Annotated in this window: 42 protein-coding genes and 1 pseudogene; 25 read left to right on the forward strand and 18 right to left on the reverse strand. The window is 61.0% G+C overall.

Translation table 11 applies throughout. The features are described 5' to 3' along the window. On the forward strand, positions 1-229 hold a 229-nt coding region (locus tag BLW27_RS21505; protein ID WP_218141154.1), incomplete at its 5' end, for a hypothetical protein. A gap of 82 nt (positions 230-311) precedes the next feature. Here BLW27_RS21505 and BLW27_RS18190 read toward each other — a convergent pair. The 5 genes from BLW27_RS18190 to BLW27_RS18210 form a co-directional block, all read right to left on the reverse strand. Continuing rightward, positions 312-1,913, reverse strand: coding sequence for a hypothetical protein (locus BLW27_RS18190; protein WP_089885640.1), 1,602 nt, complete (start codon positions 1,911-1,913; stop codon positions 312-314). Between the two features lie 60 nt (positions 1,914-1,973). After that, on the reverse strand, positions 1,974-3,440 hold the full coding sequence (locus BLW27_RS18195; protein WP_143042348.1) for a hypothetical protein: 1,467 nt from the start codon (positions 3,438-3,440) through the stop codon (positions 1,974-1,976). Between the two features lie 66 nt (positions 3,441-3,506). Beyond that, positions 3,507-3,881 (reverse strand): hypothetical protein, encoded by a 375-nt coding sequence (locus tag BLW27_RS18200; RefSeq protein WP_089885646.1) that lies wholly within the window; start codon positions 3,879-3,881, stop codon positions 3,507-3,509. 114 nt (positions 3,882-3,995) lie between these two features. Beyond that, positions 3,996-5,504 carry a hypothetical protein gene (locus BLW27_RS18205; RefSeq protein ID WP_218141155.1) on the reverse strand — a complete coding sequence of 503 codons (1,509 nt, stop codon included), beginning with the start codon at positions 5,502-5,504 and terminating at the stop codon, positions 3,996-3,998. Positions 5,505-5,527: 23 nt separating this feature from the next. Beyond that, positions 5,528-6,703, reverse strand: a complete 1,176-nt coding sequence (locus tag BLW27_RS18210; protein ID WP_089885653.1) for a hypothetical protein — start codon at positions 6,701-6,703, stop codon at positions 5,528-5,530. A gap of 152 nt (positions 6,704-6,855) precedes the next feature. Between BLW27_RS18210 and BLW27_RS18215 the strand changes: the two genes are divergently transcribed. Continuing rightward, on the forward strand, positions 6,856-7,248 hold the full coding sequence (locus BLW27_RS18215; protein ID WP_089885657.1) for a hypothetical protein: 393 nt from the start codon (positions 6,856-6,858) through the stop codon (positions 7,246-7,248). A gap of 334 nt (positions 7,249-7,582) precedes the next feature. Here the strand turns inward: BLW27_RS18215 and BLW27_RS18220 are convergent, their stop codons facing one another. Further along, positions 7,583-8,704 carry a ParB/RepB/Spo0J family partition protein gene (locus BLW27_RS18220; RefSeq protein WP_245710941.1) on the reverse strand — a complete coding sequence of 374 codons (1,122 nt, stop codon included), beginning with the start codon at positions 8,702-8,704 and terminating at the stop codon, positions 7,583-7,585. A gap of 10 nt (positions 8,705-8,714) precedes the next feature. Beyond that, positions 8,715-10,010 (reverse strand): AAA family ATPase, encoded by a 1,296-nt coding sequence (locus BLW27_RS18225; RefSeq protein WP_089885660.1) that lies wholly within the window; start codon positions 10,008-10,010, stop codon positions 8,715-8,717. Between the two features lie 502 nt (positions 10,011-10,512). Here BLW27_RS18225 and BLW27_RS18230 point away from each other — a divergent pair. Continuing rightward, positions 10,513-10,785 carry a hypothetical protein gene (locus BLW27_RS18230; protein WP_089885663.1) on the forward strand — a complete coding sequence of 91 codons (273 nt, stop codon included), beginning with the start codon at positions 10,513-10,515 and terminating at the stop codon, positions 10,783-10,785. A 255-nt stretch (positions 10,786-11,040) separates the two neighbouring features. Next, positions 11,041-12,219 carry a helix-turn-helix domain-containing protein gene (locus BLW27_RS18235; RefSeq protein WP_089885666.1) on the forward strand — a complete coding sequence of 393 codons (1,179 nt, stop codon included), beginning with the start codon at positions 11,041-11,043 and terminating at the stop codon, positions 12,217-12,219. A 132-nt stretch (positions 12,220-12,351) separates the two neighbouring features. Here BLW27_RS18235 and BLW27_RS18240 read toward each other — a convergent pair whose 3' ends face one another. After that, positions 12,352-12,651, reverse strand: coding sequence for a hypothetical protein (locus tag BLW27_RS18240; protein ID WP_089885669.1), 300 nt, complete (start codon positions 12,649-12,651; stop codon positions 12,352-12,354). A 225-nt stretch (positions 12,652-12,876) separates the two neighbouring features. Here BLW27_RS18240 and BLW27_RS18245 point away from each other — a divergent pair, with 225 nt between their 5' ends. Together BLW27_RS18245 and BLW27_RS18250 are read left to right on the forward strand one after the other, a co-directional pair. Then, positions 12,877-13,638 (forward strand): 3'-5' exonuclease, encoded by a 762-nt coding sequence (locus BLW27_RS18245; protein ID WP_089885673.1) that lies wholly within the window; start codon positions 12,877-12,879, stop codon positions 13,636-13,638. Between the two features lie 431 nt (positions 13,639-14,069). Further along, the gene (locus BLW27_RS18250) at positions 14,070-15,065 is read left to right on the forward strand and encodes a Fic family protein (protein ID WP_089885676.1); all 996 of its coding nucleotides are present in this window, start codon (positions 14,070-14,072) and stop codon (positions 15,063-15,065) included. A gap of 678 nt (positions 15,066-15,743) precedes the next feature. Here BLW27_RS18250 and BLW27_RS18255 read toward each other — a convergent pair. Continuing rightward, positions 15,744-18,284, reverse strand: coding sequence for a hypothetical protein (locus BLW27_RS18255; protein WP_089885679.1), 2,541 nt, complete (start codon positions 18,282-18,284; stop codon positions 15,744-15,746). Positions 18,285-18,347: 63 nt separating this feature from the next. Here BLW27_RS18255 and BLW27_RS18260 point away from each other — a divergent pair, with 63 nt between their 5' ends. Beyond that, entirely contained in the window at positions 18,348-18,746 is a 399-nt protein-coding gene (locus BLW27_RS18260; protein ID WP_089885682.1) for a hypothetical protein, read from the forward strand. Here the strand turns inward: BLW27_RS18260 and BLW27_RS18265 are convergent. Then, on the reverse strand, positions 18,736-19,455 hold the full coding sequence (locus BLW27_RS18265; RefSeq protein WP_089885685.1) for a hypothetical protein: 720 nt from the start codon (positions 19,453-19,455) through the stop codon (positions 18,736-18,738). The two genes, BLW27_RS18260 and BLW27_RS18265, sit on opposite strands and share 11 nt — an antisense overlap. A 192-nt stretch (positions 19,456-19,647) precedes the next feature. On the opposite strand from BLW27_RS18265, the gene BLW27_RS18270 reads away from it, so the two are divergent. The 4 genes from BLW27_RS18270 (at position 19,648) to BLW27_RS18285 (ending at position 24,125) form a co-directional block, all read left to right on the forward strand. After that, positions 19,648-21,891: a DEAD/DEAH box helicase gene (locus BLW27_RS18270; protein ID WP_177177990.1), complete on the forward strand. Its 2,244-nt coding sequence runs from the start codon at positions 19,648-19,650 to the stop codon at positions 21,889-21,891. Between the two features lie 159 nt (positions 21,892-22,050). After that, on the forward strand, positions 22,051-22,938 hold the full coding sequence (locus BLW27_RS18275; RefSeq protein WP_089885692.1) for a sigma-70 family RNA polymerase sigma factor: 888 nt from the start codon (positions 22,051-22,053) through the stop codon (positions 22,936-22,938). 15 nt (positions 22,939-22,953) lie between these two features. Further along, the gene (locus tag BLW27_RS22155; protein ID WP_425429305.1) at positions 22,954-23,595 is read left to right on the forward strand and encodes a lytic transglycosylase domain-containing protein; all 642 of its coding nucleotides are present in this window, start codon (positions 22,954-22,956) and stop codon (positions 23,593-23,595) included. Between the two features lie 32 nt (positions 23,596-23,627). Further along, complete coding sequence (locus BLW27_RS18285; protein ID WP_177177991.1) at positions 23,628-24,125, forward strand: hypothetical protein; 498 nt, start codon at positions 23,628-23,630, stop codon at positions 24,123-24,125. Positions 24,126-24,658: 533 nt separating this feature from the next. Here the strand turns inward: BLW27_RS18285 and BLW27_RS18290 are convergent. Together BLW27_RS18290 and BLW27_RS18295 are read right to left on the reverse strand one after the other, a co-directional pair. After that, on the reverse strand, positions 24,659-24,991 hold the full coding sequence (locus tag BLW27_RS18290) for a hypothetical protein (RefSeq protein ID WP_089885702.1): 333 nt from the start codon (positions 24,989-24,991) through the stop codon (positions 24,659-24,661). 111 nt (positions 24,992-25,102) lie between these two features. After that, a complete protein-coding gene (locus BLW27_RS18295) occupies positions 25,103-26,839 on the reverse strand; it encodes a hypothetical protein (RefSeq protein ID WP_089885706.1) in 1,737 nt (578 codons plus the stop codon). 511 nt (positions 26,840-27,350) lie between these two features. On the opposite strand from BLW27_RS18295, the gene BLW27_RS18300 reads away from it, so the two are divergent. The 4 genes from BLW27_RS18300 (at position 27,351) to BLW27_RS18315 (ending at position 30,200) form a co-directional block, all read left to right on the forward strand. Then, on the forward strand, positions 27,351-27,875 hold the full coding sequence (locus BLW27_RS18300) for a hypothetical protein (RefSeq protein WP_218141156.1): 525 nt from the start codon (positions 27,351-27,353) through the stop codon (positions 27,873-27,875). A gap of 615 nt (positions 27,876-28,490) precedes the next feature. Further along, positions 28,491-29,204: a nucleotide-binding protein gene (locus BLW27_RS18305; protein WP_089885711.1), complete on the forward strand. Its 714-nt coding sequence runs from the start codon at positions 28,491-28,493 to the stop codon at positions 29,202-29,204. Continuing rightward, complete coding sequence (locus BLW27_RS18310) at positions 29,201-29,659, forward strand: hypothetical protein (RefSeq protein WP_089885715.1); 459 nt, start codon at positions 29,201-29,203, stop codon at positions 29,657-29,659. The genes BLW27_RS18305 and BLW27_RS18310 overlap by 4 nt, the downstream gene beginning before the upstream one ends. Positions 29,660-29,816: 157 nt before the next feature. Next, entirely contained in the window at positions 29,817-30,200 is a 384-nt protein-coding gene (locus BLW27_RS18315) for a hypothetical protein (protein ID WP_089885718.1), read from the forward strand. 213 nt (positions 30,201-30,413) lie between these two features. On the opposite strand, the gene BLW27_RS21970 is transcribed toward BLW27_RS18315, so the two are convergent. Further along, positions 30,414-30,539 (reverse strand): hypothetical protein, encoded by a 126-nt coding sequence (locus BLW27_RS21970; protein ID WP_281242775.1) that lies wholly within the window; start codon positions 30,537-30,539, stop codon positions 30,414-30,416. 279 nt (positions 30,540-30,818) lie between these two features. On the opposite strand from BLW27_RS21970, the gene BLW27_RS18320 reads away from it, so the two are divergent. From BLW27_RS18320 to BLW27_RS18330, 3 genes are all read left to right on the forward strand, one after another. Further along, positions 30,819-32,432: a site-specific DNA-methyltransferase gene (locus BLW27_RS18320; protein WP_089885721.1), complete on the forward strand. Its 1,614-nt coding sequence runs from the start codon at positions 30,819-30,821 to the stop codon at positions 32,430-32,432. A gap of 3 nt (positions 32,433-32,435) precedes the next feature. Continuing rightward, positions 32,436-35,114 (forward strand): DEAD/DEAH box helicase, encoded by a 2,679-nt coding sequence (locus tag BLW27_RS18325; RefSeq protein WP_089885725.1) that lies wholly within the window; start codon positions 32,436-32,438, stop codon positions 35,112-35,114. A 246-nt stretch (positions 35,115-35,360) separates the two neighbouring features. Next, positions 35,361-36,380, forward strand: a complete 1,020-nt coding sequence (locus tag BLW27_RS18330; RefSeq protein ID WP_089885728.1) for an IS110 family RNA-guided transposase — start codon at positions 35,361-35,363, stop codon at positions 36,378-36,380. Between the two features lie 385 nt (positions 36,381-36,765). Here the strand turns inward: BLW27_RS18330 and BLW27_RS18335 are convergent, their stop codons facing one another. Then, a complete protein-coding gene (locus BLW27_RS18335) occupies positions 36,766-37,788 on the reverse strand; it encodes an LLM class flavin-dependent oxidoreductase (protein WP_089885731.1) in 1,023 nt (340 codons plus the stop codon). 373 nt (positions 37,789-38,161) lie between these two features. Between BLW27_RS18335 and BLW27_RS18340 the strand changes: the two genes are divergently transcribed. Next, the gene (locus BLW27_RS18340; protein ID WP_089885734.1) at positions 38,162-38,383 is read left to right on the forward strand and encodes a hypothetical protein; all 222 of its coding nucleotides are present in this window, start codon (positions 38,162-38,164) and stop codon (positions 38,381-38,383) included. Between the two features lie 625 nt (positions 38,384-39,008). Here BLW27_RS18340 and BLW27_RS18350 read toward each other — a convergent pair. Next, positions 39,009-39,497: a MarR family winged helix-turn-helix transcriptional regulator gene (locus tag BLW27_RS18350; protein WP_143042352.1), complete on the reverse strand. Its 489-nt coding sequence runs from the start codon at positions 39,495-39,497 to the stop codon at positions 39,009-39,011. Positions 39,498-39,623: 126 nt separating this feature from the next. Here BLW27_RS18350 and BLW27_RS18355 point away from each other — a divergent pair, with 126 nt between their 5' ends. From BLW27_RS18355 to BLW27_RS21800, 3 genes and pseudogenes are all read left to right on the forward strand, one after another. Then, on the forward strand, positions 39,624-40,634 hold the full coding sequence (locus BLW27_RS18355; RefSeq protein WP_089885741.1) for a lipocalin family protein: 1,011 nt from the start codon (positions 39,624-39,626) through the stop codon (positions 40,632-40,634). 71 nt (positions 40,635-40,705) lie between these two features. Next, the gene (locus tag BLW27_RS18360; protein ID WP_143042353.1) at positions 40,706-41,395 is read left to right on the forward strand and encodes a hypothetical protein; all 690 of its coding nucleotides are present in this window, start codon (positions 40,706-40,708) and stop codon (positions 41,393-41,395) included. A 258-nt stretch (positions 41,396-41,653) separates the two neighbouring features. After that, positions 41,654-41,821: pseudogene (locus BLW27_RS21800) on the forward strand (IS3 family transposase); the annotation flags it as partial. Positions 41,822-41,878: 57 nt separating this feature from the next. On the opposite strand, the gene BLW27_RS18365 reads toward BLW27_RS21800, so the two are convergent. After that, a complete protein-coding gene (locus BLW27_RS18365; protein ID WP_089885747.1) occupies positions 41,879-42,637 on the reverse strand; it encodes an SDR family NAD(P)-dependent oxidoreductase in 759 nt (252 codons plus the stop codon). Between the two features lie 75 nt (positions 42,638-42,712). Here BLW27_RS18365 and BLW27_RS18370 point away from each other — a divergent pair, with 75 nt between their 5' ends. Further along, entirely contained in the window at positions 42,713-43,324 is a 612-nt protein-coding gene (locus tag BLW27_RS18370; RefSeq protein WP_089885750.1) for a TetR/AcrR family transcriptional regulator, read from the forward strand. Here BLW27_RS18370 and BLW27_RS18375 read toward each other — a convergent pair. Then, positions 43,321-43,992 carry a ferric reductase-like transmembrane domain-containing protein gene (locus tag BLW27_RS18375; RefSeq protein ID WP_089885753.1) on the reverse strand — a complete coding sequence of 224 codons (672 nt, stop codon included), beginning with the start codon at positions 43,990-43,992 and terminating at the stop codon, positions 43,321-43,323. The genes BLW27_RS18370 and BLW27_RS18375 overlap by 4 nt on opposite strands. 872 nt (positions 43,993-44,864) lie before the next feature. Between BLW27_RS18375 and BLW27_RS18380 the strand changes: the two genes are divergently transcribed. Both BLW27_RS18380 and BLW27_RS18385 read left to right on the forward strand, forming a co-directional pair. Then, a complete protein-coding gene (locus BLW27_RS18380) occupies positions 44,865-45,791 on the forward strand; it encodes a P-loop NTPase family protein (protein ID WP_089885757.1) in 927 nt (308 codons plus the stop codon). Beyond that, complete coding sequence (locus BLW27_RS18385) at positions 45,772-46,020, forward strand: hypothetical protein (protein ID WP_089885760.1); 249 nt, start codon at positions 45,772-45,774, stop codon at positions 46,018-46,020. The genes BLW27_RS18380 and BLW27_RS18385 overlap by 20 nt, the downstream gene beginning before the upstream one ends. Positions 46,021-46,289: 269 nt before the next feature. Here the strand turns inward: BLW27_RS18385 and BLW27_RS18390 are convergent, their stop codons facing one another. Further along, positions 46,290-47,150, reverse strand: coding sequence for a hypothetical protein (locus BLW27_RS18390; RefSeq protein WP_089885764.1), 861 nt, complete (start codon positions 47,148-47,150; stop codon positions 46,290-46,292). Between the last annotated feature and the right edge of the window lie 2,022 nt (positions 47,151-49,172).

Below are 49,172 nucleotides of genomic sequence, written 5' to 3' on the forward strand. Positions count from 1 at the left end.
GCTCGCGATACGCAGACCGTCCAATGTGACCTCGTCGCGGCCAAGGACTCTTATCCTGATTGTCGCGCTGATCTCACCCAGATTGTCGCGCTATATGTTCCGGATCCGTGTTCGCGTCCCCTGCCCTTTCGGGCTCCGCGACCTCTTGCGCAGGCTGAGAGAACTGGCTCAGCAGCTCGGCATCCGTGTTCGCGAGCGCGGGGCTCGAGACCACGAGCGCAAGGATTGATGCGGTATACAGTCTTTTCATGATGATCTCCGATATTGTTCGGCGAACCATCGCACCGCGCGGTTAAACACGGTTTTCGGCGCTACCAGGGTTTCATCAGAGCGCTCGACGGACGCTTGAAGAAGAGCGTCATCTCCGTGCTCTCTTGGCACATCGCTCTCACCTGGACTTCGACGGGGGATGCCTTTGTCAGCGGAAGGTGGCCGTATGCGTCTGAAAACGAAGTTCGAGCACCGAAGAGACCAAGGTCACCGGCGGCCGGAGACGGGATCGCCCGCTCCATGGTTGCCGTAGACCTGGAGAAGTAATCGAGCGAAACGATGCAACGGGAGCTCGCCAGGTACGGCATGATGTAGTGATCGCCCGCTTCCTGGGGGTCGTAGCTGAACTCGAGCGTGACGAGCTCGCAGGCATTCACCGGCAGCGTCAACTGGCTGCCTTTTTCAGAAGCTTCCGGATTCACGAACGCATCTGGAAGGACACTGAGCTTGCAGTCTTCGGCGTAAGCGCCTGCGCGGGTGACGTCGACACCGCCGGCGATCGGCGACCAGCCGGCTACCGCTTCGTCGTCCTTCGACTCGTTCGATTCCATGATTTCCGCGACGTTCTGCCAGCCCTCAGCGCCCGGCCGGCGATACTCGACGACGTACTTGATCGCGAGCTCATCAAGGTTGAAGGCGATCAGTGGTGCAGCCCGCATCAGCACCCGGTAACGGCCGGGCGCCAGGCTCACGTCCCGGGGCACGATGTGGGCATCCCATCCGTCCCTCCGGGTCTGTGCTGCGGCGCCGCCGAAGACGGTCTGTCCGTTGACCTCGATGCTCAGATGGGCTGCGACTTCCTGAAAAAGCTCTTTGCGGACATCGATCTCGTCCAGCTTAGGTCCTCTCAAGGGATCTTTCGGCGTGAGAACGCGAAACTGGTACACGCCACCTTCGCCGGGCGGGATCGTAATGACACCCGTCGCCTCGATCGCGGTAACGCTGGAGTCGAGTTCCGAGATGTCGATGCTTCCGCTCGAGCGCGCCGGGGCCAAGCCGACAGGATCCGCGCTTCCCGCTTCGATGGATGCGAACAGAGCATCCAAGGCGGCCGCAGAGGCTTCCGGCGAGGTAGCCGATCCCGAGACCGACGGGATATCGACGAAGAAGCGTGGATTCATGAGTTCGATGTCGAGCGCATTCCACTGCGCGATGATGCCGTTGGTGTCCGAGAACCCGGCTCCGACATCGTTTTCCGTGTAGAGGGCATCCGGGACATGAAGCTTGGTCCGGTTCCAGATCCACGCCGGGTCATCGGGCAGAGCGCCTACCTGGTGTCCAAGGGCCTTGATGCGCCAGCCTAGAACCGTGTTTTCCGGATCCAGATCGATATCAGCGGACCGGTCCACGACTTCTGCCTCGATATCGTCAAACGACAACTCCTCCGGAGCAGCCTCGATGTCTTCCTCGGTACCCGCCTGCTCTGGCTCCGCTGGGGTGCCCGGTGGGAGGACGGGCTCGTAGACGAGTTCGCGCGGAGGCGGAACAGGATTCCCGGTTGCCGGGGTGTCGTCCGTGATAGCACCTTGCTCTTGGGTGGTGTGGTTGTGTGTGGGCTGCTCTTCGCCGGAAATGAAGAACGTAACCGCAATGGCTGTCGCCGCGAGAGCAGCTGCCCCGGCAAGAAATTGATGGCGTGCCATCGAGAAACCCTCCTGAAAACGTTCCAGGAGGGTTTCTCACATCGGGATTAAACTGGGTTTTCAGTTGAGGATGACGAAGCCTGGAGCCCCCTGTCGCTTCATCCGGATCGACATCTGCGAGTTCTGGATTGCGGCCCCGACATCAACGGTACCGTAGCGATCCCGCTTGATCTGGGAGAGGTTGCGGGTCACGACCAGGTCGTACTCGCCGGCTTTCAGCGCTACGTTGAGAAACCTGATTTCGCCGATGAAGTTCGTACCCTTCAGCGTGCCCTCGAAGATCTTCAGACGGCTCACGCGACCGTCCTCGAGGTGCTTTTCCATGAAGAGCGCGACGGGCTCCGACTGCTCGCGGGTTATCGCCCGGCCGCCCCGGGCCCCATACCCGTTGCCGGCCAGGAAGTCCTTCGCGGACATCTCGGGCTCGTATCCGATCGCCATCTCGTAGACGCCGGCTTGCTCGATCTTCAGCCGCTTCCGGGCCTCAACCTGGGATGGCACGAACGGCATCTGCTGCGCCGCTGTCTGAAACCGAGGAGAGTATCCCGACGACTGCTCGTAGCGTGCACTGAGATCCCCGCGGATGCCGGTAAACACCCATTTCGATGCCTCGAAGTCCCCCTCGTCCATCGGTTTCAGGCTCTGGTATTCCAGGCGCTCGTCCGGTGCGTGTGCTCGGTTGTGCCAGATGTTGTCCCCGGACAGCCGCCCCCTTTCGCCGGTGACAACGTTCTCGAGCACAAGGTCGAACATCGTGCCGTGATTTTCAGCGATGACCTGCTTGACCGGATTGGTCTCGTAGCGATGCTTCTGAACAGCCGTGATCTGTCCGTCCCCATCGTAAAAAGTCGTCAGGCGCTGAAGCTTGGTACCGAAGAGGCCGCGCTTCTCGATCCTGTTTCCAAGTTCGTTTGTCAGGTTGAAAGCGGCCTGCTTGTCGTTCAGATCGCGGCAGACAGACCAGAAATCCATCCGGTAGTATCCGGGTTCACTTACGCGGAACACCGGGCTTTCGGCGCGCTGAGACTGGTGAAAGTTGCGGGCCTGGTCTTTAGCGGCTTGCGTCGCTGAGACGCCACCACCGCTGTGCATTTCGAACGCGGCAGAACTGTCGATGATCGTGCTGCCATCAATCGCCACCCGGGCCCGGCATTCCGGCTCCCCGGTGCCGAGGAACCGGTCGAGGTAGACGTGCAGACGGTAAGCACCCGGCTCCTGGATGCGGAGCGCGCCGCTGCGCAGGATCCCGGCGTTGAAGATGTAGCTCCGGTCGCTGTCGAACGCGAAGAGGTAATCCGTTGTGATCAGGCCCCGGCCACTATCGACCCACGTATTCAAAAGCAGATCGGTCGGCGTCGGGGCATCGCCCCCGATCTTGATCGCATAGCTTTGAGCAATCCAGCCGCGTGCGAGATCACCCGGGACCTCCGGGCCCCCTGCCCCACTGTTCGAGGCAGCGGCAGGTAGGCAGCCGGCAAGGAGCGCCACCAATGAAAGAGCTGCGGGAAACATCCTGAAAACGCGCATGAAGATCACCTCTTGTCTTTCAGCACATTCTCCGCGGCCGCGGTTAAACCCGCATCAAAGCAGGTTTCAGGTGGTCGAATCGAGGCCAAAAAGCTCGGTCGGCAGATCGTTCAGGTCTTCACGGACACAATAATGGCCGTACCGGAATTCGAAATGATCACAGTCCTCATCCCAACTTGCGGCGATAATATCGATGAGATTGGCAATCGTCATCTCCTCGAGGCGCACGCCAGAACTAACAACCGTCAGAACCGTATCGCACTTGTCACTGATGGAGACCTCCCACTCGACCCGCGAGTCCAGTCTGAATGTGCGCTGCGCCATGACGTAAAGCTCTTCTTCCTCCTGAAGATCCTCGTCGTGCATTGCGGTATAGAGCGCCCATTCCACACGATCTCTTAGCATTTCCATCTCTGCCGGGTTCTGCTCGATTTCTGTCATGTCTTTCGTCTTCCTTTTTCCGTTCGTAGTTGCGGCTACCAGCATGGGTTGCACAATCCGCAAGTTGCTGTGTGCATAACGATGTCAACCACTGATCCAGGTTTTTTTACTCGGTCACATCCGGATCGATTCTGCTTTCGGGGGTGTCGGACGCTGTGCCTTCAACTGCTCTGCAGCCTGCCGCCGGCGGTTGTTGTGCGCTTGAGAGAAGTCGCTGACACGCACTCTGCCCTCGTCTTCGAAGAAGGCGCCGAGCGCTTCGAGGCGATTGATCGCCGCCGCGACATGCTTCACCTGCTCCCTTTCGGCCCGGATGCTCTTGTTCGGCACCTCCGCATCCCGGGTCGTCACCGCGGCGCTCCGGATCTCGTTGATCGTGCGATGGATCTTTTTTTTGCGTGCCCCGGTGACGCCTTCCGCCAGGCGCTCGTACTTCTCCGCTTCGCTCAGTGCGAGCTCGGCGCAGCGCTTGTAGTCAAGCGTCCCGTCGTCCGTGATCGGTGCGGTTCCGAGGGTTTTCGGAGGGTTTGCCGCAAGTTTCGCAGAGCTCTTCCGCATGCCGTCGCTGATCCCAAGCTTGTTCGCGAACGAGACCAGGATCTTTGCTGTGCGTTCGCGGAAGTCGCGGATCCGCTCGGGCGCCGCTTTGGCACGATCGGCCGCGAAGGCTTCGATTTCGTGGCGCACCTCGAGCCGATTGCCGGCTGCCTGGCCGATCTGGTCCCAAGCCTCGTGATCTTTCAAGATCGTCTTGTACGCAAGGCTCGTGAGGCCCTGCGCATCCGGGAACCGGGATCTGATTTCGACCTCTTGCCGATACGCCGCGGCCGCCGCTTCCCGCATCGCGCGGATGTCCTCGCGGTCGGCCGGCTGAGCGCCTGCAGCAAGGCCCGCCTCGTCAGCATACGCCCGGACTTCTGCGGCGAGCACCTTCCCCTGCGGGAGCCCGGACCAGCTGGGCACGCGGCGCGTGATCTTGCCGCCGAAATCCTCGATTCCGACATAAGTCTGAACGGCCAGTTCCCGGAACTGCTCGATTTCCGCACCGATCGCCTGACGATCCAGTGCCGGGTACTGTGCAGCGAGGGTCCGGATCACTTCCGCGCGCCCGGCGAGTTCCGCCATCCGCTCCACGTGCCCTGCCCGGAATGCCGCATGGATGCGCTGCTCTGCCGGGTCACTGATCGAACCCGGTGTCCTGGAATCGGTGTAGATCTCCTTTTCCTGCGTCGTGAAAATGCACTCGAGCTGCTCGACCACGTCGAAATACTGCTGGGCTTCCGCAACCAGGTCTTCCCGGTGCTCCCGTTCGATTTCGGGGACGGCCGGGGACATGGCCTTCGGCGTGTCGGCCGCAGGGATGTCGAGCAGCCCGTAGGGATCCGGCTCGTCGAGGATCTCGTCCATTGTCGGCCGGCGCGTCACGCGCTGCATGACGTTCATCGCCTTCGACTCTTCGCGGGCAGGGATGTCGAGCTTATCCACCTTGTCGAGAGCTGCGAGGATTTCTTCCTCCGTCGGACGGCGGGACGTGGGCGTTTTGGACTCCGGCGTGTCGGCGTCGTCGAGCAGACCCATGTGGTCCGGATCGTTGAGGACTTCTTCCATTGTGGGGCGTGGCATGATTGTTCTCCGTTTTCAGGTTTTCAGATGCTGTTTTCGATGAAGGTCCGGGCGAGGCGATCGGTGATCGGCATGCCGTTGAGCGTGTTGTCGAGGGCTTTCCAGGTCAGCTCGTTGCTTTCGAGCGTGCTGATCACCTGGCGCCCGTACGCCATGTCCGGCGCCTCGTAGATGCCGGCCTCTTCGATCAGGCGGGACTTCCAGCGCTCGATCCGCGCCTCGTAATCCTTGCGGACCTGATCGACTTCTTGCTTGTGCGCCTGGCGCAACCGCTGGTCCCGCTCAGCAGTCAGCTGTGTCAGCTCGTTCTTGCGTTTGACCGCGGCCTCGAGGAGAGCAGCTCTCTGAGGGTTGATGACGGGCTGGCTGACGCCCTTCCGCTCTTGCAGGCAGCCGCGCACCATGACTTCGGCCTGCGTCGTCGCGAGGAACAGGTCCTTCACGTCGACCTGGCGCGTGCGCTTGAGATGATCCCGAAAAGTCGAGCTCGAGTGCATCCGCAGCGGCTCCACACCCTTGACTTGAACGGGTGTCGTCAGGCTCTCGAGAATGTTGCCGGCGCAGAGCAGGCTGTTGATCGTGACATTCTCGAAAGTCGCGATGCCAAGGTGGCCGATGTGACCCAGAACCCGGCCGGCCGTGGCCGCTGACAGCGCACGAGGCTTCACCCGGATGTCCTTCAGTCGTCCGACCCGAAGCTCCCCGCCTTTCTCGATCGCGTCGGGAAACAGGGATTTCACCAGCTCCGCCTGGACCACTTCCGCATCCTGACGGGGCAGCTTCTCGATCGCCTCTTCGAAGCGTTTGATGACCGATCTGGCGCTGCTCTGTGCAGCGAAGTCGATGCCGGCCGGTGTTGCGGCGACGTCCACCTTGCGGCCGAGACCGTCAACAGACAGTGCCTCGACCCGGAACGATCCGATGTCGGCAATGCACGCGCCCACTTTTTCCAGATGCGTGTCCAGGTCCGTGAGCTCGGGCGCCGAGATGCCGTGCCTGTTCAGTGCGTTCGTCAGTTTTGCGGAAGCGCTGGAGATCTTGTTACGGAACTCGCACTTGGGACCGAGCACGTCGACGGACGGCTCGATGTCCTGCTCGATTTCAGAAAATTCGAGAGCGCTTTCGAGGGAATCCAACTGCGCGATTGCCAGCTCTTCCAGCTCTTTCTGTTTGCGCCGCGGTGCAAGTGCGAGGTCCATGAGGTCCACCCGTTTGATTTCCGGGCAGCCTACCCAACGCGGGTTCAACCACGATTAAAACGGCAGAGCCGGCATATTATCCTTCCGGGGGCTTGCGTTTATCCCTGTGACGCGCACTTGCCTGATAGATAAAAGTAAACGGAGACCGCAACATGTTCTGGCTGGTAAAGAAGCTCTTCCCCGGAATCGACGGATACGACGAGCTGACCCTGTCTCTCGTCTACGTCGTGTTCATCTTCCTGCCGGCCGCCTTGATCTTCCCGGTCGGCGTCTGGTTGACGCTCATCCTGTTGCCCGGCCCAGGCCAGCTGATCAGGCACTTCAACACCTTCACGACGAGCTTCAAGACTGCGTATTTCTACCCGCTTGTCCCGTTCGCGGTCTTCTATGCGTTCCTCGTGCTGCCCTGGAACCTGAACACGGCAATCGCCGAGCGGGCGCTGGATACGGAACTCGGTCGGGCATGGCTGCTGCCGATCATCGAGGCAGCGACGGCTCTCCCGTTGGGTACCGAGGCGTTCCTCCGGATCGACAGCCTTCTTTGATCGCCTGGCGACCGCCCTGCCCTACTCGATTCTTGGTATCCCCGAGCCCGATCAGGTTCCATGTCATCGCGTCGGGCGCCGATGCTGGCCACGCTGCCGCCTGTGTCGCAATCCGGCCAAGCGCGCAGGATCTACCTGTAACGAGGCGCTGGCTCTGGCGCGATGAGATAGAACTCTGGAATCTCTGCGGCGCGATCTACCCTGCTGCGCTGGCACTATATGTTGTACTGCAAAACCCTCGGCGCACAAATTATGGTGGCCCGCCCGCGATTTCTGCCGATACCCGTAAAGCCTGAAGGCTCCACTACCAGCCAAACCTTCCCCGCAGGGAAGATCAGCCGAGCTCGTCCAACATCCTACGCACCGCGTCCTCCAGCTTGCGACGGTCGATCGTCGAAAAGTCTCTGGACAACTTGATTTCCAGTCTTCCGTCGGCTGCGGAACACTTCGCTAGTCCCTCCTGCCGATCCAACTGGAAGCTCGTTCGGGCCTTCCCGGCCGCGGTCTTCCTAGTCCGGCCTTGAGCCTTGGCAGCTTCAGGGGTTTGCCCCCCCTGCCCCGCCCAGCTGCGGAGCACGGCCAATTCTTCCTGCGCTGTGCGCTCCGGCAGCGCGGCCAGTTCGGCCCTGATGCCCGGCACCACCTGATCATCCTCTTCCATCCGCTGCGCCAGAGTCAGACCAAGCGCGCGTGGCACCTCCCGCGCATGTTCGAGCGTCGAGCCGAGCCGTTCGATGACCCGGATGAACGTCCGGATGTAGCTCCGCTTCTGGTAGCCGGCCGAGCGGAACAGCTCCGGAACGGCCTTGTCGGGGTCGTTGAGCTTCGTCGAGGGATCGGCGGCGTAGTCCAAAGCCAATTGCGCCATCTCGGAAAACGAGATGTCCTTGCGCACCATATTCTCGTCCACCATCCGGCGGTAGAGCGTCTCGAGGTCGTCACCCGGTTGGCTTACCGCAGCGGGAATTTCGGCGAAGCGCTCGTCCCCGGTTTCCTCCAACAGCGCCTTGTAGGCGCACAATCGCCGGTAGCCCTGAATCAGCTCAAACCGCCCATCGCCCGCATCCTCGACGCGGATCGGGTTCGACAGGCCGATCGCGCGGATCGACTCCTTCAACTCGTCCAGCTCCATGTCCTCGCCCTTGGCGCGGTCGCGGACCAGTTTAGAGGTATCGATCGAGCTCAGCGGCAACAGGTCCATGACCAGGCCCAGCCGCTTCAGCCGCACATGCTCATGCGCAAGCGCGTCGTTCTCCTGCCGGATACGCTCCTCCATCTCGCGACGTTCGCGCGCGGACACGGCGGTTTCTCCGATGGCCGTTGCCATGGGCCCGCGGCGGCGTTGCGCGGGGGTCAGAGCATCCTGGGGCTCTTCAACCTTCCCCGCGGGGAAGTGCTCGGGCGCACTATCCTCCGGCATCTCGATATCAAACATGCGGCGTTTCTTCTTGGTCATCAGCGTGCCCTCAGATCTTGTCCCAAGCCGAAATTACATTGCTGCGGAATTCCTCGTAGGCCCGGTCGAAACTGGTGCGCGCGCGGCGCCAGGTTTCCCGGGTCATCGTGCGGTAATCGATCTCGTACACCGAACTCAGGAACCGCCCGGACTGTTCGACGGCGCGCGTCATCTCGATCGGGTTCTCGGTCACGTGTTCCCCAAAAACCTTTCGGAACGCTTCAAGCATCGCGCGGTGCAAATCGTTTCCGGCCTCGTAACGCGTCATCAGGAAGCGCACATCGCAAAACGTCTTGGGCAACCCGATCTTCCCCGTGGGGAAGGTGCCTTCGAAGCCGGCCGCGAGATCCCCGAGCGCCTCGGCCAACTGACCGATAAAGGACGTGGTGGAATCATATTCCCAGTAACCGGGACCCGAAGGGATATAAAGCATGTCCGCAGCGAAGACCGCGTTCATCGACTGATAACCGATGGCCGGCGGGCAGTCGAAGAGGATCAGGTCATAATCGTCATCCGCCAATCCGTCGAGATAGCGCGACACCGCGGCAAAAAAGGTCCATTCCGGATTGAGGTGCCGGTACTGCGCGGAGGCGAATTCGACGAATGCCGCGTTGGCACACGACGGTACGATGTCGATCGTGGACCAGTTGGTGTGCTTGATGAAGTCCGAGTGCCGCAACTCGTCAAGCCCCATGTCGCGGATCGAGGACGGGATCTTGCGTTCGGGCAGGGCGATCCCGCTCGCGGCCCCGACAGCGGCCGCGTTCATGCGGTCGGTCTCGCGGATCAGGTCGCGGGCCATGACTCCCCAGACCGTGTATTCCTCCGCAACATCTGTCAGGCCCATGGAATGGGACAGGGTCGCCTGGGGGTCGAAATCCACCAGCAGCACCCGGTACCCGTCCAGCGCCGCCGCGTGAGCGAAGTGCAACGCCACGGTCGACTTGCCGGCGCCGCCCTTGAAGTTGGCGATGGCAGCCCGGAACGCGCGCTTGCCGCCGGGGCGGGGCGGCATGAGGCTCTTGCGGTTGATCTTCATCCGCCGCCGCAGTTCGTTGATCTCTTCGAGCGAATACCATCGCTGGCGCCCGTCCTGCTCGATCTCGCCCCCCGGCAGGCTGGGGTCTGCTGCGAGGCGTCCGCGGAAGGTGCTTTGGTTGATGCGGAAGATCAGTTCAGCCACCTCCCACGACGAAAAACGCCGAAGGGTCTTGGTGCTTTCCGGGCTGAAGGTCTGCTGCCGGATCCAGCCCTGCATCTTCAGCGACTGCGCCTGAAGACGGGCCAGGTCATTATGGTCGTACATGCTGCGCCTCAACGTAGATTATGTCCTAAACCCGAAATACGCCGAATTTGAAAAGAAGGCAAAACCGAAGTTGTACCTATTTGCAGCTTCCCCGTGGGGAAGAATGGCCTGTTCTGAAACACCCGGACGTTGCTGGCCGATTCGGGCTCAGCCCCGCCAGAAGGTATCCAGCGGCACCGCCGATTGGGGACACCGTTGGTCGCGCCCCTATCTGTTGGGGACAATTGGCCCGATATTGCGGGGCATATGGAAGGCCCCCACACCAATGATACCGAAGGTGGAGGTCGTCCATCGTTCTGTCGCTTGACAGAATCGAAACACAGGACGTAAATATCCCCTTAATTGCGAAGAGCGTTGGATCAACGGCGCCTAAGTAAGCACGGTCCGCAGAGACCACCACGAGGCGCAGTCGTCCAACGGACGAGGACAGGAGACGTCATGCAGGACACCAAAGGCTGCTGGCCGCTGGTCAAAACGGATTTCGTCGCTCGGATGCAGTCCGATGCGCCTCTCTAACACGACTGTTTCGTTTAACGAGCGCTTTCCAGCCCCGACACGAGCCATCCTTGCCGAGGGCCGCCGCCGTGACCAAAATGCTGATCCGAAGGCGAAGGTCCCGAAACCTCGCCGCATTGCAGATGGGAAGGTCACGGCGTCCCGAAAGGGCAGGGGCCTAAAGATCGCAGTAGCGGATGACCAAGATGCTTGCTTCGCGGAGTTCATCGAGGAACGCATCGAGACCCTCTTCGAGGAGTTCGACCGCTCCAGGAACTGAAATTTGGGACGTCCCAAGTTATGTAAGATCAATAGGTTAACATTCTTGGGACGTCCCAAAAAAGAGCCCGACAAGGGCCATTACTGAAACGAGGAAACGAGGAAAAGGAGCAGGCTAGGCAAAAGAAAACTCGGCGGCATTTCTGCGCACCGAGCTATCATAGGTCTGAACACCCCATAGATAGCCCGACGCACCGCATGACGCAACCCGGAACATCGATTCTGGGAGCGGGTGATCTTTGTCTTCTGAGATCTGATGACACAGACAATAGACGCGATCCTGAAATCGCTCGGCCAGCCGCCGAGCGGCCCTGAAACGTGCCCGGAGCCAAGGCCGGGAAGGGCAGGGGGGGCGGCGGCAGAGAACCCCGTTTTCCGCGGTCTGGACCGGTGGCAAGTGCTCGACCTGGTCGCCGCCTGCCGCCCGCGCCTGAAGCTATCTGACGCTGCGCTGGACGCCCTGCGCGCACACCTGAGCCTGCTGCCCCGCGGCCCACTCGACAGCTCTCAGCTGCTGATGTCGTTCGCGTCTATCGAGACTGTCATGGACCGCTCGAGCATGCAGTGCGAGCGACGGTGGCGCCGGGCTGAAGTAGAACTTGAACGGGCCGGCTTGATCACGAGGAAGCTCTCGCCGAACCGGCGGCGATTCCCGATCAGGGACCACCGCGGCAAACCGACTGACGGGTTCGGAATCAATTTGCGGCCGCTCTTCGAACGCGTCCCTGAGCTTCACCAGATGCGGTCCGACATCAAGGCCCAGGCCGCGGAGGTCGCAGCACTGAAGACGTCGATCCGGGCACGCCTGCACGCGCTGAAGGAACGCTTCGGCGATGGTGTCGAATGGCTCCTTACATTTTACGAGTCTGTCACCCGCCTGCTGCGCCGGAAGACGGTCACGCGCGTCGAACTCGCCTCCGTCCTGAATGACATCGAGCGCCTCGACCAACCCGATTGGGCACGTGTCAAATCCCCGGAAACAGGGGTGTCGAGGAGCGGTCAGGAGCACCCCGAGGCAGGCACCATGTCCGCCGCCGACGGACAAACTGTCCGACACATAGAGTCAGAAATAAACTATTCCAAAAACGCGCCCAGCCGCACAACGACCGGCCAGATCCTCGCCCGGTGCGCGTCTCTGAAAGATTTGGTCCCGGTGAAGCAATACCGCGGCATCGAGGACGTCGCTCACTCCGTCGCACGGGCGCTGTCGATGAGGGAGGGCACGATCCTCTCTGCAATGAAGAGAATGGGCGTAGTAGCAACGCTTCAGGCACTCGATTACCTCGCATCCCGCGAGAGCCAGGTACGCTGTCCAGACGCTTACCTCGCGACGCTTGCGCAGCACCCGTTCCCACGCTTTCGGCAACGACGCGAAACCTTCCATGTTCACCGCGGTGAACCACTTACATCCGCAAAATCGTGGACCAGACAGTGAGATCCAATTCATAGTTCGCAGTGCAGCTTCAGGTTGTGCGGTGGACACTTCCTACACAAATATGTGTCAAACGCGTCCACCGACGGGCCAACTTGGTACAGGATTCACACCACGTGCTCGCCCGGTTCGCTGCTACATGCTCACAGACAGCTTTGCGGGTCCGCGTTGGCTGACGAAGCTTGCGTTGATCTCGCGTAGCGTCGCAAACGGTAGCGCCCACCGCGCCGCGTCGATTGCAGCGAAAATGAGAGCTTCGTGATCCTTGCCTTCGATCTTGAAGCCCAGCTCGACAACACCGGGAGTATCAAAGCCGATGACCGCATCATCGAAACCCGCCGCCCGGATAGCATCGGTGATATCATCCCGATCATCGTCCTCGTCATCGACCGGAAAGGCAAAAAGCAGGTCCACTTTCGCCGCGAGATCAGTCATGCGTCCTATCCCTGTGATGGTGCTGCAACGGGTCTCTCTTATATTGAAACTGCTCTCGAGCGACAGAATCTTGTGCGCTATCGATGGCTTCCCGGAGTTGCTCACAAAGGCCCGCGGGTCGGTCGACTCGTGCGTCGAATAGGAGTGATGGCGTCATGAGCAAGCTGAAATGACACCCAAAGACAATCGATCCTGGTACATCAGTGCGGCCGCGCTCGAACACGCTTGCGCGACTGGCCGTCGGCGTCAAAGGTCATCGCGCGCAATCTTGACCGGCTCGAGCGGGAAGGCTGCGTCGCGCCAGCATATCTCGCTCGCTTCCGCGAGCTGATGTCACACGGGCCTGAGGAGGTGCGTGAAACCGTTCTCGCGCTGACTGAGGAAGGGCAGGTGCTTCGGTCAGTCCATCCTCTTGCCGGGCTGCTGCCACCTGATGAGAGGGCCGAGGTCCTTGAGAGAACAAGGAGGAAAGCGGTGACGACAGTGAATCTCGATCGCATCGCATTCCTCGATCTCGAGGCCTCCGGATTGGGGCCTGACAGCTGGCCGATCGAGGTCGGTGTCGCGTGGCTCGATGGCCGGAGGGTGATCCGTCACTCGTCTCTAATTCGCCCGCGGGCAGAATGGCCTGAGGACGCCTGGAGCCAGGTGAGCGCCCAGGTTCACGGCATTCCGCGGTCAGTGCTGAATGATGCGCCGGACGCCGACGAGGTGGCAGAATGGTTCCTGGATCTAGTCGGCGACAGGGCCCTCGTCTCAGACGCTCCCGATCATGACGGGATGTGGCTCCAACGGCTCCTGCGTGAGCGACGAGATATCTTTCTGCTGCACGATGTGCTGCTCCGGGCGTTCGGCGAGGAAGGTGAGGTCGCACCGGGCAGGCTGCACCGGGCTTACAAGAACCGCCGGTCTAGCAAGCCATCCCACCGCGCCGGCGACGACGCCGCAGCTCACGCACATGCCTGGAGAGCAGCTCTTCGCCCTTGACCCGGCAGGTTACAGACAACCAGCACAGCTTGTCTGTAACCGAGGATGATCTGGACGCGCGTAGGTGTGGGTCCATTCTCAGACGGGCACCTAGTTCTGACTGATCGTCCTGATATAACCATCTGACGTTTAAGGGAATTTCAGGATACCCTTCCTGACGACAACCCGGACCAAAACGTCTCTGTCGGCGTTACCGGGCTCGGAGCACAACAGCCGCCCCGAGCATTAGGGCCTTCGCCACAGAGAGAAATATACATTGAAAACAAAGTGATACGTTCGAATGGACCCACAACTACGCGGGACGGCGCCGACGACCCCAAAACTACGTGGAATTAGACTGGAGGTCTGGCTTCGAGAACGGAGCGCCGAGACCGCGTTGAACCGCGAGCCGACTTCCGATCAAATGAAGATCAAGGGATAATGGATCGGCAATGAGAGAGACGCCCGCGCGCTTCGAGCCCTGTGGCATCGAGGAGATGATCCCTGAATTCCTGGTCGATCTCCTCGATGCCATTCGCGAGGAAGCCGCCGAGGTTGGCCGTGGTTTGCACCCTGACAGCGTCCGCGAACTGCGCGGGCTCGTTCGCATCATGAACGCCTACTACTCGAACCTCATCGAGGGTCACCACACGCGCCCGCGCGATATCGAGGCGGCACTGAGCTGCGCTCCTGTCGATGACCGCTTCCTCGCCGAGGCGGTTGCCCATTTCCGGGTCCAGGAAGGGGTCGACGATCTCGCAGACGCGGGGGATCTGCCACAGCCGACATCGGTCAGCTTCATCGTGGAACTGCACCGCCGCTTCTACGAAGAGATGCCGGAGGAATTCAGGTACACCGAGCATGGTTTCAAGCGCGTCGAGATCGTGCCCGGCGCCTTCCGCACGGACGAGGTCCAGGTCGGCCGCCACCTGCCGCCATCACCCGACCGCATCAAGTCCTTCATGGCGCATTACGAGATGCGATACCGCGGGCTCACGCGTGGCGCGACCGGGCGCATCCTGTCGATACCGGCTGCGCATCATCGGCTGAACTACATCCACCCCTTCCTGGATGGGAACGGCCGCGTCAGCCGGCTCGTCACTCACGCAATGATCCAGCGAGCCGGTATCGGGGCCGGTGGCCTCTGGTCGATCTCACGCGGCTTGGCGCGCAGTCTTGGAGACCGGGGTGAGTACATGGCTTGGATGGATACCGCAGACATGCCCCGGCAGGGCGACCAGGATGGCAGGGGGAACCTGTCTTTGCAAGCGCTGATCGGCTTCACCGGGTGGTTTCTGACGGTTGTGCAGCAAGATATCCGGTTCACGCGCTCGATACTCGACCTCGATAGCACAGGAGCCCGGTTTGCCGCGGTCCTGATGGATGAGGTGGAGAAGGGTGCGTCAGGGCCAATCGCTTCATTTCGCAAAGGCTCCGTGTTGCGGTGATCCGTTGTCCCCGGTAAGAAGGAGTTGCACACTACCTTTCTAGGACCTCCGGAGCTTCTGCTTTGGGGGTCTTTTTTTGCCTGCTGATCTGCTCCTGTTCTGGTTTCTATGTGTTGACCGCAGTCAACTATTTCTTAAGAGTGTCCTCTAATGATTTGTTAATGTTACACTAAGTGCGTAGACCGGAAACCCAGGATTCCCATATTTCGGTAGTTACTCTCAAGGTGGTCCAGGAACGCGGTGTCGCTCGTGCCCGACGCGGCGATGGTAAGACTCTTGCCCTTGCGCGTGTCTCGACGTGACCGGGGATAGAGGCAGTCGTTGCCGGCGCTGCCGTTTCAGTGTGGCAGGGGGATCATCCGTCGCCTACCGCGTAGTTGTGGGGTCGTCGGCGCCATTCCACGTAGTTTCGGGACCATCGCCGCCAACCGGCATGTAACAGACTGATAACAAAAAATAACGTTGGCCGCGCGTTCTGAATCATCCGCTCGCGCCGCTTCATGGGCGCCGCGGTTTAGTGTTTCTGGGGCCCGTCGGCGGCCTGCACAACCATGACGACCGCCGAAAAATCACAATGAGATCAATGCGGTAACTCCACGACGACCCCGGAACTACGCGGGGGCGTCTCAATGACCCCACAACTACGCGAACGGACCCACAACTACGCGGGCACGCGCTCTATCTGTCCAACCCCCCGAGGCGTGGCAGTTTCAGCTTCGGTTTCTGTACCTTGCGCTTGAAAGCATCCTTCTTCGCAGGGGCAGGGGCAGGGGCAGGGGCAGGGGACTTCGATCCGAGAAGATCTTTGCGCAGCTTCATTCGGGGGCGCGTGTACCGCTCCCGGATTTCCTCTCGCGCTTGATGCTGCGTCATCCCGGCGCAGAACGCCTTCTTCCTGTCGAGCGATGTGTTCGCGGTCTTCCGCTGGTTCACCATTTCCGAGACCGATTCCACGAACTCGAGGTCGCCGATCTCGGACTCGAGGTAAGCGTCCGACCCCGGCAGGAGCGCTGAGCGGCGACTTCCCTCCAGTCCTGAAAAACGCCGCTCTTCGGGAAGGTGGGGGTCGTCGATGTAGACGTGGTCTCCCCCGTCAAGCACGAGGCAACCAGAATGTGCTTCGATGAGCAGGCCGGACACCGCAGTCTCGAGCAGGCACACGCGCCGGTATGACTCGAGTTCTTTCGACGACACGACGTCAGATGACCGCATGCGGCGGGCGGCTTGCTCCGCTCTCTCGAGGCGCTCTTTGGACACGTGCTTGCATGCGCTTGAGACCATGTCGGCATACTTTCCGGCGGGGTCGATAGCGCCGTCCTCAGCGAGGCCGTATTCCTGAAAGTGGCCCCGCGTCGTTTCCAGTTCGGGATCGGCGGCGGCGGCGGCGAAGCGTTCCACGACGGCTGAATTCAGGATCCTGACATGAACGCCAAGCGGCGAGTCAGGCGGGTCCGCTACCTCGTGCGCAAGCAGGGGTTCCATCGCAGGATTGTCGTCGAATGCTCGGTGCAGGTGCCGCGTGATGATGTACTGCAAGGCACTGAAATGCGTGCCGGTGCCGGACTTCGACAAAGCCGCCATCTTACGTCGATCGCCGATTGCTTCCAGCGAATCGATCGCTGTCCGGAACGTGCCAGCCGACGTTTCGATCGTTCTCCGCGCGGTGTGACTCATCGTCGGCGTCTTGGGTATTCCGGACGGGGCAGGGCGGTCGACCTGGTTCGCCTTGCGCTCTTGCTCTTGCACGACCTCGAACTCGGCGAGGAGCACGTCGAGCTCTGCCGTCTGTCGCCCGGGCAACGAGAAGTGCCGGACAAGCGCCAGAGGGTCTTCGGCACCCTTGAAGACCGGATCGCCGTAAACCGCCTGGTTGGCGGTGTAGAGCCCGCCGTCGACCAGTTTCGGGCGGAGTAGGTTCATGACTTCCTTGAACTTCTCGGGGTCAACCGGTCGGTCCAGTTCCGCCCAGAGCCGGCCTCGGAGATTCCGGGTAACCGGCGCATGCTCGTACGTGCCGTCATCACGCTTCCGCATGCCTGCCGAGGACGACAGCGAGCATCGCATCCGCGCCCTCTGGAGAGCGCGGGGCAGGGCGGCTCTCACTTCTTCGAAAGCTGCCTCGGCTTCAGTCGACAGATCGTAAGCTCGGCTCAGCTGGAAATCGTCGATATCGAGCGGAACGTACCGGATGTCTTGATCGAGGAGCGTGCCGAAGATGAAACGCAGACCCGGCACCCAGGCCAGGTCTTCGCTCCCGAACGCCTTCTTGATGCGGTTTTTCAGGAGCCCGTCGGGTTCTTTGAGTTTTCCGTCGTCGGCGTATTCCAGCCTTTCGGATTCGCTTTTCTTGCGACGTACGTCTTTGAAGGGTTCGTAGAAAACCGGGCGTCCGATCGTAGTGAATGAGCTGTCACGGAAGCTGCTCTCGACATGCTCGTCGAGATCCCGGTTCGCCTGAGGTTTGAAGAAGAACTTCGACGCATTCGGATTGTTTGTCCTGTCGAAAGCGCCGTCCTCGAGACGGGTGTAGGTCTTCGAGTAAGGCAGAGCATCCCACGCCTTCGAACTGCGATCGAACGAAGCCCACTTCATCCGTGCGGTGACCTCTGTCTCCTCTGTCTCCGCCGCGTCAGGGCCGAAATATTCGACTGCCAGTTCTCCTCGCAACGCGGCCTGAATCGGTCGATTCCTTGCGTCCAGGTCAGCTTCAGTCGGCTCGTGGAAGAACGCCTCCTGACCGGCTTGCGGCTTGTCGGGGAGGGGTTTGCATTCTGCGGCGGCGGTCCGCCCGATGCCGTCGTCGGCGTATTCGTAGATGTCCTCGATGACCCGCGATAGGGCAGGGAGCTCGGCGCTCTTGCTCACCATCTGAGCGGGTATTGCGACGCCGCCCAAGCCCTTGAGCTCGAATGCCAGTGTCAGGGATCCGCTTTCATCCCGCGGGAATACCAGGCGCACGTTGTGATTTCCGAAGAACGCGGCAAGGTGCTGCGCCGTCCGCTTTTCGGGTTCGTCGGCAGTATCGTTGATGAAGTGAGCCAGTCGCCAGGCAAGGTGATCGCATGCGCTCTTCGCGTCCACCTGCAACGTCTGATCACCGTTCGGTCGGTGTTCGACGTAGACCGCGAGCGTGTTCCGGAACGGCTTCTTCGATCCTGATCTACCTGGATTGCGCGGGCCCCCCTGCGCCCTCGGCTCACTAAGCTTCCTGATCGCCATGCGAAATCTGTCCTTAATCCGGGTCGGCCTATACTATCCCACTCGATGATGAAAGGACGATTTATGAAGGATAGCGAAGGAATGACCGGAGGTCTCAGAGGCCTCGTGATAGTGCTGTATGGTTGCGTGATCGCTGGCGTATTCACAGCCTTGTCGCTGAACGTCCTCGCCGGCCTGGTCGCACTAGCGCTCTGCCTTGCCGGCCCCGTCTCCGTTCGAGAGCCACTGTGGACGCTCACCTGGAAGAACGCCATCATCATGCTCGCCGACGCGATCCCGGTCTTGCTGCTCGTTCGTTCAGTCGTCCTCCTGCCGCAGCAGCCGATGGCGCAGATCGAGGCAACCGATTTCCTGTCCGGGACCGTCGTGTTCGTGGCAGCGATCCTGGTCGGCTTCATCATGAAAGTCTGGCTCATTCTCGATGTCGTCAGGATCTACGACGGGCACCCGATCAGGCGATGACGGGCCTGCGGCTGATCATGCGCGAGACACCTTCAAGGGCGCGCCTTGCGGCTTCTGCACACGGCATTGCCGGGGCGTCGTCGTGCATGACGTCCTCGAGGTCGACGTCATCCATGGCCAGGTCGGCATCGAAAGCGGGCAGGGGCGGGCACGCGTTCTGCAGTTCCCGGTCCGCGCTCGCACCGTAGTGCCGTTCGAACTCCTCCAGCTCATCCGCGGTGACATCGCCCGCACGCTGCCGACGCAGCAGGTCTGCGAGATACTCCAGGCTGCCATCTTCACCAGGCATCGGGATCTTGCTGTCGTAGAGCGTGCGGTCGAGGATGCCCGAGCGCTTGCTGTGATCAGGAGCTTCCGTTCCCGGCTCGGGATGCCGCAGGCAGTTCAGGATCTCGCGGCCGACACCGGGCACATCCGCGGCGAAGGCCGTGTACATCTCGTTGAGCTGCCGTCCGGTTTCGGGGTTCGAGACTGCAAACGCCGGGAAGAACTCGTCCTCGGTTTCGATGAGCGTGACCGTCACCCGCTCGCCGCGGCACCGCGCGATCTCGTTGGCGGCGAAGCAGATCACGTACGCCGAATGCCAGAGCTCGGCATCGATCTGGGGTTGCTTGATGTCCAGGTTCGGAAACCAGCGCACAAACAGCGCGTGCGCGTTCTTCTCCCAAGCCTCGGTCATGCGGATCGTGTTCGTCATGGTGTTCATCATCGTCTCCATCCTTCTGACAAGGACATGAGCAAGCGTCTTGCAGGAAGTTTAGCGGCCGGAATTTTTCCGGGATAATCCATGCTGTCCTTGCTCAAGGCGAATAAAGAAAGTGGCCGCACAAACATTTTTCACACTTTTTCTTGCGTATTTTTCGGTTTTGTTCTATGTGAAACTTGGACCAAGGGTACTACAATGAATAAGATGACTCGCACATTTGCGGGCGTTGAAGCTGCGTCAGCAGAACTGACATATTTTGACCGGTCACGGGCAGAACCGCTTCACACGATGCCGCGACAGTTCTCGTTCGACCATGCGGTCGAACGCATCCCGGACGACATGAAGGGTCCGGAATTCACAGACTCCACGATTTCGGCGATGATGCCGAGGATCCTTGCCTCGGCGGCGGATGAGCGGGCTGTCGCGCAGATCATCCACGCGCCGGCGGGCACCGGCAAGACGTACCAGGCGGTCCGTTCCGTGGCGGCGCTCATTGCGAACGGGACCATCAGCAAAGTCGTTCTGTATCTTGTACCGACGCACGCTCTGGCAGCGCAGACTGAAGAGAAATACCGCAACCTGGATATCCTCGCCCGGACGTACTTGGGTCAGTCACAAGCGGATGCGTGCACGCGCTCTGATACTGCACAAGCCGTCGCTGAGATCGGGCTGTCTGCGAGGGACCTGTGTGGCAGTGAAGATGATGAAGACCGGTGCCCTGATTTTTATGACTGCCCGCTTCAGAAGCTCCGGGCAGAGATCGCAAGGAACAGGCCACCAGTGCTCATCGCACCCGTAGAATACCTGCGCAGCGGCGGACTCCCGCCGGAGGTCATGGACCCCGGGCTGATCATCATAGACGAGTCGATCGTCAGCACGATGATCCGGCACGACACCATCCAAGCCCAGAAACTGGGCAAGGTCTGGAGCGAGAAGCTTCGGAGCTTGGGTGAGCTCGAAGAGGGCTACGAAGCACTTCACGACCTGCAGAACGACTTGCTGACGTCACTCGGAGACCCAGACCCGGTAAGTCGGATGCTCAAGCGCTACGGATCGATGAAAGAGCTCTTGAGCAAGATCAACGCGGTCATCGACCTGCGGCAGAGCGAGATGCGGGCGCTGATCGGAGGGATCGGCGGCAGGACAACGGCCGAACACGTGAGCAGAGCCCGGTTGCCGAAGTATTACTCGCGGGAACTCCAGCTCTGGTCGTCCCTGCGTGATCGAGTGTTGGCGATCCATGCCGGGCGCGAGACGAGCAACTGGGTTGCCGCAAGGACTGCGGAGAACCACGAAGACGCGAAGCGCGAGGACGTCTACATCGACTTTATCGACCGCATCGAGTTCCCCTCGAAGTCACCCGTCATCATGCTCGATGCGAGTGCCGACGAGGCGATCTACCAGCGCCTCTTCAGAGCCACGCACACGGTCAAGTACACGCGCTACGCACGCCCGATTGACACCCTTCACCGCACGGCGATCGTCGGCTTGAGCTGCAGCAAGAGCTCTCTCACGCAACGCTTCGACGGGTCCGTGAAGGACGGTCGAAACAGAGAACAGGAACGCCAGAACAGGATCGCGCGCATCGACTCCGTGCTCGATGCCATCGGCCGGCGGGAAGGGAAGCGCTCGATCCTGCTCGTCGCCACCCACGCGGTCATCCAGTCGATCAAGGACGGAGAGATCGGGAAGCGCTTCGTCGACAATCATGATGTCACCCTCGCGCATTTCGGCAGCCTGCGGGGCCTGAACAAGCACGAGAAGACGATGACGACGATCATCCTCGGTAAGCTCGAGCCGAACGAGGACGGGGCCCGCCGGATTGCCGCAGGGATTTCAGAAGATCCCGACAGGGTCCTCGCGTCGAAGCCTGAGCGGGTGAAGTCCAACGCTCTGATCGCGTTGCGCGACGGCCGGGCCGGCGAGATCAGCACGTCGACTTACAAAGACCCGGACATGGCACGCGTGCTCTACCAGATCAGAGAAGAAGAGATCGTCCAGGCGGAGCAGAGAATCCGCGCGGCACGGCGGCAGAAGGAAGACATCCGCTCTTATATCATCGGCGACGTCATCCCGGCTTCGTTCCGGTTCGACGATGTCTATCACATCAAGGATTTCATGAAATCCAAGCTGGACGAGGTCGCCGAGGCTTACCACGGTTGCCTGTCAGCTCTCGCGTACCAGGATCTGCACGGAACCACGGCCCAAGCCGCTCGGCAATTCATGAAAAAACACGACTTCCAGAAGTCGTCTGTTCCTGTGGGGTGGCAGGCCTGGACAGTGCAGAAGGATGGCGCGCGGGGTGCCCCGATGTACGTGTACGGGAAGCGCGGGGAGGTTACTGAAAATGCAGTGGCCCTTCATGTCGCCAGACTGAAGGAGTGGGCCCTGGAAGACGTTCGCGTCCTTCCTGCAAAAGAGGAAACGGCAGCCGCTTGAACGATCGAGCGGCACCACACACACCACACACCCTCAACAGGGGCGAAGCCCCGTACAGGACGTAATCGCCCTGATCCTTCCTGATCTTGCTCTCATTAAACCCCAGCGAAACCGCGTGCTGGTTAAAGCGTCCTCACACACCAACAGGGACGTCTATCCATGCACATTTCGTCGATGACAAACTCGCAACTGCTCCAGGCCTACGCATCGCTTGCCGGGGAGGATTGCGAAGCCTTCGATGGCCCTTCACCCCAGGAAGCGATCCTGCATGACCTGACAGAGCGGTTCGAACGCTTGATCAACTCGGCCAGCCGCGGGATGCGGAACGCGGGCGTCATACCCCCTGAAGATATCCGGCAGGAGGCGGTCAACGGCTTCCTGATCGCAGTCGAACAGGAAGCGCAGAACATCAACTCCGGCGAGAACCCGGACCTCGATAGCTTCCCGGGGTTCGCGCGTACGATCATCTCCCGGCACCTCTTCCACGCTTTCGGAAACGCGAATTCGGTCATCAGCATGCCGACAAGTGGCAGCGTCATCGCGATCAAGCGAAGCCTCATCCGCCGCCAGTCCGCAGGCGGCAGCCCGGCGGAAATCATCAATGACGTCGCCGTACAACACGGTGTCCCAGTCTCATCCGTCGAGCGGGTCTTTGTCGCCATGTCGCCCGCGGCGGCTTACAACACCTGCGAAAACGGCGGTGAGGATGAGAGCGGTCACGTGGTGGCGATCGCCGATGCACAAGCTTCCGGCATGATCGAAGACGAAGAGCAACGAGCGCAGCAGGCCTGGCTGAAAGATGCGTTCTCCGAGCTGACCGATTTCGAACGCGAGGTCGTGAAATGCTTCTACGGCTTCGGCGACTATGATCGCGATGAACGCATGACCTACGCCGAGGTGGAAAGGATCCTGATCGCGCGGGGCATGAAGACGGACCGGGGCGGGCCCATCACGAAGAACGCCGTGATTTCATCCGCAGATCGCGCGATGAAACGCCTGAAAAGGGCCGCCCAAAAATCCCGTTACGCATATCTGAAAGCGGCGTGACCGCTGATGAAGACCATGTTTTCGCAAGCCGCTCTCATCCTTCTTGGGGGGGTAGTGCCTGCTTGGGGTGACTCTCCGTGCTACGATCTGGCACCCCGCGCCGCCGATGAGGCAGGTGTTCCTCCTGAAATCCTGAAAGCCATCGTGTCCGCCGAAAGCGGCGGGCATCCCTGGACAACGAATACCGAAGGGAAGGGGGCTTACCACTCTTCCAAGGGCGCCGCCTTGGTACACGTCCGAGGTGAGCAATCGCACGGCACTGAGAGCATCGACATCGGCTGTGCGCAGATCAACCTGCGCTGGCATCCGAACGCCTTCCCATCGCTCCAGGCCGGCTTCGACCCCGAGGAGAACCTCGCCTATGCCGCGGGTTTCCTTGCCGACCTGCGCCGCCAGCACTCTTCCTGGAGGTCAGCCGTCGGAGCTTACCACAGCCCGGGGAATCCGGCCCGGGCCCGAGCTTACGCCGACGGGGTCTACAGCTTGATGTCGCACGGGACCCAGGATTACGAGCGACCTGCTCTTACCATTGCCGCTCCCAGGCCGGCAGCTACGACGGAGCACAAGAGACCGGGGATCACGAGAACAAGCATGCTGCCCGGCTCAATCGGAAACCTAGGATCGCGAGAGCGGCGAAACGCAGACGAAACCTGGTGACGCTACACCGGACCGGGACAAGGAAAGATCTGATGTACGCAGCTGATAGAGACGACAGGCAGAAGACACGGTCGTTTCGAGATGTGCTCGAAGACATGGCGGCTGCCCGCCGGAAACACGCAAAGCCGTTCCCGCGGGTCGGACTGCGCTTCACGATCCTGCCCGTGCTCGGTCCCTCGGGCGAGGGCTACATCCTGCTGCGAGCGGAGAGCTCATCCATCTTCAATCCGTCGCTTGATTCAGAGGGTTCGAGGTTTCTCGCACGCCGCCAGGATTTCGGCGACACCCCCGACCCCAGGGTAGACCCGGATGCCAGACTGTTCCCCGACAGCTGGACCGAGCACGGCGCCGCATGGACCGTCTTCGGCGGCAACGAGATCCTGAAAGCCGCCGGTGTGCCAGCCGTCGACATCGAGGATTACACGCCTCCGGCAGGCTGGGTGGCACCCGAACCTGGTATCGATGAAGCCGGCATCGGCGGAACACGCGTCATCGAAGTGCGGAGCTGGTTCGTCGCCAAGGCTGCCTGATCCCTGAAAACACGGCAACTTTGTCAACATTGGAGGTTGGCTTCCTGTAATTCAGGATGTGCGGGTTCTTTCCTATTTGCAAAGAATTCTGTGCGGATGGTTTCCTAAATCGGATTGCCGATGCCGTCGGGTAGGGTTCTGCGGTTGTGAGCGAGCCGCTGCCAGACGCCAGCCAGGGAAAACCACACATCTGGAACCAGAGAAACCTCATGGGAGGACGGGCAGCTGGGTGTGGTCTGCGAAAATTATTGTGCGGATGGTTTCCTAAATCAGCAATGGTGGTGACTGGGCACGCCGCGAGGCGGGGGAAGCCGGCGTGAAAATGTCGTCAACGTCATGCACTTTATCCTTGAGTGTCTAATCTACACGCTGTAGAACAAGGACATTCTCTGAACAAGCGGCTGAATTCTCCGCCGGATTGGTGGCTGAAAGAAGAAAAGAAGACGGCGATAATCTGGGGGGATGTCGTCGTGCTCCGCCGAACAGGCGACTTGAAAGGGTACTGATCCATGTGATCGGGGCCCTTCCTTCTTTCAGCGGAGGCGGTCCTGCGGGATCTCGACGGCGAAGCGGTGGCTGTTATCGATCATCGTGCCCTTTGCTTCGCTGACGAAGTCCGTCACCGGGCCTTCGATGATGCGGGTCACGTCTTCCTGAAAGCGCAGTCCGATTTCGACAGTCGCCTGCCCGACGTTGCCCCAGTCGACGTTGTGCGGGTCGCTGATCACCGTCGCGATGTCCGAGGTCCCGACGGTCATGCCGATGCTGACGAGGTATGCCAGGAACGCGAGGATCGCAGCGTTGACGCTGTACTGCACCGCGATCTGGAAGGGGTTTCTGCGGGGAAGGGTGGCTGCGATGCTCATGTCGTCGATCCTGTTCGTTTGCGTTCCTGTACTAAGCAGATACGAACACGCCCCCGGGCACGCGGCACCGAGGGCACTTTTTCGGGATAATCGGCAACGAAGAGGAGGTGGCTACATCCGGACTGGCCCCGGCGAGAACCTGTTCGCCGCGCGGATGCGGGGTTCTGCTGCGTAGATCCGAAGGTTGCCGGCCCGGTTTCGCGGCGCGGCCTGGCTACGCACTCCGTAGCGGCTCCCCGTTCGGGAGGACAGGTGCGCCATGGCCCTGGAGACGTCCTCGGGATCGTCCAGCGCCTCTTTCAAGTCGGCGCTCCAGGCATGACGGAACACGTAACCGGTGACCTGGGGGCCGCCCTTCTTCAGCTCAGGAAACGCAGCCCGTGCCAGACGTTTGATCCGGCCGCTCATGGCACTCGTGATCAGAACCGAGAGTTCCGACTTCGACTTGCGCTGCAGAGCTGCCCTGTCCTGGAAATCGTGAGGCCACTTGATGCGGGAATGGCACATCGCGTCCTTCCCAAGCTTTTTCAGGACCTCTTGCTCGCGCGGATCGGAGTCCTGAAAACGTGGCATCCCGGCCTGCTTCTGCCGGCGGACATACTTCGCAAGCCAGCGGGTCTCCGGGGTCGCGCAGTCGAACTCGTACCAGACCCACGCTTGCCCTTTCGTGTTGAAAGCCTGCACCGCCGGGTCGTCCCGGAGCTCTGAGATGTCTTCCTGGTCAGCCTCCGTGCGCTTGAGCGTCAAGTGGTCTTGATCGAGGAAGTCGAAGTCAGACAGCTTCGTGCCCGGCAGCCGGACGGCGATCCTGTCGTGCTCGTCATCGAGGCCGCCCTTCAGGTGGACAACGTGGACGCCCGCGGTGATCGCAGCCGGACGGCAGCCGACGCCCATCAGCACAGCTAGGGCGGCTCGCCGGTCGTCACCGAGGGAGGGATCCGCGACAGCTTGCTTCCAGATTTCAGACCGCCAGTCGCAATCCGTGCCGGCCTTCCGGCGCTTGGCCTCGAGCTTCCTGATGTGTGTCAGGGCAGGGCGCTTGCCCGTCTTGCGACTTTTGGCTTTCCTCTCTCGCTCGATCTCAGCATGGAATTCCAATTCTGCGCGGTAGTCACCGTCGAAATCAGGCGTCTGCTCCGGCTTGCTTTGCCGCTTCGCTTTCGCTGTCGACTTCTTCTTCCGGCCCTGTTCGGCGGCCTTCTGGAATCCTGCCTGAGCACGGCGACCGTGCAAGTCCGGTGGGAAGTCGTGCAAGAAGTTGAGGGCTCGTGCGAGTTCGAGAACGTCTGATCCCCGAAGGTCGCCGTGGCGGGTGCTCCCGTTGTACTGAGACCGAAGCCATTCCTGTAGTCCTTGGGTTACCGGTCCATCCTTGTCGGCAGAGAGCTGCTCCAGAAGAGCCGGCAAGAGCTCGAGCACGGCGTGAGACGCGGACCGGTTCAGGCCGGCCTTCGCAAGCGCCCGTGCCGATGTGCTGGTCCAGTCGTCGGCTTTTGTCAGACGAGCAAACCGGCGGTACGGGTCGCCGTAAGGGTCAGCCTCGGCAAGGCGCCGGACAGCTTTCGAGTATTGTGAGAGGGTTCCTGAATCCTGCAGCTGGGTCCGCGGCTTGGACTTGAGCTCGACGTCCCGTGCGGCACGGAAGCCGTCCAGGATGAGGTCGAGGGTCAGCCCTCGTTCCAGCCTGTCGCGATCCCAATCCGTGAGCTGCAGGCCGCCAGCCAGCTTCGAGAAGTCGATGTCGTCGAGTAGCGCCTTGAAGACGTCCTCGATGTCGAGTGCAGGGCCGATCGACGGACCTTCAGTGGGTGCCTTCTGTGGCTCTCGGCGCGGCATCATCAGATCCATGATAGGCCTCCTTTTCTTCGTATGACGGCCTCTGTTCTTTGTTTACATAGAATAAGCGACCTTGATCGGCAAGGGGCAGCCTCCTTATTAATTGGCCTGAAAAGGAGCCATCTGGGAAAACTGGATGACGGCCGTTTCGGAAGACTGGATAACCACCCTCAGGGGGCAGACACCGCATGTACGGGAGAGTCTCCCTCGGCTTGGTGGGACGATTTCCTACATCATGACAGAATCGTCATGAAAATAAGGACAAAGGCGGCCCGTCATCAGACATGGACGGCGGCCTGTGGAGTTTTGGAGGACGTCTGACCAGGTTTCGGACGCGGTTTCATCTCCTGATTTTAGGAGGTCTTGTGGATGACAATTAATAAGGAGTAACCCCTATCCTATAAAGCTTCCGCTCACTCTCGCTCAAGTGCGATTGAACCTGCTCAAGAACTAAAGCATCCGATCAACCTGTTGAAAAGCAGATCATCTTCGCGTAAATCCTATAGCGAAAGCGGTGATGAACATGCGACAGAACACTAATCTTGCACAGTTGCTCGAGACCGAGGAGAAGCTCGGCGGGAAAACCATGGTGCTCAAGTACGCGGCCGATATCGTCAACTATAGCAAAGCCGGCGTGCCGCTGCAGAAGATTTACAACTGCCTCGCTCGTCTCGAAGGCGAAGACCGGGTCGTGACCTATCCAGCTTTCAGCAACGCCTTCAGGAAGCTGAAGAAGGCACGGGAGTTGCCTGATCCGGATCCGGAATTCCTCGTCAAGAAGCCGGAAAACCGCACTCAAGAGCCCATCCGACGTCCCGTCGAGAACTCGCGGCCGCCTGAGCGTACGTCCGATCCAGCGCCGGCCGAGGAGCCTGAGTCCTCCGATGTCGCGGAGCCCCAGGACACCGAACACCGGATGCGTGCCGCAAGCCGTAAGGCTGCCAAGGGCAAGCGGCTGAACCTGCCGAAATCGCTCAGCAAGCCTAAGCAGCAACCGGCCGCGAAGAAGGGCAACGAGAAGGGTGCCTTCATCGGCGACTTGATGTAGTTCGCGAAGGGGCGCCCCCTCAAGACCCGAAGATCCCGGCTGCCGTGCTGCCACGGTGGCTGGATATCTTGAAGTTCAGATGTCCTCCCACGAATTCTGGAAGTCCTGATCCCCGACTTCTGCGCCACGCAAGGAAGCTCGCTACCGCAGTCTTCTAGCTTTCCCACTACCTACCTTCACCACGCTCCCCCGATCCTTGGATCTCCAGGCACCCTGATGCCCTGATACGAGGATCCCTCACACACCCAACTTTCCAGCAACTCATACTGCCCAGGAAAGCGCACAGGCATGAACCCCTGGGCATCTGCGAAGCCTGGAAGCGGGCGACCGAAGATCTTCTGATCTCATGCTTGCGAAGCGCTCCTGAAATCAGGACAGCGAGACTTCGAGCTTCCAAAGATATCCTGAATATCCCGCGAACCCGGATACTCCGGTAGGGATAGCCACGATAGCCAGGTTCCCCGGTACCGTGGAACCCAGGAAAAGGATAGCTTGGATAGCGATAGCCTGGCGGTCGTGAAGGCCCTGGAAAGAAAAGATAGCCGGAAAGCCTTGCGTTCTGTTTCCTGCCGCGCACTTGCGTCTGCAGAACGGGATCAACGAGGGAGAGATAGGATGCCGATTGTAGCACTCGCGAACACAGCTGGAGGCAGCGGCAAGACCACGACCACATTGCTGCTGGCGACTGAATTCGCAAGGATGGGGTTCAATGTCAGCGTGCTCGACGTGGACCCGCAGGGCTGGGCCTCGATCTACAGTCATTCGAAGAACGCCGACCCGAAGATCCGCATGATCAAGAACGTACCCGAAGGCGACGTCATGCGCGTGGCGAAGAAAGAGCGTTCCGAGAACCGGATCGTTCTCATCGACCTCGAGGGCACCGCGAACGTCGGCTTCAAGCAAGCGGCACGCGCCGCGAACCTCGTTCTACTGCCCGTCCAGGAATGCCTGAAGACGGCCTCCGGCGCCATCAAGACAGTCAAGATGATCAGGAAGCTGGAAGCTGAGGAGGGCTTCCAGTCTGACTACCGCGTCCTGTTCACGGCCCTGGATCCGCTCTGCGCGACGGTTGAGTACAAGGACGCACGGGCGCCGATCGAGAAAGCGGGCATTCCGATCCTCGAGCACGGCCTGGCGCGGCGCCGCGAGTTCAAGGGCGTCCAGCGTTTCGGACTGAGTGTCAGTGAACTGCCGCTCAAGCGCTACCCGAAGAGGGCTAACGCACACCGCAATCTGAAGCCGGTGATCGACGAGGTCATCGGTATCCTGAAAAGCCGCAAGGCCTCCAGAGAGAAAGACAACATGAAAACGGAAGGAGTGGCAGCATGAGCCGGGAAGCAGTGAAAAGCGCGGACGTGATCGAAGAGGACCAGCTGGTGGATCTCGACGACGGGTTTGATCAGATGTTCGGAAACGGTGATGAGGCAGATGATGCCTCGCAGGCGGCCCCCGTGTTCCCGCGAGCGGTCCCTTCGGCTCCTCGGACGCCGGTCGAGCGCGACGTTGGTCTCGTTGACCGGGATCTGAGCAGTTACGGCCGGGCGCCGCAGGTCCACCCGAACGGCGACGAGTTCGACGGACGGCCGATCAAGAAGGCCGTGTCCCCGCGTCGTCGGCGTCGCAGCGACCGCAAGGATCAGCTCAACGTCAAGATGAACCCTGACCTGCTGCAAGGCTTCTACGATGTCGTGCACGAGCGCCGGGACACGATCGCGGACGTGATCGAGCATTACGTGATCGAGTACATCGAGGCGCACCGCCAGGAAACCCAACCCGACGCCTGAGCGAACGAAGTAAAGACAGAGTGAGCAGCCAGTCCATCCCGGGCTGGCTGTCTTCGTTTAGTCACCCATCGAAAAGCCGGGGGAGGCCTTTTTCTTTACAAGGCAGCTCATATCGCGTCAAAACTGACAATCGAAATCCGGATACTCGCCAAAAGACATGCGCCTTCTCGCCTTGATCGCCCTCGCGGCCGCAACCTTCGCAGCACCCGTCTCGGCTGCGTTCGTCGGAAACCGGTCAGCCTGGACACAGCTTGATGCGCTGGGGCAGTTCCGCTACGTGCAGGGGTTTGTCGATGGCTGGCTCGGGATGGACGCGGGAAACCCTGAGATGAACCAGTACATGGACGACATCCGGAGCTGTGTGATAGAAATGGGCCTGACAGCCAGAGACTTCACCGAGATCGTGGAGAACCAGTACGAGGACCTCTCCAACTGGGAGAAGCCCCCGTACGTGATGATTATCCAGGGGGTCCGGGAGGTTTGCATCGGCAGCATCAACCGGGCGAGGGCTGATCGGGGCCAGGGGCTTTACGGCGAATAACCCGTATGCAGGGTCTCTACGTCCAATGCCGCTGCGGACACCAGGCGACCATTCCCTGGGACATGCAGGCCTCCACCCTTAAACAGGACATCGTCCCGAGGCTCCGGTGCAGCCGTTGTCGGGCCAAGGGCGGCGCGGTAGAGACCCGTTTGCTCTGGGATGCGGGGGTCAACGCCTTAAACGGGGCACGTTCAGGGCATTCCGAAGAATAGGCTACATCGGTTCCGCGTCGTAGACCGAGCAGCTGAGAGTGCCACCGCTGCGGAACCTGTATTCCAGGAAGGCCGTGAGGAAAACGATATGGTCCTGGTAGAGGACGTGGAACGTGTTCTGGGTCAATTCGTCGTCCTCGAACCGCGGTTCGCCTGAAAACTCGAAAAATTCTACGAAGCCTGAGCAGGGGCACGTAGATCGTGCTGCCGCCGTCGATCCACCCGGACACGCAGCGCGCTTACACCGCCAACCTCTACGACGTCCTGCAGTCCATCCCCACGCTGATGCCGAGGACGACGCTTCAGACTTCCCAAGGCATGCTGGAGGCAGGTGTGATGGCGTTGCGTGGGAGCAACGTTTCGGCGACAAGGTGAACCAACGACAAGAGCACCGGGGGAGCAGGGCGTGCCGACACTCGATTGGATTGGCAAGCAAGCGGTGGTGAACCACCATCGCGAGGTCCCTTACAGGCTGGTGCACTGCGACGGCGAGTTGTCGGCGGGCGACACCGAGGCGGGCAGTCTTCTGGTGCAAGGCGACAACCTTGAAGCGCTGAGGGCGCTTCTACCGTATTACGCGGGCAAGGTGAAATGTATCTATATCGACCCACCATATAACACCGGGAACGAGGGCTGGGTCTACAACGACAACGTGAACTCGCCCGAGATACGCCGCTGGCTGGGTGAAGTGGTCGGCAAGGACACTGAGGACCTGTCGCGCCACGACAAGTGGCTGTGCATGATGTATCCGCGTTTAAGGTTGTTGCGGGAATTCCTACGAGAAGATGGCGTCATCGCCATTTCAATCGATGAAAACGAAGAACACCGTTTGCGGGCTCTGCTGGACGAAGTCTTTGGAGCCCGGTGTTTTATGGCTGATCTCGTATGGAAATCGCGGCAGTTTAACGATGCCCGGTCACTTACGGGCATTTCCAAAGACCACGAGAAAATCCTGGTCTACGAGCGGTCAGCCGGGAGCTGTTACTTTGCTGGCCTGCCGCGTGACATGGGCAAATTCAAGAACCCTGATAACGACCCTTTGGGTGCGTGGATGAGCAGAAGTATCCTCGGTCTTGCTGACGCGAAAGCGAGACCGAACCTTCACTTCCCGATCGTTGACCCCGCGACAGGCTGGAGCTTCGAGCCGCCAGCAAATACCGGTTGGCGCTATTCCGTAGACACGGTCCAGGAAAAGATCGCCCAAGGCCTCATCATCTTCCCCAAGAGCAGAAGCGGCCGTCCTCGCGAGAAGATCTACGCAACGCGCATGGAAGGCAAGACGATCAACTTTCCGTCTGTGATCGACGACATTTTTACAGCTGACGGAACTCGCGAAATGAGGGACATATTCGACGAAGTTCCGTTCGCCTTTCCGAAACCGTCTCAGCTAGTTCGCCGTCTAATTTCTCAAGTCGCTGCTCCCGATGACATCATCCTAGACAGCTTCGCCGGGTCCGGCACCACCGGCCATGCCGTCCTGGACCTGAACAAGCAGGACGGCGGCAATCGTCGCTTCATCTTGGTTGAGTTGGAGGACGCCATCGCCCGCGATGTGACCGCCGAGCGTCTGCGCCGAGTCATTGACGGCTATGACAAGGGCGGCGACCTGGAGAAACCCGTCGAGGGCTTGGGTGGAGGCTTCCGCTTCTGCCGCCTTGGCGTCCCGCTCTTCGACGAGTTCGGCGACATTGCTGATGCCATAGCCTTCCCGGATCTCGCCGCCCATATCTTCTTTGCGGAGACGGGCGTGCCCATCCCGCACCGGGCGCAGTCTGAGTTTCTCGGCACGCATCAGGTTCGCGCCGTCTACCTGCTCTTCAACGAGATCAACCGCGAGGTGCCGCAGGAGGCCGCAGGCAACGTCCTGACGCCCGACCGGCTGGATGGACTGCCGCCCCCGCCCGACGACTTCGAAGGCGTGCGCGTGGTCTATGCCGAAGGCTGCACCGTCTCTGCTGACCGGCTGAAGGCGGCAGGTGTGGTCTTCAAGCAAATCCCCTATCAAGTCGAAGGGGTCTGAGGCATGGCGGCGGTGAATTTCGAGCTTCGCAGCTATCAGAACGAGTCCCTGAGTAGCCTCAAGCGGTATCTCCGTAAGGTCTCACTCATGGGAGCCAAGACGGCGTTCTACGACGCCACCAGCGTGCCATACGCCCCTGCACCGTTCGTCGACCCCGAGGTCCCTTACTTCTGCATCCGCATCCCGACGGGCGGCGGCAAGACCATCGTCGCGGCGCATGCGGTCGGCGTGGCGGCGAAGACCTACCTGCAGGCCGACAACCCGATGGTGCTGTGGCTGGTCCCGTCGACAGCCATTCTCGCCCAGACGCTCGCCGCCCTGCGCGATCTCGACCATCCCTATCGGGGGGCGCTGGCCAAGGATTTCGGACGGAACGTTTCGGTCATGTCGGTGTCTGAAGCGCTGTCCCTCTCACGCCCTGACGCGACGGGCGGGGCGTGCATCATCGTCGGCACGCTGCAGGCCTTCAGGGTGGATGACACGGCCGGCCGCAAGGTCTACGCCGATGCGGGCGCTCTGATGGACCATTTCAGCGGCCTGAAACCTTCCCAGCTGGAGCGGCTGGAGAAGGTCGAGGGAGCCGACCGGCCCGTCGCCTCGCTGGCGAACCTGCTGCGCCTTCATCGGCCCATGGTCATCGTCGACGAGGCGCACAACGCCCGCACAGCGCTGTCCTTCGAGACGCTGCGCCGGTTCGATCCGTCGATGATACTGGAGTTGACCGCCACGCCCCGGACAGACCCCGACCCGACGGGCGAGAACCCGTCTTCAAACGTGCTCTTCCACGTGTCCGCGGCCGAGCTAAAGGCCGAGGAGATGATCAAGCTGCCGATACGGCTTCAGACGGATACCGACTGGCGCAAAGTAGTCGGGCAGGCGCTGGACTGTCAGGCCGCGCTGGAGGACGCCGCCAAGGCCGAAGAGGGCGACACGGGCGACTATATCCGGCCCATCGTCCTGTTTCAGGCGCAGTCAAAGTCGAAGACGGATCCTGACCGGCTGACACCCGAGCGGGTCGTGCAATTCCTGACGGACGACAAGCGCGTCCCGCGCGAGCAGATCGCCATTCACGCCACCGGCTTCGCCGAACTGGACCAGATCGACGACATCGCGGACCCGTCGTGTCCAGTGCGCTACGTCGTGACCGTGCAGAAGCTGCGCGAGGGGTGGGACTGCCCGTTCGCTTACGTTCTGTGCTCGGTCGCCGAGCTGAACTCCAAGGTCGCCGTGGAGCAAATCCTTGGTCGCGTCCTGCGCATGCCGAAGGCACGGCGGAAGACCCGTGACGTGCTCAACCGCGCCTACGCCTTTGTCACGTCCCGCGACTTCGGCGAGACAGCCAAGATGCTGCGGGACGGGCTGGTCGAGGGGGCGGGATTCGACAGACTGGAGGCCGCGCAGCTGGTGAAGGCGCATCAGGGTCTCGGCTTCGAAGAGGAACGCGCCGACTACGAGCACCGATCAGAGGCGCTTCCTGCTTCCCCTGGCGGGTCTTACGACGAGGTGACTGCCGCTATCGAGAAGCTGCCCCCGTCGCTCAAGACGCGCGTGCGCTTCGATACGTCCAGCCGCGAGATTGCCGTCACTCGCGCCCTGTCACGGGATGATCGGAACCTCATGCATCTGGCTTTTGCCAAGGTGCCAGGGGCCGAAAAGGTCATCGACAGGCTCTTCATCAAGTCAAACCGCATTCAGGCAACAGAGCTGCCCGAGGGCGAGAAGCCGCCCTTCATCGTCCCGCGTCTCGGCGTGCGCCGTCAGGGCGCCTTGGAACTGTTCAGCCCGGACCACTTCCTCGATCTTCCGTGGAACCTCGCCGAATGTGATGTGGCGGGCTTCGTGAAGCGGTTCACCATCAACGAAGACAGCAAGTCGGGCGAGATCGACGTCAGCGAAAAGGGCCAGATGAAAGTCAAGTTCGTGGGTCACCTCCACGACCAACTCGCCATGGCCATTCAGGAACCGGCGTGGAGCCTGCCTCGGCTGGTGAACTGGATCGACCGCGGTATTCCGCATCCAGACGTGACCAAGCCCGCCGCGCGGGTGTTCACTCAGCGGGCGCTTCAAGACGTCATGAAGGCGAAGGGCTACACGCTCGACCGACTGGCCCGCTACAAATACGAGCTGCGGCGCGAGCTGGCCGAAGAGATCAAGACGCTGCGGGAGCAGCGCGAGAAAGGAAAGTACGAAGCCCTCTTCGCTGCCGACGCCGAGACGTTCGAGACCAGCGCCGACCTTGCCATCGTCTTCGACGAACAGACCTACGCCTACAACCAGCCCTACCGGGGCACGCGGACGTTCAACAAGCACTACGTGCCGATCATCGGCGACCTGAAACCTGACGGCGAAGAATTCCGCTGCGCGGTGTTCCTTGACGAGCACCCGAAGGTGCGCTTCTGGATACGCAACGTGGACCGCAAACCGAACGCCTTCTGGCTGCAGCTTTCGAGCGGGCGCTTCTATCCGGACTTCGTTGCCATGCTGACCGATGGTCGAATCGCGGTGGTCGAATACAAAGGCAAGCACTTGGCCGAAGAGGCGAAGGAAAAGCGTCTTGTCGGGGAACTGTGGGCAGAAGCGAGCGACGGGCATTGCCTCTTCGACATGCCGACCGGGAACGACTTCTCCACGCTTGACGTCCTCCTCAAGTCGCCCTCGTTGGGCAGCCCAGCCGCCCCTTGAAAGGGCCTGTTCAAATGATCCAGCCCTTTGCATTCCGTGGTGCAGATCAGCGTGCCAGAGGCCCGAGGCGCGATGTCTGCTTCGAGCCCAAGTTGACCATGACGCTCAGTGCCGCGTTCGCACGTGCAGCAAAGCGCGGCTCAGCGTTCTCGGCCCACAGCGGATGAGGTGGATGGCCCCTGCTCCCTCGGCGTCGCGATGCGCCATAATGCAGTTGTCATCAACTGCTGAGAGAGGAGCCACCCAATGACAGTTAAGACAATCGGTCTGGATTTGGCCAAGGACGTCTTTCAGGTTCACGGAATTTCTGCGAATGGGCGCGTCATCTTCAACAAGAAGGTCAAGCGCGCGAAGCTTCTGCAATTCTTCGAGTCCCTGCCACCCTGCGTCGTCGGCATGGAGGCGTGCGGGTCCGCCCATCACTGGGGACGCGAATTGCGCAAGCTCGGCCACGACGTCCGGCTGATGCCCGCGAGCTACGTGAAGCCCTACGTAAAGCGAGGCAAGACCGACGCGGTCGACGCTGAGGCGATCTGCGAGGCGGTGCGACGCCCCACGATGCGCTTTGTTGAACTGAAAACGGAGGACCAGCAGGCGATCCTGACGATCCACCGCACCCGCGATCTCGTGGTCCGGCAGCGAACCCAGGTCGTAAACATGATCCGCAGCATCTTGCGCGAGTTCGGCCATGTCCTGCCGACCGGGGTCGAGGCTGTCCTCGCCTTCGCCAAACGCCACCTCGACGGGGACCTGCCCGACATGCCGGAGCTGGCCAATGGCATTCTCGGGACGCTGTGCCACCAATTGATGGGCCTCAACACGCGTGTCGTCGGCTACACCAAGATGATCGAGCAGCATGCCATGATGAATGCAGACGCCCGGCGGCTGATGCGTATCCCCGGGATCGGTCCGATTACCGCCTCGGCCATCATCGCTACGATCGGCGACGCAAAACAGTTCCGGACCGGGCGCGATCTGGCAGCCTGGTTGGGGCTGACGCCCTTGAACAAATCCAGCGGTGGCAAGGAGCGGCTCGGAAAGATCACCAAGAAGGGCGACCGCTACATCAGAAAGCTGCTGATCGTCGGCATGACGTCGCGCGCGTTGATGGGCAAGAAGCATCCCGAACGCGTCGATCTCTGGACGGCCAAGATCCTGGCCGGGAAGCCGTTCCGGCTGGCGACCGTTGCCATGGCCAACAAGGCCGCCCGGATCGTCTGGGCCATGCTGACGAAACAACAGGACTACCGCCAGCCGAGCACCTGACTGCACGGCCGGCGCGAGATGCAAGACGCCTGAATCGTGATGATGCGGAACGAAGTCAACCAAGAGCAAGGACACTCCGTGAATGTCAGCGGCTCTCGAGGTCGCTAAGCCGATTGGAACCTCGCTCGCGGAACTCATCAGGGCCAGTGGCATCCCGAAGGTGCCACGCAAACAGGCCGGACAGACGACTGTACTGACGAAGACGCCGCAAAATCGCGACAAAGCTCTTGCAAAGCAGGGGCCATCCACAGAGGACATTCGAGGGAAAGGTCTGCGCCGCAGCGCGGCTTCGCCGATCCAGCCGTTCGTCGACCGCGCAGCATGCGCATCAGTATCTGTTGCGACGTCGCCGCAGAACGCTCCGTCGTGAGAGCTGCTTGATCTATCAGCGCCAGCCGAGCGCAGGAGCGACATGCTTTAGTATCGCCTCGATGACATGGGCGTTGTAGTCGACCCCGAGCTGGTTGGGGATCGTCAGAAGCAGAGTATCCGCTTCGGCGATGGCCTCGTCCCCGGCAAGCTGCGAGACCAGCCTGTCGGGCTCGTCGGCGTAGCTGCGGCCGAAGATCGCCCGCGTCTGCGCATCGAGATAACCGATCTGGTCCTGACCCTGGTTGCCGCGGCCGAAATAGGCGCGGTCCTCGTTCGAAACGAGCGGGAAGATGCTCCGGCTGACCGATACCCTCGGCGTGTGCGCGTGCCCGGCGTCCGTCCACGCATGGCGGTAGGCGCGGATTTGCTCGGCCTGCTGGACGTGAAAGGGCTGCCCCGTCTCGTCGTCCTTCAGCGTCGAGCTTTGCAGGTTCATGCCCAGTTGCGCCGCCCACACAGCGGTCGCGTTCGAGCCTGCGCCCCACCAGATGCGGTCCCGCAACCCCATGGAATGCGGCTCGAGGCGCAGAAGGCCGGGCGGGTTGGGGAACATCGGGTTCGGGTTCGGCCGGGCGAAGCCTTCGCCGCGCAGCACGTCCAGAAGCACCTCAGCATGGCGGCGCCCCATGTCGGCATCAGTCGTGCCCTCGGCCGGCTCGTAGCCGAAATGCCGCCAGCCGTCGATCACCTGCTCCGGAGAGCCGCGACTGATGCCCAGCTGAAGCCGGCCGCCAGAAATCAGGTCGGCCGATCCCGCATCCTCGGCCATGTAAAGCGGGTTCTCGTAGCGCATGTCGATGACGGCGGTGCCGATCTCGATGCTTTGGGTGCGCGCACCGATCGCGGCCAGCAGCGGAAACGGCGACGCCAGCTGCTGGGCAAAGTGATGCACGCGGAAATACGCGCCATCGGCACCCAGCTCTTCGGCCGCGACCGCGAGGTCGACCGACTGCAACAGCGCATCGGCGGCAGAACGGGTTCGGGAGCCTTGGGAAGAGCTCCAGTGACCGAAGGACAAAAAGCCGATCTTCTTCATGCGCGTTCTCCTAAAGGTAGGCGCGGCCACGGGTCGAAGCGTTGCAGGCATCTCTCCGCCGCTCAGATGTATACAGCGGACTCGGACTTTCGAACGACAGCCGCTCCGCATTATTGAACAGCAGGCGTGCTTTCAATGAAGTCCCGCGGCGGACGGTTGCGCCGACGCGAGGGATATGTCCGCCGCGTGCAGCCCGTAGCCGCCTTTCGGCCCGAGATGAGCATGCCGCGGCGCGGCTTTGCGGAAGCAGTCGTTCATCAAAGGCGCAGCGCAAGCGGCCGGCAGACATCGACCCGGAGCTTCCGGACGCTCACTTTACCCGCACGACATCTCTGTCATCAAGCGACCGCCTGAACAATCCTGCGGATGGCGAATGAAGCAGGGAGGCACGTTATGTCGAGCGGCAAGAAGCAGCGAAATCATCGGGGTCGCGGGTTGCTTCTGTGACGCGCGCCCACTCGTCAGGGGCACCCGCATCGAGCCGCGGCAGCTGCATGTCTGCGCGGACGAGGAATTCATCGCCGGCGCACTCAAGGACCACCCGGGCCTGATCCGAGGGCAGATCTTGGCGTCGTTTGATTACCCGGCGCGGTGAGGTGGCTAAGCGGTGGAGATGCTTTCTTCCACGACACATATCTCCAGTGCCAAACCGGAAAGCTCGTCGAGTAGCTGGCCGAGATCATCGACCCTCGGCAGAAAAACTTCTCCAGTGCCGAGATCCGCGATCTGATGCGCCAACTGATTGGCGTATCGGGCTCGGATCCCAGATACTTGAAAGCGATTCTGGAGATGCTTCGCGTCTACGCTGGCCGGGGCGCCTATTCTCAGGACCACGCTGCGGCAGCCTGTCTTCGGGCACTGCAGCACGTGCTTCTGCGTATCACATAACAGGCATGCAGACATGACATCGCCCCCCCAAAATCAGCTTGACTATAGCATTTAATGCTGTGGGTGTCACTCGCAACTCGCCGCGTTGCTGGCGCAATGTCTCGAGAGAGATTGGTCGATTCCAAGAGGCATTTCAGTTGCATGTTCCACCGCCCGTCGAACGAGCCGCGTATCCCGGAATTTTTGCTTTCGCAGCTCGAGCCGAATGACCTACCTTTGCAGGACAGTTGAGATGAAGCAAGAATCACGGTCGCTTGCGGAGAGGCGATCAGCCCTGCCTGTCGCAACAGCCTCAATTTCAGTGGCCATTCGACCCGGCTCGGCGGAAGAATTCATCTGCTGCCGCTCCTGGGATGCTCCCGGAATGCCTCGGCAAAGCGACTCATCAGGCGGACCAGCGTGACGACATCCTTGTCTTCCCACGTCTCAAAAAGCTCCCTGGCCATCCGTTGACGTGCTTTATCAATCTTGTCGGTCGTTGCCCTGCCAGCTTGCGTCAGCACCGCTTCGCGGACCCTGCGGTCGGTCTCGCTTGGTTGCCGTGCAACCAGGCCAAGGCTTTCAAGCTTGCCGATCTGGCGGCTGACCGTTGAGTGATCCAGCCCCATACGCTCTGCCAGCTCGACGATGCTTACCGGCCCAAGTCGTTCGACGGCCACGAGCAGTTTGAACAGGGCCTTGTCCAGCGAGACGCCGGCCTCCTCGAGCAGTTCCTCGTCTCTCTGCGGCCGGTTCATCGCGACGGTGATTTCGACAAGCGCGCCGTGCAGATCGCGGAGCAGAGCGTCTTTGCGTGTATTTTGCACGTTTTCCGTTGACATGCCGAAGCCTTTATTTTACGTGCATAATACACGTAACTGACACATGAAGGCAAGTGCTTTCCCGAGGGCAGAGATCTGTCCCGGAGGAGCGATGGCCTGCGCGTAATAGCATGAAAGGAAGATGGCATGTTCAAAGCAACGGCACTGACATTCGCTGCGACCATTCTGGTCGCCAGCCTCGGTTCCGAAACCGCCGCCGAGAGCTTTCCCAAGCTGATCGACCCCGCCACGGATTTCGCCGCCCAGCCGCCCGGGCCGGAACTCGGATGGGCCGACTCCGTCTATATCACCAGCCGGTTGAACGCTGATGGCCGCGATATCGGCATCCTGCTCCATGTCGTATCGATCCCGAACGGGCCGGGGCGCAAGATTGTCTTGTCGGCGACCGACGAGACGACCGACTTCTACAGATACGAAGTCGTCCCGGTGCAGGAAAGCGATTTCCATTGGAGCGCCGACGGGTTGAACATCACGGCGCCGGGACTGACCTGGACCGGCGATGCCGAGCGGATGTCCATCTCGTTCGAAGTTCCCTGGTTCGCTCTTGACCTCGAACTGGAGTCCGAAGGGCCGGTGATGGCGTATGGCGGAAGCGGATCCTTCCCCCTCTTCGGTGATGTGAACCACGAATTCGCGCTTCCGAACATGCGAACGACCGGGACGCTGTTGCTTGAAGGGAACACGCACGAGGTTGTGGGTCAGACATGGGTGGATCGCCAGTGGGGAGCGACTTCGCCTCAAGCGGATGCACATTGGAGCTGGATCAGCTTCAACATGCCGAACGGGGACGCAATGGCCATCTGGGATACGGTGAGCCCGACAACAGGCAATCAGTCCTGGGCGACGGTGGTGCGCAGGGACGGAACCCACATCGTGACCGAGGTCGAGCCGTTCGCGGAGGGCGCCAGCGAGATCTGGACCAGCCCTGAAAGCGGCAACACCTACCCCACCCGCTGGCAGGTCAGAATCCCCGCACTGAACGCGGCGCTGACGGTGAATGTGACGGGCAATCTTCATCAGGAAATCGTCATCAACGGAGACGGGCGCTATGAGGCTACCGCAGCCTTTTCCGGCACCTATCAGGGCGAGAACATTTCAGGCAAAAGCTATGTCGAGATGTTCGGAGAGTGGCAGTAAGACCGCGGCGCAACAAGCTTCGCCCGTCGCGTAACCGGCGGCGGGCGAACGACGACCGGACAAGCAGCAAGATGCGCATCGCTTCAACGACCGAACGCTCCGCCAGACATACACTGCGAACATTTGCAGCCGTGATCGTCATCTGGACGACGACGAGCCTGAGCTACTACTGGTTATTGGGAGCGCTTCGTGTCGAGGACGGCCTCAACGATGCTCCGGCATTCTATGCGGCCTTCTACTTGGCATGGGCCGCGGTAGCCTTCCTTGCCTTCCGACGATCTCATTTCGATTGGCTGACAGCCGAAGCGGTGATCCGCTACGTCCCCGCAGCGAGCTTGCTGGCGGCCGGGCTCTTCGGCATCGGCGCCGTCGCAATTCCGAGTCTGCCCGGGTTGCCATTAGGGCCGCCGGACGGGCCGCCCCATCCCTTCGAGATGACATCGGCCTACTTTCTTCCCAAGTCGGCAGAAATTCTCCTGCAGCAGTTGCTGATCGCGACGCTCACGATTGAACTGAAGTTCCGGCATCTTTCCGACATCAAGGTAGCAACGCTCGTCGGATTGCTGTTCGGCGGCGCTCACATGATGTGGGCCGTCATCTATCCTGAACCTGTTATCCTCTTCAGACTGACCTTCGCCGCATTGCTCCTGGGAACCCTGGCCCCTTGGCTGATGCTGCGCTTGCGATGTGGGTTCCTGGTATCCTACACAACGCATTGGTTGATCTATGCTTGGCTGGCACCGCTGTTCTGGTCTGCCTGAAGAGCGCGATCCTCGCAAAGGAAAACGCCGGAAATTGTGGTGGGGCAGTCATCCGGCGACGCAGCGGGTGGCGACCAAGTCGCACCATGCGGACGTCAGCTTCCGTCGACCCAGCCTTGCGGGCTTGCGACCGCAGCGAATTCACACTTTCCGCCCTTCTCTGCCAGATGCTTCATGTGCGAGATCCAATCTCTTGCGCGTGCAGCGAACGGCGGGAAGGTCCGCCTCGCGGCCGTTCAAGCACTTTGGTGGGGCACAGACCGCAAGATGATCCCCGATCAGGCGCAGCACGCGTCCTATATTGAGCTGCGCGGTCGGCTGCGGGAACTGGCCAATGAACGTCGCCGGCTCGATTATCGTCGGCTCTTCGTTCTTTTGCGCCGCGAGGGCGAACCTTCGAGGATCGGCCGGATCTATCGGCTTTACAGCAATGGATTATACCCCGACCGCCTTCCGGCACGTGTTGCGCGAGGGCTGTGCAGATTACCTCGCGCGCATCAGATTGTAAGCGAGCGATGGCGCCAGCCGATGGATAACGCGAAGGGTCTTCGCCTTTTCGATCCAGACCTCCTCGAGCCCCCGCTCCACCCCGCGAAGAAGGTCCGCAGCGGCACGTTCGGGCGGATACTTCCGGATCGGGAGCCGGGCGGTCAGCTCGGTCTCCACGAGCGTCATGACGATTTCGGTGACCTGGATCCGAAAGCCGGCGTGGCGGCACTGGTCCCGAAGCGCGCGCGTGAAGCTGCGCAGGCCCGCCTTCGTGGCGCAGTAAACGGCAGAATCCCGGCGCGGCGCGATGGCAAGGCCGGACGTGACGTTGACGATGGCGGCGGCCGGTTGCCGGGACAGCGTCGGCAGCAGCGCAGTGGTCAGGCACAGGGGCGCCCGGAGGTTGACGCCGATCTCCTCGGCGATGACCCCGAGCTTTTCCCACGGCGCATCGGTCAAGGGGCCGTGGTTCATCACCGCGGCATTGTTGAACAGCACGCTGATGTCGCGGTGCCGGTCCTCCACCCAGTCGGCAATCTCCAGATGCGCCTCGGATCCGGACAGATCGACCGCCAGGCCGTCGACGACCGCGGGGCAGCACTCCACCAGCCTGGCAACTGCGTCGGGATCTTTCGCCACGGCCAAGACTTTGGCCCCGCGATGGGCCAACCCATCGACAAGCGCGCGCCCTATGCCGCGCGTTGCTCCTGTCACAAGCACCTTGCGTCCTTTGAACTCGAAACCTGTTCCCATGTCTCACCTGCCGTTGCATCCATTCCATCGCAGGCATAATGTGAGCAAATACTTGCATCTGGCCACTCGCATCCGATGACCGCGAAAAACACGCCCATCAACCCCCGGAAGACCCCGCGCCAGGCCAGGTCGCGGGCCACCTGCGACGCCATCCTGGAAGCGGCGGCTCGCATTCTGGAGCGGCAGGGAGACGAGGCGCTGACCACGAATCTGGTGGCCGAGGTGGCCGGCGTGTCGATCGGCTCGCTGTATCAATATTATCCGACCAAGGAGGCGATCATGGCCGAACTGGTCCGCGCGATGCGCCAGCAGATGCATGATGACATGGCCGCCGCCGCCCGGGCCGCGGCGGGCAGCGGGTTGGAACAGGAGGTCGACGCGCTCGTCGCGGCCACCCTGCGCCATCACCTGCGCAACCCGTCGCTGGCCCACGCGCTGGAAGTCGCCGAGGAACGCCTTCCCCTCGACGCCGAGACCGCCGCGCTGAAGCAGGGCATGGCGAAGGTCGTCGTCGGCACGCTCGAACGCAACGGGATCGTCGATGCGCCGGCCATTGCCTTCGACTTGATCGCCATCGGGCACGGACTGGCGGATGCGGCCACCTCGGCCGGGGAACGCGATTTCGATTGTCTGCAACGGCGCATGCGGCGCGCCATCCTGGGCTACCTGGGATCGCCGCAGGTTTAGGGTGCACGGGGTCGGCGGCGGTGGCCAAGAACCCGCCAGACCTGCAGCGCGATCAGGGGGGCCGCGACCACCAGTGGCTCTACCGGGTCTTCCCATTCGTTCAGGCTCAACGCGTGAAGAAGGCCCAGCAGCGCCGCAGCATAGGTCCAGCGTTGCAGAGGCTTCCACCAGCGCCCCAGCCTTCGGACGGCGGCACCCGAGGAAGTCGCGGCCAGAGGCACCAATATCATCAAGGAAACCCAGCCGGTCCAGATGTCGAGCCGCGGAAGATCGGCGATGACCCGCCCCGCGGATCCGGCGTCGACGACGTAGAACAGCGTGTGCAAAAGCGCATAGCCGAAGCCCGCCACGCCCAGATAGCGCCGGTTGCGCAGCAACCACCGCGCAACGCCGGCCTGCGGCCAGACGCGACGCAGGGGCGTGGCAAGCAACGCGAAAATCAGCAGGAAGGCAGACAGTGCCCCGGACGGGTTCACGGCATCCTCGGCCACCGCGGCTCCGTGCCGCGACAAGTTGATTACCCATGCCACCGCCGGAGCCGCAAGGAGAGTCCAGACGACATGATGTCTGCCATGCTTTCTTCGGGAGCCTTGGCGACGGTCGCCGCCGCTCCTCTCCCGCGTGGAGACATCGAGCGCGCGAGCATGGTCAGCCTCGGGGTTGGGCATGGCACCGTTCCGTTTCTCGTTGAATGCTTGCGTGAAGCCTACCCGATGCCCGTGTTCCCGCTACTCGCGTTGCAACTCCCGTCGTCTATCCGCGCGGGTCTGAAGAAATCCGGCTCCGAGAACACCGCGTAGGAGAAGAGAACTCGCATTCCGAGCCGAAAGCGCTCAATTATTACGCCGGTGCTGGCGACCAACTGGATGGAGGCTGGAGGCAAGGTCGCATTGGCTTCGGGCTGACCATTTCCCTCACGGTGGGGCACGAAAATCCATTGCCTCGGCAGGCAGCGCTCCCCTGCCCGTTCGGTTTTGGTGGCCCCTGCAAGCTGGTCGGTCGGCCTGGGCGATCTCGGCAGGATGGGATGCCTGCATCGCAAAGATGTTTCGCTGCACTTGCGCCAGTCTTCTTCTCGCCCTCTCCGCAGGGGGATGTCATGACGACCGTCAGGCGTCCCGCGCTACGGCAGAATGAATGGCTGCTTTCGCAGATATACACACACGGTTCGCTCGCGCAGCGAAGGACCTCTTCCCGCCCTCCTTACCGATGCCCTTCGCAGCCGCGGCAAAGAGCGAGCATGCGCAGCGAACGGCAGAAAGGTCCCGCCAAGCCGACCTCCGGGGCAGACAGCTCCCGAAGATTTCTTCGGGAGCCTTTGAGGACGAATTGATAGAGACGGGGCCCGCGTCTCGATCGATTGGCTGCTCGATGTCCTGCACATCAGGGATCGCGCCTCAGTAGGTGTCCTCGGAGAACAGGGGAGGGTCGGTGTCAGACGAGGGCCGTCCATTCCGGCAGCGCAGTCTGGTCCCGGATTAAACCGCGGTGAAATCCGTGTCTTGTAGAGTACCTCCTCATGAATATGAGGAAACTCAAAATGAAACAGGCATTCATCGTCGGATCGGACAAAGGCGGCGTGGGCAAGACTGAAGTCGCGTGCCAGATCTACCTGAAACTTCTCGATCTCGATGCTCAGGTGGGCTTCGGCGAGGTCGACAGCGTCCAGCGCGCTTCCGCTCTGCTGGGCTCCGACGTCGACGTCTCTCTCAAGCTGACCGAAGACCTTCTTGCCCAGGTCTCGGCTCACCCACTGGCTGCTGAACAGTTCTTCGGTCCGCTGCTGGATGTGCTGGCCGATCCCGACAGCGACGCCGCGGTCGTGGACCTGGGGGCGACCGTCTCTGGTCAAGTCCTGGACTGGATGCAGAACCAGGATGCTCTCGAATTGATGGAGGACGAACAGTACCGTCCGGTCTTCGTTGCCGTCACGGCTCCCGAGGCGTCCGCCCTGGCCGGCGCGGTTCGCTTCATCGAGAAGGCCCAGCGGCTCGCCGGCGACCGTGCTGACTACGTCCTCGCGCTAAACGATACCCTTGGATCGGGCTTCGACTTCATCGAAAGCGCAGGATCAGAAAAGGATCTGGTCGATCGCGTGAAGGCGCAACACGAGCTTCACGTTGTCACACTGCCGCATGCGCGGCGCACAAAGCTGATCTCGTTCGCCCGCCGGTTCAATCTCGGGCTGCACGAGGTCTACCGGCTCGGCGACGCGCTGAAGACCCTCATCGAGGACCGAAAGGCAACCGAGGACCCGGCTCTCAAGCAGCTGGAAGCCGAGCTCGGTCTCGTTGACCTCGGTTCCCGGGCACAGCGGCTGCTGTCGATCCGCACCGAGGTACGCGAAGTCCTGAAATGGCTCGTGCAGACGCATGCAGCGTTCGATGTCTTCATTGACACGGGCGCGCTGGCTCACACTTCGTCAGGAGACGAAGAAGAGGTCTCCGATGACGATGATGACGAGTAAGGACGAGCTCCGGCTCGAGTACGATGCAGAGAGCATCCCTGCCGGGGCGATCTCTGCAGACGCCTTCGAGGATCTGACCCGGGAAGTCCGCAGGGACCTCCGGCAGCGCTCGTGGAGGGCGTTCTCGCACTTGCGATCGGTCGCCGCTGATGCCCCGCAGAGACCGATCCTGGAGGCTCTTCTGCTGCCTGTCCTGGTCGCCGAAGACCGGCTCGAACTGGCTCGGTGATCGACGGGTCCCGTCGGATGATAAGATCCCTCATGAAAATGCGGCCACCCCTTCTGGGGTGAGCCCGCGCAGGCTACGACGTTCCTGATCTCCATCTGGCATACTGGCATATCTCGCCGGGGGCATATTTTTACCGTCTGGATTTTGCTTGGATCCGAAGGTCTTCGGTGGAACCTAACAGACACAGATCATCCGGGCCGCCACGAAGGCCGCGTGAATGACAGCAGGGCAGGGGCCTGGTTCCCTGCCCTGCTGCCGGGTTATCCTTCTTAGTCCCACATGTCGGGGTCGCGTTCGTCGCGCTCGTTCAGCGTCAGGCCGGCCGCGGAAAGGTATCCGTTCATCATCTTCCAATAGTTGTACGGATTGTGTGGAACGGCGTCGTATTGCGCGTCCGTGATCATGCCGAACACTTCTTCGCCGGGATGTTTGCTATCTGACTCGTAGCAGACGAGGAGCTGATCCGGGCCAGCACGATAGATGCGGACGGCTTCCTGGTTCGCGCCGTAGTTCGCGGGGGTTGGTTCTTGCCAAAAGAGATCTTCATCCTGCGAAATACCGAGCCGGAACCGCTCCAGCTTACAGACATCACGCGCAGTCATCTCCAGCCAGTCGGCTTCATAGAACCCCATCACCTCTTCGACGAGCGCACCCTGGACTGCGACACGATCGGACACAGAGCCAGACGCAACGGCATCCTCCATCCGCTCGTACATCTCCATGTCGAGCGCCACGTTCGTGCCTTCGTCGATACCGACGAAAGAGACGTGCAGATACGGCTCGGTTGTGTCGCTGTAGAAGCCGACGGCGATATCGACCGACACCATTTCGGGAACGCCTTCCTCCGCCCAGTCTTCCCATTCGTCAAGGGGCGCACTGACGACGGGCAGCTCTGAAGGCATCCCGAACAGCTGAAAGCGCTTTTGTGTGACAACATCGCCGTCTTCGTCCAGCTCCCAGGAAGCCGCAATCAGGTCTTCCCAGCTGTCATAGCCAGACCCGCGGGCGACCTTCGCCAGGGCCTCGGCGTGCGAGATGTCTTGTTCACGTTCGACGCGCTTTGCGTCTGATTTCAGCTGAGCGATGCGGGTGCCGTTGCTCAAGACGGCGATGGTGGATTTGTTCGTCATGTTGAATCTCCTGCGCCGGCACATGCCGACAGCGTGTTTAGGCCTCCCAGGAGGCTGTGATGGTTTCGGCTGGTCAGAGCCTTGGTGTTTGCCGCGAAGCAGCGTCGGGATGTGCGCGGTTCTGGACCTTCGTCGATTGATCGACAGGCGGCGCTGGTTGCCTATCCATGCAAGTACGTCGCGGAGGAGGAAAAGTCAATGGATAGACTGATTCTATCCTAAGAAACGAAACGATGAGCCGTGATCCACGGACGACCCGCACCGTACCCGCCGTACCCACCATGAATTTCCTGGCATCCGGCCGAGGACGGCTTAGCCGTCCGGCATTCTTACACGGTGACGATGGCGGCCAACGCCTCGGCAAGCAAGGAGGTTATGGCGCGATCAATTAACCCGCCCTGACTGCACGTCAGGGCTACAAGCTATCCGCGGGCAGGAAGAGATACGCCTTGGCGTAGCGACTGCGGGATTCCTCTAAGGCTCGTCGGTGACAAATGGGGCGGTAATAATTTCCCCGGGATGATACTCATGAATCCTGGAAGCGGACTCGGTCGGTAAGATCCACATCTGCGCTGCAGGAAACGCTGACTGGACGGAGGGGAAATATCTACCTCGCAAGATCTTCCCGAGTCCGTACCGGCGCAAACGCCGCAGGGAAAAGGATATCCGGCATTGAGGCGGTATCATATATCGGGGCGCTGAAGCGCCTCATGAAATCGTTTCGAGCCCGTGCGAAGCACGCATGTGGATCCGGGGACGTGGCCTCTGAAGCCGGATTCCAAGGATCTGAAACGGTTGCCTGGACGGGCAAAGAAGCACCGCTCGTTCGTATGACATGGAATCCTTGGAATTTCTCCGCGTCGGGCGATTCTTACAGCCAGCGCGGATCAGATGCTGGGACGTGAGGCGGGATCAGGGAATCCGTTCAATCCGTTCAGCAACGATGGACTGAAACGCCACGAGGATTCCTTCCTGGACGGGGCTTCGCCCCTTTTTGGGGGGGCGTGTGTGAGAGGTTGGCGGAAGAACCTATGCCAAGTTACCTGGAATCCGTCATGGTTGGCTTGCCCCCGGAGGTAAAAATTTACCGATCCACGGAGAGTTCTGGAATCCGGTAACCGCTCCTGAAAACGGGTTACCTTGATGGCGGCAAATAATTACCGATCCTTCGTGATGCGTGGATATCCTGAAAATTGCTCAGTAACGTAACGATCTGCTTACGCACCGCCACCCCCACCACCACACACCCACCAACAAGGTGCGAAGCACCGCATATTGGGTGTCTTGCACTAGCAGACTACAGCATGTTGTGTCGTTCAAATAGAAAACCATCGGCTATTAGATACATACATAAGGCGGATGGTTTCTTTATTCATAGACGAGCTGAACCGACCAAGGATAGCGCGTCAGCGCTGCAGGGAATCGATTCCTGATGAAGACGCCGAAACGTCGTGCTCCCGAAGATTAAAACGTTCCTTGCCGGGGCTGTAACCATGTGCGCACGGCCGTGCCATGCGTCCTCGTACGTGACACTTCCATGTGCTTGCCGGGGTGACTCACCCAACCTTCGTATCGAGCGTTACGTTACTCGGCAGGATTGTCGTGCCTGATCGAAGGGATCCAGAGAGAGCTCGAGGCCACCGGGAGCTACGCCTGGAATCCAGGATGACGGCCTTGGTTCCGACAAAGCAGCGAAGTGGGTGGTGTGACGTGTCGGCCGCCGGACGCGCCAGAAGGCACTGCAGGCTCACCGGAGCGGGTTATGTGGCTCTGCCTGCCCGATGAATTCGGAAAGTGCTCTAGGAGCGTCCCAAAGGGCAAAGAGAGGCACACGGTGAGTGGTGGTGACCGCAGCAGTGCCAGAGATTGCACGGGGACGGTACCGGGACGGCAAACCGATCGATCCGGAGATAGAGGCGGTAGATTCTATAGCGCGACAATCTGGGTGAGATCAGCGCGACAATCAGGATAAGAGTCCTTGGCCGCGACGAGGTCACATTGGACGGTCTGCGTATCGCGAGC

The organism is Citreimonas salinaria (assembly GCF_900107235.1).
Taxonomy (GTDB): domain Bacteria; phylum Pseudomonadota; class Alphaproteobacteria; order Rhodobacterales; family Rhodobacteraceae; genus Citreimonas; species Citreimonas salinaria.

Bases quoted from the DNA above. Each gene is read 5' to 3' on its own strand.
- BLW27_RS18190 (WP_089885640.1), bottom strand. From the start codon at position 1,913: ATGGCACGCCATCAATTTCTTGCCGGGGCAGCTGCTCTCGCGGCGACA.
- BLW27_RS18195 (WP_143042348.1), bottom strand. From the start codon at position 3,440: ATGCGCGTTTTCAGGATGTTTCCCGCAGCTCTTTCATTGGTGGCGCTC.
- BLW27_RS18200 (WP_089885646.1), bottom strand. From the start codon at position 3,881: ATGACAGAAATCGAGCAGAACCCGGCAGAGATGGAAATGCTAAGAGAT.
- BLW27_RS18205 (WP_218141155.1), bottom strand. From the start codon at position 5,504: ATGCCACGCCCCACAATGGAAGAAGTCCTCAACGATCCGGACCACATG.
- BLW27_RS18210 (WP_089885653.1), bottom strand. From the start codon at position 6,703: ATGGACCTCGCACTTGCACCGCGGCGCAAACAGAAAGAGCTGGAAGAG.
- BLW27_RS18215 (WP_089885657.1), top strand. From the start codon at position 6,856: ATGTTCTGGCTGGTAAAGAAGCTCTTCCCCGGAATCGACGGATACGAC.
- BLW27_RS18220 (WP_245710941.1), bottom strand. From the start codon at position 8,704: ATGACCAAGAAGAAACGCCGCATGTTTGATATCGAGATGCCGGAGGAT.
- BLW27_RS18225 (WP_089885660.1), bottom strand. From the start codon at position 10,010: ATGTACGACCATAATGACCTGGCCCGTCTTCAGGCGCAGTCGCTGAAG.
- BLW27_RS18230 (WP_089885663.1), top strand. From the start codon at position 10,513: ATGCGCCTCTCTAACACGACTGTTTCGTTTAACGAGCGCTTTCCAGCC.
- BLW27_RS18235 (WP_089885666.1), top strand. From the start codon at position 11,041: ATGACACAGACAATAGACGCGATCCTGAAATCGCTCGGCCAGCCGCCG.
- BLW27_RS18240 (WP_089885669.1), bottom strand. From the start codon at position 12,651: ATGACTGATCTCGCGGCGAAAGTGGACCTGCTTTTTGCCTTTCCGGTC.
- BLW27_RS18250 (WP_089885676.1), top strand. From the start codon at position 14,070: ATGAGAGAGACGCCCGCGCGCTTCGAGCCCTGTGGCATCGAGGAGATG.
- BLW27_RS18255 (WP_089885679.1), bottom strand. From the start codon at position 18,284: ATGGCGATCAGGAAGCTTAGTGAGCCGAGGGCGCAGGGGGGCCCGCGC.
- BLW27_RS18260 (WP_089885682.1), top strand. From the start codon at position 18,348: ATGAAGGATAGCGAAGGAATGACCGGAGGTCTCAGAGGCCTCGTGATA.
- BLW27_RS18265 (WP_089885685.1), bottom strand. From the start codon at position 19,455: ATGATGAACACCATGACGAACACGATCCGCATGACCGAGGCTTGGGAG.
- BLW27_RS18270 (WP_177177990.1), top strand. From the start codon at position 19,648: ATGAATAAGATGACTCGCACATTTGCGGGCGTTGAAGCTGCGTCAGCA.
- BLW27_RS18275 (WP_089885692.1), top strand. From the start codon at position 22,051: ATGCACATTTCGTCGATGACAAACTCGCAACTGCTCCAGGCCTACGCA.
- BLW27_RS22155 (WP_425429305.1), top strand. From the start codon at position 22,954: ATGTTTTCGCAAGCCGCTCTCATCCTTCTTGGGGGGGTAGTGCCTGCT.
- BLW27_RS18285 (WP_177177991.1), top strand. From the start codon at position 23,628: ATGTACGCAGCTGATAGAGACGACAGGCAGAAGACACGGTCGTTTCGA.
- BLW27_RS18290 (WP_089885702.1), bottom strand. From the start codon at position 24,991: ATGAGCATCGCAGCCACCCTTCCCCGCAGAAACCCCTTCCAGATCGCG.
- BLW27_RS18295 (WP_089885706.1), bottom strand. From the start codon at position 26,839: ATGGATCTGATGATGCCGCGCCGAGAGCCACAGAAGGCACCCACTGAA.
- BLW27_RS18300 (WP_218141156.1), top strand. From the start codon at position 27,351: ATGCGACAGAACACTAATCTTGCACAGTTGCTCGAGACCGAGGAGAAG.
- BLW27_RS18305 (WP_089885711.1), top strand. From the start codon at position 28,491: ATGCCGATTGTAGCACTCGCGAACACAGCTGGAGGCAGCGGCAAGACC.
- BLW27_RS18310 (WP_089885715.1), top strand. From the start codon at position 29,201: ATGAGCCGGGAAGCAGTGAAAAGCGCGGACGTGATCGAAGAGGACCAG.
- BLW27_RS18315 (WP_089885718.1), top strand. From the start codon at position 29,817: ATGCGCCTTCTCGCCTTGATCGCCCTCGCGGCCGCAACCTTCGCAGCA.
- BLW27_RS18325 (WP_089885725.1), top strand. From the start codon at position 32,436: ATGGCGGCGGTGAATTTCGAGCTTCGCAGCTATCAGAACGAGTCCCTG.
- BLW27_RS18330 (WP_089885728.1), top strand. From the start codon at position 35,361: ATGACAGTTAAGACAATCGGTCTGGATTTGGCCAAGGACGTCTTTCAG.
- BLW27_RS18335 (WP_089885731.1), bottom strand. From the start codon at position 37,788: ATGAAGAAGATCGGCTTTTTGTCCTTCGGTCACTGGAGCTCTTCCCAA.
- BLW27_RS18340 (WP_089885734.1), top strand. From the start codon at position 38,162: ATGAAGCAGGGAGGCACGTTATGTCGAGCGGCAAGAAGCAGCGAAATC.
- BLW27_RS18350 (WP_143042352.1), bottom strand. From the start codon at position 39,497: ATGTCAACGGAAAACGTGCAAAATACACGCAAAGACGCTCTGCTCCGC.
- BLW27_RS18355 (WP_089885741.1), top strand. From the start codon at position 39,624: ATGTTCAAAGCAACGGCACTGACATTCGCTGCGACCATTCTGGTCGCC.
- BLW27_RS18360 (WP_143042353.1), top strand. From the start codon at position 40,706: ATGCGCATCGCTTCAACGACCGAACGCTCCGCCAGACATACACTGCGA.
- BLW27_RS18365 (WP_089885747.1), bottom strand. From the start codon at position 42,637: ATGGGAACAGGTTTCGAGTTCAAAGGACGCAAGGTGCTTGTGACAGGA.
- BLW27_RS18370 (WP_089885750.1), top strand. From the start codon at position 42,713: ATGACCGCGAAAAACACGCCCATCAACCCCCGGAAGACCCCGCGCCAG.
- BLW27_RS18375 (WP_089885753.1), bottom strand. From the start codon at position 43,992: ATGCCCAACCCCGAGGCTGACCATGCTCGCGCGCTCGATGTCTCCACG.
- BLW27_RS18380 (WP_089885757.1), top strand. From the start codon at position 44,865: ATGAAACAGGCATTCATCGTCGGATCGGACAAAGGCGGCGTGGGCAAG.
- BLW27_RS18385 (WP_089885760.1), top strand. From the start codon at position 45,772: ATGACGATGATGACGAGTAAGGACGAGCTCCGGCTCGAGTACGATGCA.
- BLW27_RS18390 (WP_089885764.1), bottom strand. From the start codon at position 47,150: ATGACGAACAAATCCACCATCGCCGTCTTGAGCAACGGCACCCGCATC.